The sequence below is a fragment of the Kitasatospora sp. NEAU-69 genome, from assembly GCF_057158765.1.
Map to the genome: position 1 here is coordinate 1 of NZ_JBWXUE010000020.1, position 57,671 is coordinate 57,671.

The following is a 57,671-nucleotide window of genomic DNA, read 5'->3' on the forward strand; positions in this document are numbered from 1 at the left end:
AGGTGCGTGCTCTCGGCGTGCCGGGCGCAGGCCCTCGTACTGGACGTACTTGGGCCTGTGCCCGGTGCGGCGAGAGTGCGTGCATGGCGTCGCCGAGCAGAAGGGGGTTTGACGACAGGCCCTAGCGTCCGTCCGGGCGATCCTGCCGGGCGAGGCGGGGCCGATCAGGGCCGGTCAGCCGCGGGGGAGTTCGCCGAGCCGCAGCGCGGCCACGAAGGCGGACCAGGCCGGGAAGCCGAAGACCAGCGCGGGACCGTTCGGATCCTTCGAATCGCGGATCGGCCGCAGGTCGCGGTAGCCGTCCGCGACCTCGACGCAGTCGCCCTCGCCGCTGCTGAAGCTGCTCTTGCGCCAGCGAACGTCCCATATGGCATCCATGCCCCCTGCCCTTCCCGCTCGACTGCCCGGAAAACACGTCAGGTCCGGCGTTCCGGCCGGACCTGACGACAAATTCGCCGCAAGGGCTGCTCATGCCACGGCGGGCTCCGCATCGAGAACCGCGTCGATCTCGGCCAGTTCCTCAGGGGTCGGCACCCACTGCCCCGCGGCGGCATTGGCGCGCACCTGCTCGGCGCTGGTCGCCCCGGCGATGACCGAACCACAGCCGGGCCGTGCGGCAAGCGCCCCCACGCCGATCTCGAGGATGCTTCGGCCGTGCGCCTCGCCCCAGGCCGCGAGGCGTTCGACCGTGTCGAGGCCGGCCTCGGTCACCCGCTCGGGCCGCGACGCCAGCCGCGAGCCTGCGGGCACGCCCGTGGCACGGCGCACCTTCCCGGTCAGCATGCCGTTGGCGAGGGGGTAGAACGGCAGCACGCCGAGGCCGTAGTGCAGAGCCGCGGGCACCACCTCCCGCTCCGCGCCGCGTTCGAGCAGCGACCACTCGTTCTGGGCCGAGACGAACGGGACGGCCCCGATCTCCCGGGCGACGTGCGCGGCCTCGGCGATCTGCCAGCCGGCGAAGTTGGAGTGCCCGATGTAGCGCACCTTGCCTTCGCGTACCAGCTCGCTGAGCGCGGCCAGCGTCTCGGCGATCGGTGTGCGCGGGTCGGGGCTGTGCAGCTGGTAGAGGTCGATGTGGTCGGTCTGCAGGCGTCGCAGCGACTCCTCGACCGCGCGCCGGATGTAGGCCCGACCGCCCTTCGCGCCGGCTGCGGGCCCGTAGCCCAGGTCCGCCCGCTGGTAGCCGAACTTGGTGGCCAGCACGACCTCGTCGCGCCGCCCCTTCAACGCCTGGCCCAGCAGCCTCTCGGAGCCACCCCCGCCGCCGTACATGTCGGCGGTGTCGAAGAGCGTCACCCCGGCGTCGAGCGCCGCGTCGACCACCGCGACTGTCTGCGCTGCGTCGAGCCGGCCGCCGAAGTTGTTGCAACCGAGCCCGACCACGGAGACAAGGAGCCCGCTGTTACCGAGCGTTCGATAGTCCATGGGGTCACATTAGTTCTCGTCTGGTGAGTCCCGGGTGATCAGTGGCAGCAGCAGCGCCGCCGACCAGCTGAAGTTGCTGGAATTCAGCGCCGCGCCGGTCAGCGGGTCGTAGTTCTCGTGGATCGGCTGGTCCGACAGCAGGCCGGCCGCGTTGGTCAGCAGCCGGTCGGTCAGGGCGGTCGCGTCCGCGTCGTAGCCATAGCGCCGCAGGCCCTCGATGCCGAAGTAGGCCTGGTCGAGCCAGACGGCCCCGCGCCAGTAGCCGGTCGGGTCGAAGCTCGGCGAGCTCTTGGCGACGGTCGGGAACGGCATCGGCGTGCCGAACTCGGCCGGGTCGGTGAGCCGGGCCCGGACGGCGGCCGCCTGGGCGGGCGAGGCGACGCCCGTCCACAGCGGTGTGATGCCCTCGGTGCCGCGCCCGCGGGCCACCAGCCGGGTGCCGCTGCCGAGCGCGGTGTCGTAGAACCAGCCGGTGGCGGGGTCGAACATCCGCTGCCGCACCTGTCCGGCGAGCGCAGCGTCGTCGGCGCGCCATCGGGCCGCCTCGGCTGGCATCCCCAACTGATCGGCGATGTCGGCGAGATAGCCCCGGTCGGCGGCGAGGTAGGAGTTGAGGTCGACCGAGTCCTGGTTGAGCGAGTAGCCGAGCAGCGTGCCGTCCGGGCCGAGGTTGCTCACCGGGGCCGTGCCGGAGGCCGCGTCGAAGCGCGGCGCGTCGTCCATGCCGCTCTCCCAGGCGGCCGCCTGCCGGATGTCCTCGGTGGTCGCGTTGCCCGGGTCCACGGTCGCGCCGTACTCGGACAGGCCGTTGCCGGCGTGGTCCCGGTTACGGCTCCACCAGGCCTGGTAGGCGGCCAGTTCGGGGTAGAGCTCGCGCAGGAAGCCGCGGTCGTGGTTCGTCCGGTAGACCTGCCAGACCGCCCAGGCGGCCAGCGGCGGCTTGGAGTTGCGCTCGTTCCAGTTGCCGCCGCCGTGCGCGGGGTCGTTGTAGAAGATGCAGTCCGGGATCATCCCGGCGTCCTGCGGATAGGCCGGATCGCCGGGCTGCACCTGGTGGTCGAACATCGCCCGGATCTGCTCCTCGGCGAGCACCGGGGAGAACCGCGCGGTGCCCACGGCCTGCTTCCAGGTGTCCCAGGCCCAGGCGCCGCCGGTGAACCACTTGTACGAGATCGAGGGCGTGATGGTGTCGTGCAGCAGCGCCCCGGCCGCGCTGCGCCAGTTGGTGACCAGCGTCTCCAGCGCCTTGACCGCGAGCCGGCGCCGGTCGGCCGGCACGCCGTCGGTCACCGAGTCGAGGTAGCCGCGCCAACGCCGGTCGTCCGTCTCGACAGCCTCGGCGACGGCCTGCGGACGCGCCAGCAGCGTCCGCACGGCGGCGCTCTCCCGCGCCTGCTCGGCGGCCGTGAAGGTGTACGACTCCGCCCAGTTGACGGTGTGGGCGGCGCCCGGCGCGAGCTGCACCGGGGCGGTCAGCTCCGTGCGGTACGAGTCACCGCTGACCGTGCTGGTCACCGGGCCGTCATGGGTGACCTGGAACCGCTCGGTGCCGTCGGTCAGGAAGTCCCAGGTCTGCCGGACCCGGGCGAAGGAGACCGCGACTCCGCTGTCGGTGGGCGCCAGGGTGAGCGCGCTGTGCATCGGCTCGTCGGCCGGGCGCAGCAGTGATCCGGTCCAACCAACGCCCAGCGTAAGGGACTTCGCGCCGGAGTTGGTGATCTCGGCCTGCACCAGGGCGGTCCGGTTGCTGGTGAAGCGCAGCGAGAGGTCAAGCCGCAGGCCGTCGCCGAGGTCGTAGCGTTCGGTCAGCCGCCCCGGCAGTGCGGCGAAGACCGGGGCGCCGCCCTTGGCGAGGTCCAGCGGGCTGCCCTGCTCAGTGAGTTGGATCCGGCTGAACGACTTGCTCAGCCACCACGGGTACTCCTGGGCGATGTAGAGCGGGCCGCTGAAGCCGCCATAGCCGGACGGGTCGCCGGGCGTCGGCAACGCGTAGGCGTGCCAGGCTCCTTGGTCGGCGAAGACGTTGATCTGGTTGAGGTCGTTCGCGTCGCCCGGTAACGCGGCGGCTGGGGTGCCGTGCAGGTCGAGCACATCGGCGTAGGCGGAAGGAGAGGAGGCAGAGGCCGAGGCGGCAGAGGCGGCGTAGGCGGCTGGTGGCGCCGCGCCGATCGCGGCCGCGAGCAGCACGGTGCTTGCGGCGGTGGCCGCGATGCGCAGGGAACGGTTCACGGTGTCTCCTTCTCGGTGACCAGGACCGCCACGCCGTGGGCATCGAGCGGCAGGCGATCTCCGACGGCCGCACCGGTCAGCAGCTCCGCGGCGCCGTGCCAGCGGGCCGGCAGCGCGATCTCGACCGGTTCGGCGTTGTGGTTGAGCAGGAACAGGTGGTCCAGCCCGGTGGGCGAGCTGCGCACCGTGGCCTCCACCCCGGCGGGCGCGGCCAGCACGGGCGCGACACCCGCCTCGGCCAGCACCGGCGCCAGCACCTCGCCGATCTGGTCGTCCAGCCGGCAACTCACGTACCACGCATTGCCGTTCCTGGTCACCGCGGGCTGTCCGGCCAGCGCTCCACCGGCATACCGGGCGAGCACGGAGACCGCCGAACCCGCCACGGGCTCCAGCCACTCGGTCCAGCCGGTCGCGCTCAGCTCCCGTCCGTCACCCCGGGCGGGCTCCAGCCGCACCGGCAGCGTGGCGCCGTCCGGCAGCGGCCAGCACTCGTCCACGGCCACGCCCAGCAGTTCGCGCAACGGCCCCGGCGCGCCACCCGGGTGGATGTGGTCCTGCGCGTCCACCACCCCGCTGAACGGGCCGCAGACCAGCCGCCCGCCACCGGCCACGAAGCCGGCCAGCCAGGCGGCGTCCGCCGTCCGCAGCAGGTACAGGTTCGGCGCCAGCACCACCCGGCAGCCGGTGAGTTCGCCGCCGGGCCGGACGAAGTCGACCGGCACACCGCGCTCGTACAGCGCCGCGTACCACGGCCGCAGCAGCTCGACCCAGCGCATCCGCGCCGACGGGTGGTCGTCCGCCTCCAGCGCCCACCAGGACTCCCAGTCCAGCACGATCGCCACCTCGGCCCGCGAGCGCCCGCCCGCCACCGACCCCAGCCGGGCCAGCTCGGCGCCGAACCGCACGGTCTCCCGCCAGCCGCGCGCGGCGGTGCCCCGGTGCGGCAGCATCGCGCTGTGGAACTTCTCCGCACCGGCCCGCGAGGCCCGCCACTGGAACGAGAGCACCCCGTCCGACCCCCGGGCGACCGCCTGGAGCGCCCAGAGCCGGCGCAGCGCGGGCGGTTTGGGCACGTTCACCGGCCGCCAGCTGACCGCCGACGGCGCCTGCTCCAGCAGCAGCCACGGCGCGCCGCCCTTCAGCGAGCGCATCAGGTCGTAGTGCAGCGCGGCCCACACGTGCGCGCGCGGATCGGCCGGGTCCGGATACGCGTCGTCGCTGACCAGGTCCTCGTGCGCCGCCCAGGTCCAGTAGTCGAGCGGCTTGAACATCGACATGAAGTTCGTCGTCACCGGCACCCCGGGCGCGAGTTCGCCGAGCACCGCCCGCTCGGCGCGGTAGCACTCCAGCAGCGCGTCCGAGCAGAACCGCCGCCAGTCCAGCAGTTGGGTCGGGTTCACCGGCCCGGGCGCGGTGCGGGGCGGCTCGATCTGCCCGAGGTCGTTGTAGTGCTGCGACCAGAAGCCGGTCCCCCAGGCCTCGTTGAGCCGCTCGACAGTGCGGTAACGGTCTGCCAGCCAGCGGCGGAAGTGCGCTGCCGACTCCGCGCAGAAGCACTCGTGGACGTGGTCGCCGTACTCGTTGTGCACGTGCCAGAGCGCCAACGCCGGGTTCCCGGCGTAGCGTTCGGCCAGCGCCCGGGTCAGCCGGACGGCCGCGGCGCGGTAGACCGGGGAGGACGGGCAGTAGTGCTGCCGGGAGCCGAACTCCAGCCGCACGCCGTCGGCGGTGACCGGGAGCAGCTCCGGGTGGGCGCGGACCAGCCAGGCGGGCGGCGAGGCGGTCGCGGTGGCCAGATCGACCGCGACGCCGTGCCCGTGCAGCAGCTCGAGCAGCCGGTCCAGCCAGCCGAACTCCCACTGGTCCCGGCTCGGTTGGAGCTTCGCCCAGGCGAAGACCCCGACCGTGACCAGGTTGACCCCGGCCTGCGCCATCAGTGCGGCGTCCTCGGCCCAGACCGCCTCGGGCCACTGCTCCGGGTTGTAGTCGCCGCCGTACCACAGCCCCGGCGCCCCTCGGTCACTCCGGCCCGCCTCAGTCACCCCGACACGCTTCAATCACCCCGACACGCCTCACTCACCCCGACACACCTCAGCCGCCGCCCGCCGGCGCACCGCGCCGACCGCCGTGCTGCTCGCGAAGGCCGCGTTGACCTGCGCCAGCCAGTCCGCCTCGGCGTCCACCGTGCCGAGCCCGGCGCCCGGCAGGCAGGCGGACGGCAGCTCGGCGTCGGCCCGGCGCACGCCCGAGCGGCGCCCCTCCAGCGCCGCCGCGAGCACCGCGGCCTCGACCAGCGCCCCCTCGGGCGCCTCGCCCGCCGCGTCCCGCACCCAGCACGGCACGTCGGCCGGCACGTACGGCCGCAGCGCGAGCTGGCCGTCCCGGATCTCGATCACCCGCCGGTACAGCGCGAACTCCGCGTCCCGCAGCGCGAGCCCGCGACCTCGTCCTGGCCCTCGCCCGCGCCCGGCCCGCTCGATCCCGGGCAGCGCGATCCCGGGCACCGCGGAGTGCACCGCCGACCAGAGCGGCTCCAGGGCGGCGTACCGGCGCCGGGCCCGCAGCCAGCGCACCGGCGCGGTGACCCTGGCCCCCCAGCGGGTCGCGCCCCAGGCGGTGATGGTCGCCCCGCTCAGCGCCAGGCAGGCGCAGAGCACGCCGAGCAGGTTGGAGAGGGTGTCCTCGCCGCCGCCCTGGCGGCCGCTGCCGAGCAGGTCGACGATGTCGTCCACGGTCCAGAGCGTCCAGAGCACGCCCTCGGCGGCGGCGAGCGTCATCAGTCCCAGACCGGTGCGCAGCAGGCCGGCCTCGGCCCGCCGGGTCTGCCGGGCGAGCACCGCGCAGAGCACGCCGAGGCAGTGGACGGCGTACCCGGCCAGCAGGGCGTTGTACCCGACGAGCAGCCAGACCCCGGCGCCGTGCACCACCAACTCGTCGCCCCGGACGGCCGGATGGGCCCCGGCGAAGAGCACCGTCAGCACCGCGGGCACCACCGTGGCGGCCAGCGTGTGCCGGCGCAGCCGGGCCCGCGGCCCCCCGCCGCGCGCCTGGAGCGAGAGTGCGAGCAACAGGAGCAGGCTGACCGCGCCGGTCTTCAGCAGGTCGCCGAGCAGCATCGTGGTGTCCGCCTGCGTGGCGCTGCGGCCCGCCGCGCTCAGCGTGGACGGCGCCAGCACGGCCAGCGCGCCGCCCATGCAGAGCGCGAATCCGGTCACGTAGCGCTGGGTCGAGTCGCCGCGGTCGGTACGGACGGCGGCCAGCCGGTGGCCGCCGAAGAAGAGAAAGAGCGCGGCGGCGAGGTATCCGGCCAGGTCGGCCGCATCCAGCTCAACCACCGCTCGGCCACCGGCCGGCCGGTGCGCCGAAGACCGACTCGGCCCAGGAGGCGGCCGGTTCGGCGCCCGGCCGGCCGCCGCTGCTACCGCTTGCTCTGCCGGCTCGGCCGCCTCTGCCGCTGCCACTGCCGGTGGAGACCCGGTGCAGGATCAGCGAGGCCATCAACTCGGCCTCCTGCTCCTGCGGTTCGGAGTAGACCGTGCGGCCGAGCACCCGCTGCACCAGCCCGGCGGAGAGGTGCGGCAGCATCAGCTGCGCCGCGGCCGAGCCGGCCGGCGCGCTCTCGTGGTGGCCGCAGAGCAGGTGGGCGGCCTCGTGCAGCAGGATGTGCTGCTGGTGCAGCCGGGTGGTGTCGGCCGAGTAGAGCACGTAGTCGGCCCGGTCGGTGGTGACCAGCAGCCCGCACGGGATGTGCGGGCGGGCGGTCACCGGGATCAGCTCGATCGCCCGGCCGCGCCGCTCGGCGAGCCCGGCGATGAACTCGGCGGCGTCAAAGGGGTCGGGTAACTCCAGGGCCTCCACGGTCCGTTGACATCGCTGCCAGAGCCGATCGCGCCGCCCGCCGATGATGCCCAACGCGCTCCCCTCCCCGGGATCACCGCTGCTCCACACCCCCGCGCCACCAACCCCCGTGCCGCCGAACACCCGCCGCCGGCCCTGCTCCACCGCCTACGTCCACCGCCTACGTCCACCGGCCCGGGCTACCCACGCTCCTCGGCCGCCGCACCCTCGCGCCGGGCGATCACGTCGATCAGGTCACTGATCGTGCCGACCCCCTCCGGCGACAGGTTGACCGCGCGCAGCGCCATGCTCCGCACGCCGGCGTCCCGCAGTGCGCCGAGCAGCTCCAACTCCTGCGCGATCACCGCACCCTGGTCGTCGTCGAAGAAGTAGGCGACCGGGACCTGGAAGAACTGGGCGAGCGCCTCCAGATGGCGCTTGGTCGGGTTGTCCCGCCGCCCGGTGCGCAGCTGCCACAGGTAGGTCGCCGAGAAGGTCTCACCGGTCGCCTCGCGGCAGGCCTTGGCGACCTCCTCGTGGCTGTACTGCTCACGATTGGGCCGGCGGACGACGCGGAACAGCCCGTCGATCTTCTCGGCCAGCGTCGTCGCGGTCCCGCCGGTCGTCGTCGTCCCGACGGCTGCGGTTGTGTCAGACTCCGCCATCCCACACCTCCCGGCCTCTGCGGACCTCACCGTTCGATGGCGGTCATCCTAGTTGACTTGTGACAGCCTGTCAGCGACGGCCTGGCCGGGGCGGCCGAACTGTCGCAGGTCCACGCTCAGCATCCCTTTCCACCTGGACCGTTCATCGGTCAACGACACCTCGGACGCGCCCCGACACCACCCCGACACCACCCCGGCACAGCCCGGGCGCCGACCGATCGGTACCCGACGGCAGGAACTCTCCGTACACCCTTGTCAGCGGGCCGCAAAGAGAGTTATATCGCCCATACAGGGACGAAATGGACCGCCGCTCGCCGCGCACCGGCGGCGAGCCCCGGCACGAGTCGGAGGTCTGATGCCATGATCACCGAACAGGCGGTGGAACACGTCGAGTTCACCTGCGGGCACTGCTGGCACCAGTGGTCCGCGGACTACGACGTCCAGCACTACCGGGACGAGGACGGGGCGGACTGGGAGAACTTCTCGCACTCCGGCATCCCCGCGGCCTCCCCCTACTCGGCAGCCGGCGCGCCGGCCTGCCCCGAGTGTCACCGGCACTGGGTCGGCCACCTGACCGCCCGGCATCTGCTCCCGCTGCCCGACAACGCCACCGCGCCGACCGCGGCCCACGCCGGCAGCTGACCCGCCCCGCCCGACCCCGCACCAGCGCTACGGCCCTGCACCGCGCTACGGCACCACCGTCACCGGCCATCGGCCCGCCCGCACCAGCCGCACCGCGAGCGAGCCGATCAGCCGGTGTCCGCGCTGCTCGGAGGCCCCGACCACCAGCGCGTCCGCCCGCACCTCCTCGGCGTACCGGGTGATCTCGGCGAACGGGTCGCCCTCCAGCACCACGAAGCTCACCGGCACCCCGCGCCCGCGCGCCTGCTCCACCTGGGCGGTCAGCTCGGCGACCGTCGCCTCGTTGGCCTCCCGCGTGGCCACCACCGCGGCCGCGCTCGCCCCGGCGAGCGCGCCGATGGTGCTGACGTAGACCGCGAGCAGTCTGCTGCCCTGCCGCCTGGCCAGCCCGGCGGCGTAGGAGGCTGCCCGCAGCGAGGTCACCGAGCCGTCCACCGCGGCCACGATGGTGGCCGGGCCGTCGGTGCCGAGCTCGAAAGGGTTTGTCCGAGTCGTCATGCGCTCAGTATTACGCCCTGTCGGCCGTACCCACACGACCGGCTCCAGCGCGTCCGGCTGCGGCTCCTGGGTGGCCCGGCGAGCGGCACGGGCCGCCGGGCTCGCGCCCGACGTGGGAAAATGACCGGGCGGGGAGACCACCTCCGGCGAGCGACGAGCGGCGGTCGGCATGGACGCAGCTGAGCACCAGAGCGGAGCGAACGCGCGCCGACCGGCGGCGGACGGCACCGACGCACGCCCCGTCGACAGCCCGACGGACGGTCCGGTGGCCGCCGCAGCACCCGGCACGCCGGTCGGCCCCACCGGGCGCAGTGCGCCGGAGAGCCTGCTGATGGTCCCGATCGCGACCGCGCTGATCGAGGGCAGCGGCCGGATCCTGCACTGGAGCGGTGACGCCGAGGAGCTGCTCGGCTACCCGGCCGCCGAGGCCGTCGGCGCCCCGGCCGCGCAGCTGCTGGTCACCGACGAGCAGCGCCCACAGGTGCTCGCGCTGTTCGAGGAGATCCTGGCCGGTCACGCCTGGTCCGGCGTCTTCCCGGTCCGCCACCAGAGCGGCCACCTGGTCAACCTGGAGTTCCGCACCCACCCGGTGATCGGCCCGGACGGGCGGCCGCTGGTGCTCGCGGTCGCCTCCGACGTCACCGCCGTGCGCGGCGTGCAGGCCGACCTCGCGCTGCTGGACGGGTTCTTCACCCAGTCGCCGGTCGGCATGGCCGTCTACGACACCGAGCTGCGCTTCAAGCGGTTGAACGAGGCGTTGGCGCAGGTCAACGGCCTGCCGGTGGCCGAGCACCTGGGCCGGCGGGTGACCGAGGTGCTGCCCGGGATCAACGGCGCGGAGGTCGAGGCGGTGATGCGGCACGTGCTGGAGACCGGCGACCCGGTGATCGACGCCCGCTCCTACGGCCGCACGCCCGGCGACCCGAACCACGACCACGCCTGGTCGGCGTCCTACTTCCGGCTGGAGGAGCCGCCGGGGCGGATCCTGGGCGTCAGCTCGACCATCGTCGACGTCTCCGACCGGTTCCGGGCCGAGTCGCAGGCCGCCCGGGCCACGGAGCGGCTGAAGCTGCTCGTCGACGCCACGGCCTCCATCGGCACCACGCTCGACCTGCGCCGCACCGCCCGCGAGCTGGCCGAGGCGATGGTCCCCCGGATCGCCGACGTCAGCGGCGTCTTCGCACTGGAGCGGCTGGTCAGCGGCAGCCAGGCGGCCGACGGCGACGGCGAGCGCGACCGGGTGCGCCGGCTCGCGATCGCCTCGCAGGACCCGGACTACCCGGTGGCGTACCTGCCGACCGACACCGTCTACGACATCCCGGCCGACTCCCCGTACGCCCGCGCGATGGCCACCGGTCGCACCGTGGTGGTGCCGTCCTGGGACCTGCCGCCGCTGACCACCGACCCGCCGCCGGGCGCACCCGGCGCCGAGACCGACGGGCCGGACGGCGAAACGGGCGACAGACAGACCGACGAACAGGCCGACAAGCAGACCGGTCGCCTGACCGGCGCGCCGCTGCGCGCGTTCTTCGGCGGCCGGTCCCGCTCGGTGCGGATCACCCCGCTGGTGGCCCGCGGCACGGTGCTGGGCATGGTGGTCTACTCGCGGCGCGGCGAGCGCGAGTCCTTCGCCGCGGAGGACATCACGCTCGGTGACGAGCTGGCCCGCCGGGCCGCCGTCGCGATCGACAACGCCCGGCTCTACACGCTGGAGCGGGCCGCCGCCGAGGACCGCAGCAGGGCGCTGGAGGACGCCCGCGCGGCCACCCAGCGCCTGGCGCTGCTGAACGAGGCGAGCACCCGGATCGGCGCCACGCTCGACCTCGTGCGCACCGCCGAGGAGCTGGTCGAGGTGGTGATCCCCCGGTTCGCCGACTTCGTCACGGTAGACCTGCTCGCCTCGGTGCTGGAGGGCGACGAGATGCCGGTGGTGCCGCCGTCCGGCTCGGCGACGATGCGCGCGGTCGCGGTCGGCGAGGTCGGGCCCGGCGGCACGCTGACCGGCGCGGCCGATCCGGTCGGCGGCACCTCGCAGTCCGCGGCGCTGTATGCGCAGAGCCTGCGCAGCGGCCGGTCGATCCTGGTCGCCGAGGTGGACCACGAGAGCCTGGCCAGGATCGTCGCGCACCCGGACCGGATCGACCCGGCGCTGGAGGCCGGACTGCACTCCTATCTGATGGTCCCGCTGGTGGCTCGCGGCCGGGTGCTCGGCGGCGCCGAGTTCATGCGGCTGCACAGCGAGCACTCGACGAACCCGGAGGCGTTCAGCCGGGAGGACGTCGCACTCGCCGAGGAGCTGGCGGCCCGGGCGGCGGTCTGCATCGACAACGCGCGGCTCTACCGCCGGGAGCGGGACACCGCGCTGACCCTGCAGCGCAGCCTGCTGCCGCAGGAGGTGCACGACCCGCCCGGCCTGGAGATCGCCTACCGGTACCTGCCCGCCAGCGCGGTCAGCGAGGTCGGCGGCGACTGGTTCGACGTGGTGCCGCTCTCCTGCGGCCGGGTCGCGCTGGTGGTCGGCGACGTGATGGGCCACGGCATCCGGGCCGCCGCGACCATGGGCCAGCTGCGCACCGTCGCCCGCACCCTGATCACCCTGGACATGGACCCGGCCCGGGTGCTGCGCCGGCTCGACGAGACCGCCTCGACCGGCGGCGAGGGCCAGTTCGCGACCTGCATCTGCGTCGTGCTGGACCCGGTGGACCGGATCGGCACGGCGGCCTGCGCGGGCCATCTGCCGCCGATCGTGACCGGTGCCGACGGCTCGCTGCAGCTGCTCGACCTGCCCACCGGCGCACCGCTCGGGGTCGGCGGAGTGCCGTTCGAGAGCGTGGAGTTCGCGCTGCCGCCGGACGGGCAGCTGGTGCTCTGCACCGACGGCCTGATCGAGCGGCGCGACCGCGATCTGGACGAGGGCCTGGAGCTGCTGCGGCAGACCGTGGCCCAGCGGCACGGCAGTCTCGACCGGACCTGCGACGCGCTGCTGGAGACCCTGGTGACCGGGGACCGGGAGGACGACATAGCGGTGATCATGGCCAGGTCCCGCCCGATCGGCCCGGACCGGATCGCCACCCTCGCGCTCTACAACGACCGCGCGCTGGTCGGCGGCGCCCGCCGGTTCGCCCGCCGGACGCTGGCCGACTGGGGGCTGTCCGCGCTCACCGACCAGACCGAGCTGCTCACCAGCGAGCTGATCACCAACGCGATGGTGCACGCCGGCGCGCCGACCCAGCTGCGGCTCTTCCGCAACCAGGCGCTGACCGTGGAGGTCGCCGACGTGGACAGCCACGCGCCGCGGATGCGCCGGGCGCTGGAGGACGACGAGGGCGGCCGCGGCATGCACCTGGTGAACGAGCTGGCGCACCGCTGGGGCAGCCGCAGCACCCAGCACGGCAAGGTGGTCTGGTTCGAGCTGGAACTGCCGCTGGGCGCACCGGGCTGAGCCACCGACTCACCTTCAGAACAGCGGCCGTCAGGACTCCCAGAGCCGGTCGGACCCGGTGAGCCACTCCCGCAGCTCGCGCTTGAGCAGCTTGCCGGAGGCGTTCTTCGGCAGCGCGTCCGTGAAGTGCACCCGCTTGGGCAGCTTGAACGCGGGCAGCCGCTCGCGCGCGTAGGCGAGCAGCTCGTCCTCCGCCAGCTCGCCGCGGGCCACCACGATCGCGGTCACCGCCTCGATCCAGCGCGGGTCCGGCACGCCGATCACCGCCGCCTCGGCCACCGCCGGGTGCCCGTACAGCACGTCCTCCACCTCGCGGGAGGCGACCAGCACGCCGCCGGTGTTGATCACGTCCTTCAGCCGGTCCACCACGTACAGGTAGCCCTCGGCGTCGCGCCGGACCAGGTCGCCGGAGTGGAACCAGCCGCCCTCGAAGGCAGCCGCGGTCTCCTCCGGCTTCTCCCAGTAGCCGGTGCACAACTGCGGTGAGCGGTAGAGGATTTCGCCGATCTCGTCGGGGCCGACCTCGGCGCCGTCCTGGTCCACCACCTTGGCCTCCACGAAGAGCACGGTGCGCCCGGTCGAGGCGGGGCGCCGCTCGTGCTCCTCGGGGCGCAGCACGGCCGTCAGCGGACCGGCCTCGGACTGGCCGAACGCGTTGTAGAAGCCGACCCCCGGCAACGCCGCGCGCAGCCGCTCCAGCACCGGCCCCGGCATGATCGAGGCGCCGTAGTACGCCTTGCGCAGGCTGCTCAGGTCGGTGCGGTGGAAGTCCGGGTGCGCCTCCAGCGCGGTCCAGACGGTGGGCGGGGCGAAGAAGCTGGTGATCCGCTCGGCGGCGATCCGGCGCAGCAGGTCGCCCGGCTCGGGCGCCCTGACCAGCCGGTTCTCGGCGCCGAGCAGCAGGTACGGCAGCAGGAAGACGTGCAGCTGACCGGAGTGGTAGAGCGGCAGCGCGTGCAGCGGGCGGTCGTCCTCGCGCAGGTCCAGCGCGACCACGCAGGAGACGTACTCGTGCAGCAGCGCCCGGTGCGTCATCATCGCGCCCTTGGGCGCGGCGGTGGTGCCGGAGGTGTAGAGCAGCTGGATCAGGTCCTCGTCACGGACCGTCACGGCCGGCTCGGGCACCGGGCCTTCGGCGGCCTCGGTCAGCAGCCGCTCCAGCGTCGAGCGGTGGTGCAGCGCGGGCAGTGCCGGCAGCGCCGCGACGAGCTCGGCGTACTCCGCGTCGTGCAGCAGCGCGGCGCTGCCGGACTGCTCGACGAAGTAGTGCAGTTCGGCGCCGGTCGCGTTGTAGTTCACCGGGACGTGCACCAGGCCGGCCCGGCCGCAGGCGAGGAAGAGGATCAGGTAGGCGTCCGAGTTGCGGCCGAGCGCGGCGACCCGGTCGCCGGGGCGCAGGCCGTGGTCGAGCAGCCGGGCGGCGGCGCGGCTCACCGCCCGGTCGAGCTCGCGGTAGGTCCAGGCGCGGCCCTCGAAGTGCAGCGCGACCCGGTCGGGCGCCCGGACGGCCGAGCGGCGCAGGGCGTCGGGGACGGTGCTGGCGTGGTGGAAGTCCATGCCGGTGGGTATATCCGGATCGGCCGCTGGTACGCGTTTGTTGATTTAGTGTCATGCATTATTACGATCTTCATACTTCGCATCCGGCGCGGCGCGGCCCCTTCATCCCCTCCCATCTGCGATTGTCCGTCTATCGGACGATCAACTCCGCTCAACTGCCGTGTTCATGGTCATCAACCCCTTGTCGCAAGGGGTTCCGATGCGCTGGAATGCGGGGGCTTGTCGGGACGGGCGTTCCAGAAGCACACGTGCGTCCGACCCCGGAACGCGCGACCTGGCGCCCCCTGACGTCTTAATCAGACGAAGGGATGTTCATGATCGGCTGGCGTAAACCGCAGCTTGCAGCCGTCACCCTCACCGCCGCCTCCCTGGTCCTGGCCTTCGGGACCAGTGCCAACGGCGCCCCGGCCGTCCCCGCTCCGAACGCCCTCGCGGCTTCGGACAGCGGCGCGCCGGCCGCGGTGATCGTGATTATGAAGGACCAGCTCACCAGCGCCCCCGCCGACTCCGGCCACCTGAACGACCGGAAGAAGCAGGCCGCCTCCTCGCAGGCCCCGCTGCTCGCCAAGGTGAAGGCCAACGGCGGCAGCAACATCAAGAGCTTCGTGGTGGGCAACGCGTTCTCCGCCACCGTGAGCCCCGCGCTGCGCGCCGCGCTCGAGGCCGACCCCGCGGTCGCCTCGGTCGTCGCGGACGAGACCATCAAGGTCGCGGACCCCGCCGCCAAGGCCCCGGCCGCCGCCGACTCGACCGCCAAGGCCCCGACCGCCCCGGCGGCCGGCGGTGCCAAGGCGAACGTCGCCAAGGGCTCGACCACGGACGGCTTCCAGGACCCGAACGCGGTCTGCCCGTCCGACCCGAGCAAGCCCCTGCTGGAGCCCGAGGCGCTCTTCTCCACGCACGCCCAGAGCTCGGCCGGCCAGCCCGGCGGCAACGAGATCGCGGACGGCACCGGCGTCAAGGTCGCCTACATCGCGGACGGCCTGGACCCGAACAACCCGGACTTCATCCGCGCCGACGGCTCGCACGCCGTCGTCGACTACAAGGACTTCTCCGGCCAGGGCTTCTTCGCGCCCAGCGGTGCGGCGGAGGCCTTCGGTGACGCCTCGGCGATGATCGCCCAGGGCCGCCAGGTCTACGACGTCTCGAAGTTCGTCAACCCGACCCACCCGCTGCCGGCCGGCTGCAACATCACGGTCAAGGGCATCGCGCCGGGCGCCTCGCTGGTCGCGCTCAAGGCCGGTGGGAACCTGTTCCCGAACTCGGCGATCCTGCAGTCGATCGACTACGCGGTCACCGTCGCGCACGTGGACGTGCTGAACGAGTCCTTCGGCAGCAACATCGTCCCGGACAGCGGCGCGCACGACACCATCTCGCTCTTCAACGACATGGCCGCCAAGGCCGGTGTCACGGTGACCGTCTCCTCCGGCGACGCCGGCGTCAACGGCACCATCGGCACCCCGTCCACCGACCCCAACATCATCTCCGCCGGGGCCTCGACGGACAACCAGAACTACGCGCAGACCGGCTACGGCGCGTTCCAGTTCTCGAACGGGACCTGGGCCGACAACCGGATCTCGGCGCTCTCCTCCGGCGGCATCACCCAGGCCGGCCGGACCGTCGACCTGGTCGCCCCCGGTGAGTCGGACTGGGCGCTCTGCTCGCCCGACGTCTCGATCTACACCGAGTGCACCAACTTCAACGGCCAGGGCACCCCGATCCAGCCGTTCGGTGGCACCAGCCAGGCCGCTCCGATGACCGCGGGCGCCGCGGCCGTCGTGATCCAGGCCTACCGCGAGGGCCACGACGGCGCCTCGCCGTCGCCGGCGCTGGTCAAGAGCTTCCTCACCGGCACCGCCACCGACCTCGGCCTGCCGGCCCAGGAGCAGGGCGCCGGTCTGCTGAACGTGCGCGGCGCGGCCGAGGCCGCCAAGGCGTACCAGGTGCCGGGCGGCGGCGCGGGCAGCAGCACCGTCGCGGTGACCACGGGTCAGATCGACATCACCGGCCAGCCCGGTTCGACCCACACCGCGAACGTCAACGTGGTGAACACGAGCAACCAGCCGCAGACGGTCTCCGCCTCGACGCGCACCTTCGCGCCGCTGGCCGACGCGCAGCAGACGGTGCAGATCAACTCCTCGACGGACCCGCAGTTCTCCTACGCCACCAACGGCGCTCCGTGGGTCTCGCACAAGGTGACGTTCAACGTCCCCGCCGGCGCCGACCGCCTTGCGGCGTCAATAGCGTGGCAGGGCGCCCCGCAGAAGTCCGGCAGCAACACGGTCACCCCGGTGGTCCGCCTGACGCTGCTCGACCCGTCCGGTCGTTACGAGACCAACACCCGTCCGCAGGGCGGCCCGGTCTCGCCGAACTTCGGCCTGGTCGACGTCCCGAACCCGACCCCGGGTACCTGGACCGGCATCCTCTACACGCCGGCCGGCGCCAACGGCTTCACCGGCCCGGTCCAGCTCGACACCGCCACCCAGCGGGCCGTGCCCGCCGGCGCCGTCAGCCCGCAGGTCACCGACCTGAAGCCGGGTCAGCGCAAGACCCTGCACGTCCAGCTGACCACCCCGGCCGCCGGCGGCGACGCCAGCGAGTCGGTCGTGATCTCCAGCTCCAACGGCAAGACCACCAGCGTCCCGGCCGTGCTGCGCAGCCTGGTCACGCTGAACGGCGACACCGGCACCTTCACCGGCAACATCACCGGCGGCAACGCCCGTGACGCCTCGCCGGCGCAGTCCAACTCCTGGGCGTTCGACGTCCCGAAGGGCAAGAAGGACCTGCGGGTCGGCCTGACCGTCGCGCAGGACCCGAAGCTGATCATGCAGGGTGTGCTGATCAGCCCCAACGGCACCCCGATCGACAGCGAGAGCAACGCCGTCCTGGACGCGAACGGCAACATCACCGCGACCACCGCCGGCGTCTCGGCCACCGCGGTCAACCCGGCCGCCGGCCGCTGGCGCTTCGTGCTGGTCGTGCTCAACCCGGTCTCCGGTGCCGAGCTGACCCAGCCGTTCACCGGCACCGTCGGTCTCGACCAGGACGTGGCCACCGCGCCCGGCCTGCCGAACAGCACCTCGACCAAGCTCGCCGCCGGCAAGCCGGTCTCGGTGACGGTCAACTACACCAACAACACCGCCGCCGTGCAGCAGGTGCAGACCGACGCCCGCCTGAACAACCGGGTGGACGTCCCGCTGGTCCCGATCGGCGCCTCGGCCAGCATCGCGCTGCCGATGACCACCAGCACCGTGGTGCCGGCCTACCTGGTTCCGCCGGGCACCGACTCGGTGACCGGTGTGGCGGCCTCCACCACCCCGGCGCAGTTCGAGTTCAGCGGCCCGACCGGCTCGCCCGACCTGTTCGGCGACCTGAAGAGCGCGCAGAACGGCAACACGGTCTCCGTCGTCAAGGCCGTCGGCAGCTCCTCGCAGCCGCTCGGCTCGGGCTTCTGGGGCACCTACGTCCAGCAGATCGGCCCGTTCCCGGCGGCCGGCGCCCCGGCCGGCAACTCCACGCTGTCCGCCTCGGCGCACACCCTGGCGTTCGACGCCGCGGTGAGCTCCTCCACGGGTGACCCGTTCGCCGCGGCGTACAACGCCTCGGCCCCGGCGGTCAGCCCGGTCGTCCTGCAGCCCGGTGCGACCGGCAGCCTGCAGGTCACCGTGACCCCGACCGGCGCCAAGGGCAGCAAGGTCCAGGGCGTGCTGTACCTGGTCTCCGGCCCCGGTGGCGCGGCGACCGCGAACAGCGGCTTCCAGCTGAGCGGCTCCGTCCTCGCGGCGATCCCGTACAGCTACACCATCGGCTGACCTGCACCGCAGGCAGCCAGGGCCCAGGGGCCGTCCTCTCCTTCGGGAGGGGGCGGCCCCTTCGCGTACCCGGCCTGTGGCACCCTCTCCAGGTGAACCAGGTGAACACTGCAGCTGCACGCAATCCGATCGGTGCCCACGTCCCGGTGGCAGGCCGAGGGCTGGTCGGCACCGGGCTGGCGTACAACGACCGGATCGGCGGCGAGGCGGTCCAGGTCTTCGTGGCCAACCCGCGCGGCTGGGCCACCCCGGCCGGCGACCCGGCCGCCGACGCGGCGTTCCGGGAGGCCTGCGCCGAGCGCGGCCTGCCCGCCTACGTGCACGCCCCCTACCTGATCAACTTCGGCTCGGACAGCCCCGCCACCCGGGAGCGTTCCACCGCCTCGCTGCGCCACTCGCTGCTGCGCGGCCACGCGATCGGCGCGCTCGGGGTCGTCGTGCACACCGGCTCCGCCGTCGGCACCGCGCCGGACGGCGGCTCCCGGCGGGCCGAGGCGATGGCCCAGGTGCGCGCGGACGTCCGCCCGCTGCTGGACGAGCTGGACCGGCTCGGCGACGACGCCCCCTGGCTGCTGCTGGAGCCGACCGCCGGCCAGGGCCGCTCGCTCTGCTCCCGGCTGGAGGAGCTCGCCGAGTACGCCGACGCGCTGGACCGCCACCCGCGGGTCGGCGTCTGCCTCGACACCTGCCACGCGTTCGCGGCCGGGCACGACCTGGCCGCGCCCGGCGGCGTGGCCGAGGCGCTCGCGGTGCTGGAGGACGCGATCGGCCCCGGGCGGCTGCGGCTGATCCACGCGAACGACTCCAAGGACGTGGCCGGCGCGAAGAAGGACCGGCACGCCAACATCGGGGACGGCCACATCGGCGCCGACCCGTTCCGCGACCTGCTCGCGCACCCCGCGACGGCCGGCGTGCCGCTGATCCTGGAGACCCCCGACCGCAGCGCCGCACCCGGCTTCGGGCACGTCGCGGACGTCGCCCGGCTGAAGGAACTGCGCGACCAGGCCGCGGCCACTGGCTGACGCACCACCAGGACAGGCCCCTACTGGCCCACGCCACCGTGCGGCGCGCGCGAGGCCCGACCTAACGTGGCGTCATGCGTACTCACCCTCTGTCATTGCGGCTGCGTGCCGCGCTCTCGGTCACCGCCGCGGCGGCGCTCGGGCTCGCCGCCGCCTCCCCGGCCGCTGCCCGCGAGCCGTTCGTCGGCCCGCTGAACACGGTCGCCACCGTCGGCTCGACCGTCCCCGGCAACGGCGACCAGAACCCGTACGGCACCGTCCTCATCAAGCACGACTCGGGCCGGCTGCACCGGGGCAACGTGCTGATCAGCAACTTCAACAACAAGCCCAACGCCCAGGGCACCGGCACCACGCTGGTCGAGATCGCCCCGGACGGCACGCTCGACACGTTCGCGCAGATCGACCCGACCAGCGGTCCGGCCGCGGACTGCGTCGGCGGGATCGGGCTCACCACCGCGCTCACCGTGCTGCCCGGCGGCTGGGTGGTGGTCGGCAGCCTGCCCACCGCCGACGGCACCGCCGCCACCGCGCAGGCCGGCTGCCTGCTGGTGCTCGACGACCACGGCAAGGTGCGCGAGGCGCTGACCGGCGACGGCATCAACGGGCCGTGGGACATGACCTCGGTCAGCCATGACGACGTCAGCGAGCTCTTCGTCACGAACGTGCTGAACGGCACGGTGGCCGGCGGTGGTTCGGAGGTGGACCGGGGCACGGTGCTGCGGATCACGCTCAAGCGCGACCACGACGGCCCGCCGCACCGGGTGGGCACCACCGTGATCGGCGACGGCTTCGGCCAGCGGACCGACCCGAACGCGCTGGTGATCGGCCCGACCGGGGTCGGTCTCGGCGAGAACGGCACGCTGTACGTGGCGGACACGCTGGCGAACCGGATCACCGCGATCCCGGACGCCGAGCACCGCCACGACAGCGCCGGCACCGGCCGGGTGGTCACTTCGGGCGGCAACCTGAACGGCCCGCTCGGCCTGGCGATCGCGCCGCACGACGAGATCCTCACGGTGAACGGCCTGGACGGCAACCTGGTCGAGACCACGCCGCACGGCGAGCAGGTGGCCGTGCGCGCGCTGGACACCAGCCCGACCACGACGCTCCCCGGCGCGGGCGCGCTGTTCGGCCTCGCGGTGGACGAGGACTGCCACCGCGTCTACTTCGTCGATGACGCGAGCAACCAGCTCGACGTGCTCCAGCAGCCCTGATCCCCGGCGGTCGTGCGGGTGGCCCGGACGGTGGCGTCCGGGCCACCCGCATGCCGGGCGCCGGCTCAGTCGTGCTCGGCGAGCGCCTCGACCCGGCCGAGCGCGGCGATCTGCGCCTCCGGCACGTACGCCGGCGGCACCTCGCGGCCCCGGCCCAGGTGGTTGAAGAGCAGGTTGAGCACGATCGCGAGCAGGCAGCCGGCCGAGATGCCCGAGTGCAGCACCGTCCCGATCTGCTCGGGGAACGCCTGGTAGAAGGTCGGGTAGGCGATCGGGAAGATCCCGAAGGCCAGGCTGACCGCGACGATGATCGCGTTCGACCCGCTGCTCAGGTCGGCCTTGCCGAGCGTGCGGATGCCCGCCACCGCGACCGAGCCGAAGAGCACCACGCCGGCCCCGCCGAGCACCGGCTGCGGCACCAGCGCGACCAGCCCGCCGACCACCGGCAGCAGGCCCATCGCGATCAGGAACACCCCGGCCAGCGCGACCACGAAGCGGCTGCGGATCTTCGTCAGCGCGACCAGGCCGATGTTCTGCGCGAACGCCGAGCAGATGAAGCCGTTGAAGACGCCGCCGAAAGCCGTGGCCAGCCCGTCCGCGCGCAGGCCCCCGGCGATCGTGCGGTCGTCGGCGGGCCGCTCGACCACCTCGCCGAGCGCGATCATGTCGGCGGTCGACTCGGTCATCGAGACGACCATCACGACCAGCATCGAGATGATCGAGGCCGCCTCGAAGCGCGGGGCGCCGAACGCGAACGGGTGCGGCAGCGCGAAGACCGGCAGCGCACTTAGTGCGTGCAGGTCCACCTTGCCGAGCGGGATCGCCGCGATCGTGCCGACCAGCAGGCCGAGCAGGATCGAGATCCGCTGCAGGAAGCCGCGCAGGAACCGGTTGAAGAGCAGCACCACGAGCAGCGTCAGCCCGGCCAGGCCGAGGTTGGCGAGCGAGCCGTACCCCTTGGCCCCGGCCTCGCCGCCCTGCGCCCAGTTGCCGGCCACCGGCAGCAGCGAGACGCCGATCAGCGTGATCACGGTGCCGCTGACCACCGGCGGGAAGTATCTGACCAGCCGGCAGAAGACCGGCGCCAGCAGGAAGCAGCACAGGCCCGCCACGATGGTCGAGCCGAAGATCAGCGGCAGCGCGGCGCCCTTCTTCGCCGCCACCACGGCCAGGATCGGCGAGACGGTCGCGAACGAGACGCCGTTGACGAACGGCAGCCGTGAGCCGATCTTCCAGACACCCAGGGTCTGGAGGAGCGTCGCCACCCCCGCGATGAAGAGCGCGGCGGCCAGCAGGGTGGTCAGCTGGGCGGCGTTCAGGCCGACCGCGCCGCCGATGATCAGCGGCGGTGCGGCGACCCCGGCGTACATGCTGGCCACGTGCTGCAGCGCGACCGCCGCCATCCGCCCCGGTGGCAGCAACTCGTCCACGGGGTGGCGCGGTTCGACGGCCTCGGTCTGACCCGCACTCAGATCCTGACGGTCCATCGGTGTCCCTTCACATCTACGGAGGCTTCGGGCCCGGGAACGCGACCGAGATGCGGGACGGAGCACGGTGACGCTGGGACGACCCTGGCGGACGGCGGTCCCGTCGCCCACCTACCGGCCCTGCGGCGAACAGGACCGGCCCAAGAAATCCGCGATGCGGAAAGTTCATTCCGCGTTCCACAGAATGTAGAAAGTCGCGCCCGCTTCGTCAATAGCTCCCGCGGGTCGTCGCGCGGCTCTCGGCGCTCTTGGAGGTTCCTCCAGCCCGGGCGGGCCCTAGGTCGGGCGGGCGCCGTCAGTAGCGCATGCCCATCGCGCCGGCCACCTCGGCCAGCGTCGCGTCGGCCACCTCGTTGGCCCGCTCGTTGCCCCGGGCCAGCACCGCGCGCAGGTGGGCGCGGTCCTCGGCCAGGTAGGCCCGGCGGCGCCGGATCGGGCGCAGGAACTCGTTGACCGCTTCGGTGACCACGGCCTTGAGCCGGCTCGCCCCGCCGTCGCCGATCTCGTCCGCCACCGCGTGCGGGTCGCGCCGCTGACAGAGCGCGGCGAGCTGGAGCAGGCTGGCCACCTCGGGCCGGCCGAGCGGGTCGTAGGCGATCCGCCGCTCGGCGTCCGTCTTCGCACCGCGGATCAGCTGCGCGGTCTCGTCCTCGTCCGCGGCGAGCGAGATCGCGTTGCCGCGGCTCTTGCTCATCTTGCCGCCGTCCGTGCCGAGCAGCAGCGGAGCGGCCGAGAGCAGCGCCTCCGGCTCCGGGAAGACCGGCGAGCCGCCGTTCGGGTAGCGGGAGTTGAAGCGCCGGGCGATCGTCCGGGTGGCCTCCAGGTGGGGCAGCTGGTCCTGCCCGACCGGGACCAGACCGGCCTTGCAGAACAGGATGTCGGCAGCCTGGTGCACCGGGTAGGTCAGCATCAGCCCGCTCACCGCGGCCTGGCGGGAGTGCGCGATCTCGTCCTTGACCGTCGGGTTGCGGTTCAGCTCCGACATGCTGACCAGGCTCAGGAACGGCAGCAGCAGCTGGTTGAGCGCGGGCACGGCGCTGTGGACGAAGATCGTCGCCCGGTCCGGATCAATGCCGACCGCGAGGTAGTCCAGCACCAGCTCCTCGACGTACTCGGCGAGCCGGTCGGCCACGTCGCGGTCGGTGAGCACCTGGTAGTCGGCCACCACGACGAAGAGTTCGGCGCCCTCGGCCTGGAGCCTGACCCGGTTCTGCAGGCTGCCGAAGTAGTGACCCAGGTGCAGTCGGCCGGTCGGGCGGTCGCCGGTGAGCACGCGGGAGGGGGAGAGCGTCAGGGCCATCGGGGTTTCTCCTCTGCAGGGGCGCGGTGGGCGGCGCGTCCGGTGGCGGCGGCCCGCGGTGCAGAGAAACGGGCCGTCCGTCCGGACGGCCCAGGGCATGACTGATGCGCGGCCGTCCTAGGACGGCCACCAACCGAGTGGAAGCAGCGGTGTGCGCATGCGACCACTCTACGCCCTGCGCCAGCGTTCAGGGCGGCGCCGGGTGCCGTTCACCGGTTCGGTGGGCGGCGGCTCTAGCCTGAGCCGCCGTCAGAACCCAGAGCGCTGCGAGTGCGCTGCGAGTGCGAGGAGTTCCCGTGGACAAGCCCGTGGACAACCCCGTGGACAACCCCACCCCCGAGTCCGAGCAGACCGCCCCCGAGCAGACCGCCACCGGGCAGGCGGTCACAGGGCAGGCGGTGAGCCGGCGCGCCGCGCTGCTCGCCGGTGCCGGCGGCGCCGCGCTCGCCGCCGCCGCTCCGCTGCTCGCCGCCACCCCGGCCCAGGCCGACGAGCCCTCGGCCGCCGCCGCGACGCCGGACGGCCAGGCCTCGCCGCTGCTGCTGACCCGGCCCGAGGCGCTCGGTGCGCCGGCCGTCGAGGGCCTGCACCTGACCTTCGGCACCGACCCGACCCGGCAGATGACCGCGTCCTGGAGCACGGACGGCCCGGTCCGCCGACCCCGGGTCCAACTCGGCACGCTGGAGGGCGGCTTCGGCCACACCGTCGAGGCCGAGACGCGCACCTACGTGGACGGCGCGAGCAACCGCACGGTCTACACCCACCACGCCCGGATGACCGACCTGCGCCCCGGCACGTACTACACGTACGCGGCGCTGCACGACGGCGGCCGCCCGGACGCCGGCACGTTCCGCACCGCCGCACACGGCCGCCAGGCCTTCACCTTCACCAGCTTCGGCGACCAGGCGGTGCCGAGCACCACCTGGCAGCCGGACGGCAAGGGCGGCTACACGGTCGTCCCCAGCGGCATCGCCTCGCCCGCCTCGGCCGACATCGTGGCCGGCATCGAGCAGGTCGACCCGCTCTTCCACCTGCTCAACGGCGACCTCTGCTACGCGAACATCTCGCCCGACCGGCTGCGCACCTGGCAGGGCTTCTTCGCGAACAACACCCGCTCGGCCCGGTTCCGCCCGTGGATGCCGGCGGCCGGCAACCACGAGAACGAGAAGGCCAACGGGCCGATCGGCTACTCGGCCTTCCAGACCCGGTTCGACCTGCCGGGCAACGGCGGCGACGCCGAGACGGCGGGCCTGTGGTACTCGTTCACGGTCGGCTCGGTGCACGTGGTTGTGCTGCAGAACGACGACGTGGCCTACCAGGACGCCGGTGACGCCTACGTGCACGGCTACAGCGGCGGCGCCCAGGCCGCCTGGCTGGAGCAGGACCTGCGCAAGGCGCGCGCCGACCGGTCGATCGACTGGGTGGTCGTCTGCATGCATCAGGTCGTGATCAGCTCCTCGGACGCGAACGGCGCCGACCGGGGCATCCGCGAGCAGTGGGGTCCGCTCTTCGACCGCTACCAGGTGGACCTGGTGGTCTGCGGCCACGAGCACGACTACGAGCGCTCGCTGCCGGTGCGCGGCACGATCTCCGGCTCGGAGACGCTCACCCCGAACCCGGTCTCCACCGCGACGGACGTGATCGACACCTCGAAGGGCACCGTGCACATGGTGCTCGGCGGCGGCGGCACCTCCTCCCCGACCAACAGCAAGTTCTTCGCGCCGGCCAAGGCCAAGGTGATCACCGGCGTCGGGCCGGTGGCGAGCACCGGCAAGCGGCCGCCGGTCTACGTGTACGAGGACGCGCCGTGGGTCGGGGTCCGGGACCTCGCCGGCTCGTACGGCTTCGCCGCGTTCACCGTGGACCCGGGCACCCGGCCGGGCGGGACGACGAGCATCCACGTCACGTACTACAACGTCGCCCAGCCGGACGGGGCGATCAGCCCGCTGGAGACCTTCGTCCTGCACCGGCAGCGGTCGGACTGCTGACTCCCCGCGCTCCCGAGGCCGTGCTCACCCTCCCGGTGGGCGCGGCCTCGTCGTTGACATCCCCCGGTCCGGGCAGCAAGCTAAGCAAGCGCTTAGTCAGTCTCACCCCCCGAGGATGCCATGACCGACAATCCCCCCGGACTCGACCTCGCCGGGCTCCAGGCCCACCTGGGCACCGGACCGCTGCGGGCCGAGCTGATCGAGGGCGGCCGCTCCAACCTGACGTACCGGCTGACCGACGGCGACTCCCGCTGGGTGCTGCGCCGGCCGCCGCTCGGACACGTGCTGGCCACCGCGCACGACATGGCCCGCGAGTACCGGGTGATGAGCGCGCTGTACGGCTCGCCGGTGCCGGTGCCGCGCACCGTGCGGCTGACCGAGGACCCGTCGGTGATCGGCGCGCCGTTCTACCTGATGGAGTTCGTGGACGGCACCGCGCACCGGGACGGCGCGGCGCTCGCCGCGATCGGCCCGCAGCGGGTCCGGGCGCTCGCGGAGCACCTGGTCGACACGCTCGTCGCGCTGCACGCCATCGATCCGCAGGAAGTCGGCCTGGCCGACTTCGGCCGCCCGGAGGGGTTCCTGGCCCGGCAGGTGCAGCGCTGGGGCAAGCAGCTCGACGCCTCCCGCAGCCGCGAGGTGCCCGGCATCGACGAGCTGCGCGAGCTGCTCGCGAACACGCTGCCCGACTCCCCCGCGCCGGCCCTGGTGCACGGCGACTACCGGCTCGACAACGTGCTGGTCGGGCCGGACGACCGGATCACCGCCGTGCTGGACTGGGAGATGTCCACGCTCGGCGATCCGCTCACCGACCTCGGACTGCTGGCGATGTACACCGAGCTGGCCGGGCGGTTCGCCGGGGTGATCCCGGGCGTCGCGCTGGCCCCCGGGTTCCCGAACAGCCGGGAGCTGATCGCGCGTTACGCGGCGGGCTCGGGGCGGGACGTCTCGGCGGTCGGCTGGTACGTCGGCTTCGCCTCGTTCAAGCTCGCCGTGGTGCTGGAGGGCATCCACTTCCGCTACAGCCAGGGCCGGACTGTCGGCGCCGGCTTCGACCGGGTCGGCTCGCTGGTGCCGCTCTTCGTCGAGCACGGCCTGACCGCACTCAAGGAGCGCTGAACCACATGGACTTCGCCTTCGATGCCAAGACCGAGGAGCTGCGCGAGCGGCTCACCGCGTTCCTCACCGAGCACGTCTACCCGGCCGAGGCACGGCTGGTGACCAACGAGGACTGGTCGACGCCCGCCGTGATCCGTGAACTGCAGCGCGAGGCACGGGCGCAGGGGCTGTGGAACCTGTTCTTCGAGCTGCCCAACCTGCAGTACGCCCCGCTCGCCGAACTCACCGGGCGCAGCATCCAGTTGGCGCCCGCCGCGGTGAACTGCGCGGCCCCCGACACCGGGAACATGGAGCTGCTCGCGCAGTTCGGCGACGAGGCGCAGCGCAAGCAGTGGCTGGAGCCGCTGCTGGCCGGCGAGATCCGCTCGGCGTTCGCGATGACCGAGCCCGAGGTCGCCTCCTCGGACGCGACGAACATCGAGACCCGGATCGAGCGGGCCGGCGACTCGTACGTCGTCAACGGCCGCAAGTGGTACATCACCGGAGCGATGAACCCGGACTGCAAGGTCTTCATCGTGATGGGCAAGACCGACCCGACCGCCGACGTCCGGCGCCAGCAGTCGATGATCCTGGTGCCCCGGGACACGCCCGGCGTCACGGTGAAGCGCGCGATGACGGTCTTCGGCTACGAGGACCGCGACCACGGCGGCCACGCCGAGGTGATCTTCGAGGACGTCCGGGTGCCGGCCGGCAACCTGATCGGCGAGCCGGGCTCCGGCTTCGCGATCGCGCAGGCCCGGCTCGGGCCGGGGCGGATCCACCACTGCATGCGGGCGATCGGCATCGCCGAACGGGCGCTGGAGCTGATGTGCCGCCGGGTCAGCGAGCGGGTCGCGTTCGGCAAGCCGCTGGCCGCGCAGGGCGTCGTGCAGGACTGGATCGCCGAGTCCCGGGTGCGGATCGAGCAGGCCAGGCTGCTGGTGCTGAAGACGGCCTGGCTGATGGACACGGTGGGCAACAAGGGTGCGCACACCGAGATCCAGGCGATCAAGATCGTGGTCCCGCAGACCGTCGAATGGATCCTGGACAAGGCGGTGCAGGCGCACGGCGCGGCGGGCGTCAGCCAGGACACCCCGCTCGCGCTGCTCTGGGCCGGCAACCGCACGCTGCGCCTGGCCGACGGACCGGACGAGGTGCACCGGCGCTCGCTGGCGCGCCGCGAGCTGAGGAGGTACCAGGCATGAGCGACGCTCTCGTCGAGGAGCTCCGCTCTCGGGTGCGAGCACTGCTCTCGGAAAACGACCCGCGAGAAGTCGAGCCCCTCGACTTCCTGCGCGCGCGGTTCGACGCCGGGCTCGCCTGGGTGCACTTCCCGGTCGGGCTCGGCGGGCTCGGCCTGCCGCGCGAGTCGCAGGCCGTGGTGGACGCCGAACTCACGGCGGCCGGCGCGCCCGACAACGATCCGCGCCGGATCGGCATCGGGCTCGGCATGGCCGCGCCGACCATCCTGCGCCACGGCACCGCCGAGCAGCAGCGTCGCTGGCTGCGCCCGCTGTGGACCGGCGAGGAGGTCTGGTGCCAGCTGTTCAGCGAGCCCGGCGCCGGCTCCGACCTGGCGGCACTCGGCACCCGGGCGGCGCGCGGCGCGGACGGCGACTGGACGGTGAACGGCCAGAAGGTCTGGACGTCCACCGCGCACACCGCCCGCTGGGCGATCCTGATCGCCCGCACCGATCCCGACCTGCCCAAGCACCGCGGGATCACGTACTTCGTCTGCGACATGACCGACCCCGGCGTCGAGGTCCGCCCGCTGCGGCAGATCACCGGCGAGGCCGAGTTCAACGAGGTCTTCCTGACCGACGTGCGGATCCCCGACACCGACCGCCTCGGCGCGGTCGGCGAGGGCTGGCGGGTCGCGCAGACCACGCTCAACAACGAGCGGGTCTCGATCGGCGGCCAGGCGATCCCGCGCGAGGGCGGGCTGATCGGCATCGTCGCCGGGACCTGGCGCTCGCGGCCCGAGCTGCGCAGCGCCGAGCTGCACAGCCGGCTGCTCGGGCACTGGGTGGACGCCGAGGTGCTGCGGCTGACCGGCGAGCGGCTGCGCCAGCAGCTCGCGGCCGGCCAGCCCGGCCCCGAGGGAGCCGGCGGCAAGCTCGGATTCGCCCGGCTCGCGCAGGAGTTGACCGGCTTCGAGGTGGAGCTGCTGGGCGAGGAGGGGCTGGCCTACGACGACTGGACGATGGTCCGGCCCGAGCTGGTCGACTTCAACGGCCGCGAGGCGGGCTACCGCTACCTGCGGGCCAAGGGCAACTCGATCGAGGGCGGCAGCAGCGAGATCCTGCGGAACATCATCGCCGAGCGGGTGCTGGGGCTGCCGCCCGAGCCGCGCACGGACAAGGACGTCCCCTGGAAGGAGCTGTCCCGGTGAACCTGTTGTACTCGGAGATCGAGGAGGAGCTGCGGGCGAGCCTGCGCGGCCTGCTCGCCGCGCACAGCCCGATCGGCGAGGTGCTCGCCCGACTGGAAGGCGGGGCGGCCTATGACCCGGCGCTGTGGCGGGCGTTGACCGCGCTGGGCGTCACCGAGCTGGAGCGCAGCGGCGGCACGCTGCGCGAAGTGGCGGTGGTGATGGAGGAGTTGGGCTACTCGCTGGCACCGACGCCCTACCTGGGGAGTGTGGTGCTGGGCAGCGTGGTGCTGACCGACGCGGGTGAGCGGATGGGCACGCTGGCGGTGCCGTTCTCCTTCAACGGCGATGCCCCGGCGACCGTCCGCGAGACGAACGGGCGGCTGACCGGCCGGGTCACCTCGGTCGCCGACGCGCTGACCGCCGAGCTGCTCGTAGTGCCGGTGGCCGGCGGCGCGCTGTGGCAGGTGGAGAGCGGCTTCACCGTCACCCCGCGCACCTCGCTCGACCTGACCCGCCCGCTCGCGGACGTCGTGCTGGACGGCGCGCCCGGGCGGCTGCTCACCGAGGACCCGACCGTCCTCACCGGCCGGCTGCTGACCGGCGCCGGGCTGCTCGCCTCCGAGCAACTCGGCGTCGCCCAGTGGTGCCTGGACACCACGGTCGCCTACCTGAAGGAGCGCCGGCAGTTCAACCGGCCGGTCGGCTCGTTCCAGGCGCTCAAGCACCGCCTCGCGGACCTGTGGCTGCAGATCGTCGGCGCCCGCGCGGCCGCCCGGGCGGCGGCGGACGCGCTGGCGACCGGCGCGGCGGACGCCCCGATCCTGGTCGCGGTCGCCGCCTCGCACTGCGGCACGGTCGCGGTCCGGGCGGCCGAGGAGTGCATCCAGCTGCACGGTGGCCTCGGCATGACCTGGGAGCACCCGGCCCACCTCTACCTCAAGCGGGCCAAGGCCGACCAGCTCGCCCTCGGCACCCCGGCCAACCACCGGGCCAGGCTGGCCACGCTGGTGGACCTGCCGGCCTGAGGCGCGCAGAATGCCCCGGGGAGCGCGCTCCCCGGGGCATCTTGCGCGTCAGACGCTAGAGCTCGATGACGACGCGGCCGGTCGTGCTGCCCTCCGCGACGCGCTGGACGGCGTCCGCCGCCTGCTCGAACGGGAGGCGCTCGCTCACCAGCGGGCGGACCAGGCCCTGTTCGGCGAGCTTGGTCAGCTCTTCGTGCGCGGCGCGCACGGCGGCCGGGTCCTTGGTGTTGTAGAGGCCCCAGTGCAGGCCCAGCACCGAGTAGTTCTTCACCAGCGCGTGCCCGAGCGGCGGCGCCGGGATGGTGCCGCTCGCGAAGCCGACGACCACGATCCGGCCCTCGAACGCGACGCACTTCGTCGAGCCGGTGTACGCGTCGCCGCCGACCGGGTCGAAGACGACGTCCGCACCGCGCCCGCCGGTGGCCGTCTTCACGGCGCCGACGAAGTCCTCGGCCCGCCGGTCGATGACCAGGTCGCAGCCCAACTCCCGGGCCACCGCCACCTTCTCCGCTCCCCCGACGACGCCGATCACGGTCGCGCCGGCCGCCTTGCCGAGCTGGACCGCCGCACTGCCGACGCCACCGGCCGCCGCGTGCACCAGCAGCGTCTCGCCGGCCCGCAGCCCGGCCCGCCGGTGCAGGCCGAACCAGGCGGTCTGGTAGCCGATGTGCAGCGCCGCGGCCTCGGCGTCGTCCAGCGCCGGCGGGGCCGCGAAGAGCGCCCGCTCATCCATCAGCGCGTACTCGGCGAACGCCCCGCCGGTGCCGACCGGATTGCCGATCACCCTCTCGCCGGAGGGGAGTTCACCACAGAGCTCGACGCCCGGTGTGTACGGCAGCGGCGGCTTGACCTGGTAGAGGCCCAGGCACATCAGCGCGTCAGGGAAGTTCACCGCGGCCGCGCGCACCTTCACCAGCACCTGGCCGTCCGCCGGCTGCGGCACCGGTGCGTCGTCTACCGGCCGCATCACCTCGCGCGGCAGCCCCAACTCGCCGACCCGAAAAGCCCTCACGACGCTCCCTCCGAGCTCTGGCCCTCCGAGCTCTGGCCCTCGACCACCTTGCGCTGCAAATGGTTCATCGCGTCCAGCCAGCGGTCCGGGTCGGCGGCCCGGCTCGCGTAGTACTTGGCGACCTCGGGGTGCGGCAGGATCAGGAAGCGCTCGGCCGCGACCGCGCGCAGCGTCTCGGCCGCGACCTCGGCCGGCTCCAGCGCGGTGTCCGCCATCAGCGCCCGGCCGATCTCGCCGGCCGCCTCCAGGATGTTCGTCCGCACGCCCTGCGGGCAGAGCGCGTGCACCCGGATGCCGCGGTGCCGGTAGGTCGCGGAGAGCCACTCGGCGAAGGCCAGCGCCGCGTGCTTGGAGACCGAGTACGGCGCCGAGCCGAGCATGGTGAGCAGCCCGGCGGCCGAGACGGTCGCGATGAACCGCCCCTCGCCGCGCTCCAGCCACTCCGGCAGCAGCAGTTCACTCGCCCGCACGTGAGCCATCACGTTCACGTCCCAGGCGGCCGTCCAGAGCTCCTCGGGCGCGTCCGCGCCACCGCCCGGCGCGACGCCGGCGTTCGCGCAGTAGACGTCGATCCGGCCGAGCTCGGCGCGGGCCGCCCCGATCAGCGCGGCCACGCCCTCGCGGCTCGCCGCGTCGCCGGGCAGGGCGACCGCGCCGAGCTCCGCGGCGGTGCGCTCGGCGGCCTCGGCGTCCAGGTCGTTGACCACCACCCGGGCGCCCTCGGCGGCGAAGGCGGCCGCGAGCGCGGCCCCGATCCCGCGCCCGGCGCCGGTGACCACCACGCCCTGACCGGCGTGACGGCCCGGGGCGCCGGTCACAGGCCACCGCCCAGGGTCACGCCGCCGTCCACCACGAGCGTCTGGCCGGTGATCCAGCCGGCCTGGTCGGAGAGCAGGAAGGCCACCGCGCCCGCGACGTCCTGCGGCAGGCCGAGCCGCTTCAGCGGGTACGGCGCGGCCGCCTCCTCCTCGCGGCCCAGGTAGAGCGCCTCGGCGAACTTGGTCTTCACCACGGCCGGGGCCACCGCGTTGACCCGGATGTCCGGGCCGAGCTCACCGGCCAGCTCCATGGTGAGCCGGCTCAGCGCGGCCTTGCTGACGCCGTACATGCCGATGCCGGGCGAGGTGCGCAGGCCGGCGATCGAGGAGACGTTGACGATCGAGCCGCCGTGCTCGCCCATCCAGGCCGCGTGCGCGAGCCGGGTCCAGGCCAGCGGGCCGAGCACGTTGACGGCGAGGATCTTGGCCGCGGCGGCCGGGTCGGTGTCCAGCACCGGGCCGAAGATCGGGTTGATGCCGGTGTTGTTGACCAGGTGGTCGAGCCGGCCGAACGCGGCGATCGTCGCCTCGACGGCTGCCGCCTGGTGCGCGGGGTCGTCGGCCTTGCCGGCCACCCCGATCGCGACCTCCTCGCCGCCCAGCTCGGCGACCGCCTCGGCCAGCGCCTCGGCGCCGCGTGCCGTGAGGCAGACCTTGGCGCCGCGGCTCACCAGCTCCCGCGCGATGCCCAGGCCGATTCCCCGGCTGGCGCCGGTGATCAGCGCCACCTGCCCCTTGAACGACGGTGTCATGACCGTCCCCTCTCCACCGTTCCCGCACCGCGCACCGGCCGGCGCCGGCGGCCACGACGGGAACTCGTCGGTAACTAAGCGCTTGCTTAGCATGTTGGCCTGGGGCGACACTGTCAACAGCCGCCGAGTCCCCCGTGCAAGGATGTCGATATGACCACTGAGCAGCACTGCACCGAACTGTGGCCCGGGGAGAGACCCGAGGCCGCCCGCCGGCTGCTGCTCGCCGCCGTGGACTCCTTCGCCACCCGCGGGTTCCACGCCACCACCACGCGCGACATCGCGACGGCGGCCGGCATGAGCCCGGCCGCGCTGTACATCCACTACCCGTCCAAGGCCGCGCTGCTCGCCGAGATCAGCCGGCACGGCCACGCCGCGACCCTCGCGCTGGTGGAGCAGGCGATCGCCGGCAACGACGACCCGGTGCGCCGGATGCGCGCGCTGGTCGAGGAGTTCACCGCCTGGCACGCGCGCGGCCACACGGTCGGCCGGATCGTCAACTACGAGCTGCGCGCGCTGCCCGAGGAGGACTTCGCGGTCGTCGCCGAGCTGCGCCGCCGGATCGAGGACGCCGTCAAGCAGGTGATCGAGGACGGCGTCGCGGCCGGGCTCTTCGACGTGCCGGAGAGCCGGACGGCCGCGCGCGCCGTCACCTCGCTCGGCATCGACGTGGCGCGCTGGTACAACGAGCGCAGCACCGAGACCCCGGAGCAGCTCGGCGAGCGCTACGGGGCCTTGGTGCTGCGGATGCTCGGTACTACGACGTCCTGACGGACCGTCAGAGCTTGGCGCTCAGTGTGTTGCTGAGGTGCGAGCCGAGGTAGCCGATGTACAGCGGGCCGCCCTGGCCGGTGGCGTCGTAGATGTGCATCCGCGGCGCCTTGCTGTTGCCGGTGCCGATCCGCAGATGGGCGCCCATGTAGACCTCACCGGCCGGGTCCACCTCGGTCGGCACCGGGAACGTGCGCTGCTGGCGCCAGACCCGGCGGGCGGCGGTCTGGGTCGACTCGTCACGCACCACCTTGCCGGGCGGGAACTTGTGCGCGCCCTGCGGGGTCTCCCTGCACCACTGCCCGAAGTCGCGCACCTCGGTGGTGCCGGACCGGCGGGCCGCCGCGTAGTCCTGCAACGCGAGCAGCGCGTCCCAGGCGGTGTTCACCCAGTCGGCGCTGAGCGCCTGGCTGTCCAGCTCCAGGGTCGGGCGCGGGCTGCCGGTGAAGCGCAGCGCGGAGAGCTCGTCGAACCGGTCCAGCAGCTCTTCGAAGCTGCCCGGCGCGGCCACCGGCTGCGCGGTCTGCGCCAGCTGCGCGGCCGCCGCCTGCAGGGCCGCCGGCGCGGCCGTTTCGCCGCTGCTGCCACTGCTGCCGATGTACCGCTGGAGCTCGCGCAGCTGGGCCGCCGTGCGGCGCAGCTCCTCGGAGCGGTCGTCGAGCTCCACGGCCAGCTCGAACTCCTGCTCCTCCTTGTCCCGCAGCTCCTGGCGCAGGTCGTCGATCTCGGCGAGCCGGGACTGCTCCTCGTGCTCGGCCTCGTCGAGCAGGCCGGTCAGCGTCTCGTTGTCGGCGCGCAGCCGGTCGAGCTCGGTGGCGGCGTCCTGCCCGGCCGCGCGGGTGCGCAGCGCGGGCATCGCGGCCAGTGCGGGCGGCAGCGGGGAGCGCACGGCGAGCCGGTGCGGCAGCCGGACCAGCAGCTGGGCGGCCCGGGCCGGGTCCTCGGTGTGGGTGTTGCGGGACATCGCCGGGTGCCGGTAGCCGTCCGCGCGCGAGAGCGGATCGACGCCGGGCAGGTAGGTGCGCACGCCGCCGCCGGAGACCCGGTGGTGTGCCAGCCGCCGGTTGAACTCGGGCTCGGCCTGCTCGGTCAGCACGTACGGCACGGCCAGGCCCGGCAGGTAGCGCAGCAGCGGCTCGGCGGTGCCCTTCAGCCAGTCGGCCGGCTCGGCGCCGCCCGGCGTGCTGACCACCACGATCGGCAGCCGGCGGCGCGGATCGGTCAGCTCGGCGACCACCCCGTCGACCTCGCCGGGCCCGATCTCGGTCGGCTGCGGGGTGACGAGCGCCAGGCCGTCCCGGGCGGTCAGCGCGGTGAGCAGCCGGGCGGCCAGGCGCGGGGTGTTGGCGCGCTGCGGCCGCTCGGCCGGGTCGGCGGGCAGGTGGTCGACCTCCAGCCGGATCCACGGCAGGTCGTCGGTGTCGCAGCTGGTCCGCGACCGGACCACCAGCGTGGTCTGCCACAGCCCGCCGGGCACGCTCTCGCGCAGCCGCCAGCGGCAGTAGGCGCCGTGCCGGTTCGCCTCCGAGTCGCTGTCCAGCCGGACGCCCTCGGCGATCGTGGTGCGGCCCTCGTCGATCGAGTCGATCGCGTCGGCGTCGTAGCGCTTGGTCTCGCGCAGCCAGGCCCGCAGTTGCTCGTCGGCTATCGAGCCGGTGGCCACGTAGTCGTGCCCACTGGTGACAACCATCCGGTACGTACTGATATCCACTCGGTCAGCCTGCCGGACCCGGCCCGCCGATAGCCCTTGTGCGCCGAAGCCGCCGCCGACTGCGTCAGATCGCCGGGCGCTTCGTCAGGTACCGGCGGCCACTGCGGCGACCGCCGGACCAACCCGGCTGCTACTGCCAGTGCTACTACTACTGGGGCTGCGGCAGCGTGCAGTTCGCGAGCGAGAGGTCGAGCTGGTTGCCCGGGTCGAAGCAGGCGTCCAGCAGGTACGTCTCCTCGGCGTAGTTGGTGCCCTGGTGAACGGTGACGTTGCCGTTCTGGTCCACCTCGCACGGATTGTCCACCGTGCAGCGTTCGCCGTTCTCGTTGCCGGTGTTGTTGACCGCGACGAGCAGACCGGTGTTGGTGTCGATCACCGGCGAGCCCGAGGTGCCGCCGATGGTGTTGCAGGTCGAGGTGTAGCGGACCGAGTCCTTCCAGACCCAGTCGCCCTCGTCGAGGTTCCACACGAAACCGTCGATCGAACACGAGTACGTGGTCTTCCAGTAGCCGGAGACCACCTTGATCGGGTCGCCGGCCGTGGGGTGGTCGGCGGAGATCGTCAACGGGCTTATCCCGTAACGCGACTTGATCGAGGCATAGGTCGTGTTGAGCTGGTAGACCGTCACGTCGGTGTCGGTCATCGTCGCGTAGACGACCTTGGCCGCGTGCAGCGTGGCGACGCCCCGGCCGGTCGCGTTGAGCAGCGTGAACGTCCGGCTGGACGGCTGGTCGACGATCACCTCGCCCGGGCCCGGCATGCCGGTCTCCAGGCAGTGGCCGTTGGTGAGCACCAGCGCCGGGTCGGTGGGCGCGGAGTTCGGCAGCCGGACCACCGAACCGGAACAGTCGTCGAGCGCGACGGTACCGGCGTAGTTGACGGTCACCGCGGGCGCGGCGGCCTGGGCCGGCGCGGCGCCGGCCAGCGCGCCCGCGCCACCGAGCAGGGCGGTGGCGGCCAGGGCGACGAGGGACTTGTGCATCGCATGTGAGGTCTGCACGGCGGGACTCCTGGAGTGTGGGGGTTCCCGCAAATTTGGCCTGCACATGACCATATGTCAAGAGGTTCGGCTGCCAAGCAAGTTGGGGCCGGGTGGGTCCGCGGTCCTGCTATCGCGCGCCGCGCACCGCCCCGGCGAGCTTGCGGGCCACCGTGCCCGCGAACCGGCCCGCCTCGACCACCGCGGGCAACGGGTCGTCCGCGTGCAGCCAGGCCCGCTCGATGCCGCGGTGCGGCAGCACGTCCGAGGGCAGCCGGCGATTCGTGCCGGTCCAGCTGAGCACGGACGGCAGGTCGAGGTGGCCGACCACCAGGGTGCGCGGTTCGCACTGCTCCCCGTCGGGAATCCGGCGCCCGGTCAGGTCGAGGTGCATCGCCCGCACCACGTCCACGCCGGCGGTGTTCTCGAAGGCCCGGAACGGCGCCCCGATGCGGGGGTTGAAGTCGACCAGCTTGAGCCGCCCGTCACGCGGATCCAGCCGCCAGTCCAGGTCGGCCGGCCCGGCATACCCGAGGTGACGGCAGAACTTCTCGGCCAGATCGGCGAGTTCCTGGTTCCACACCGCCGCCACCCGGGTGGCGATGCCGCACTGCGGCGGCCAGCAGCGCAGCTTGCGGCCGGTGAAGACCATCCGCACCTCCCCGCCGGTGCTGCAGTACAGCTCGGTGATCCAGTCCTCGCCGCCCTCGGCGGGCAGGTACTCCTGGGCCAGCACCGAGAGTTCACCGTCGCGGGGCAGTAGTGCGAGCAGCTCGGCCTCGCTGCGCACCAGCGTGCTGTGCCCGACCACCGGGGCCTGCAGCCTGGTCCACGCCTGGAGGTTCTTCAGGATCAGCGGATAGCCCCAGTCACGGCCCACCTCGATCAGCGCGGCCCGGTCGGCGGGCGCGCACGCGCGCGGGGTGGGCACCCCGGCGGCAACGCAACTTTCGTACAGGCCTGCCTTGTTCGCGAGCAGCCTCGGCATCCCGGCGGGCACCTCGGGCAGCAGGAAGTACGGTCTGAGCCGCTCGGCGTGCTCGGCCAGCAGCAGCGCCGCCTCGTCGTCGGTCGGCATCGCGACGGTCGGCCGGCCGATCGCCGCACCGATCTCCAGGACGGTGGAGAGCAGTTGCTCCGGCGGCTCCAGGCCGGTGCTGGGCCGCACCACCCGGGCGGTCAGGTCACGGGAGAGCGCGACCGGGGTGAACCGGTCCTCCACCATCGCGTACACCGGCACGCCGCAGCGGGCCAGTGAACGGACCAGACCGAGGCCGCCGTGGTGCTGCGGATAGCGGCCCACCTTGACCAGCAGGGCCGGGACGTTGCGGTCCAGTTGCGGACCCGTGGTGTTCATGGCTTCCTCGATTCAGCGTGGTTGCGCTAGTGCTGCCAGACCCTGACCCAGTCCACGGTCAGCGTGGCGGAGTTGACGCCGGCCGGCGGTGCGGTCGGGTAGCCGACCGCCAGATCGACGAGCAGCTCCATCGCGACGTGCGGGATCATCGTCGGGTCGGTCACCTGCCACTGCTGGACACCGTCCACGTACCAGGTGATCGAGCCGGGCTCCCAGTCCATCGCGAAGACGTGCGTGGCGGCCGGGAAGTCGATCGGACCGACGTTGTGGCCGACGTGCTGGTTGCTGCCGTCCGTGCCGGACCAGTGCACGTTCATGCTCATCTCCTGCGTGCTGCCGGCGAACTCGGCCACGTCCAGCTCGGGCGGGGTGGCCTTGGTCTGCGGCATCAGCCAGAAGGCCGGGAACATGCCGCTCTGCGACGGGATCCGCAACGCGGCGGCGAAGTACCCGTAGGTGAAGGTCTGGCGGGGGCTCGCGTTCCAGGAGTCACGGCCGGTGGTGATCATGCCGGAGGTCCACGGGTAGGTCTTGCCGTCACTGCCCTTGGTCGCCTGCCGGGCGGCGGTCAGCGTGGCGCTGCCGTTGCCGACCGAGACCTGACCCGGCAGGTACCACTCGGCCTCCCGGTTGCCCGCGTTGGTGCAGCCGTCCACGTTCCAGTCGTAACAGGTGGCCCACTGCGCGTGGTTCAGCGCGGTGCCGGTGAAGTCGTCCTGGAAGACCGGGTGCCAGGGGCCCGGCGTGGCTGGACCGGTCGCCGTCGCGGGATCGCCCGGCCCGCCGGACGGTGTGACACCGTTCAGGCTCGGCATGCCGGACCCGCTGCACGCGCTGACCAGCAGCAGCGTGCCGACCGAGGCCAGCGCGCCGGCCCGGGGCAGCGCGGACCGCAGGGCGTGGCGGCTCGCGCCTTGGCCTTGGTGCTGGCCCTGGTGCTGAGCCTGGTCATCGCCGGGTTTCACGTCGGCGCGCTGCCGGGCCGCTCGGCCACCGCCGCCGCCGTCGTCGTCGCGGCGGCCCGGCCGGAGCGCCGCGACCGTCGTGATCGCGGCCAGCACGCCCACGCCGCGCGCCACGGTGAACGCGTGGTTCAGGAAGAACGCCTCCGCGACCAGCGCCGCGAGCGCCATGCCGACGGCCGGGGTGAGCACCAGGGGCTCCAGCTCCGCCAGCCGCCGCTCGCCGTGCCAGAGCCGGGAGAGCGGCGGGCGGACCACCGCTGCTCCCGGGCAGAGCAGCACGAAGAGGGTCAGCACCACGACCCGGAGCGGGCTCGCGGCCGGCAGCCGGGTGGCGAGCAGGGCGATCCAGCCGGAGAGCGCGAGGGCGATGCGTGCCGAGCGGTTCATCAGTGCGCCGTTCACGCGTGGGCCGTTCATCGGTGAGCCGTTCATCAGTGGACCCCTGTCGGGCTGGGCGGCAGGTACCGGTAGACGTCGGCGTCCGGGCCGCGGTAGATCGGGGTCAGTTGCTGCGAGCCGTCGGCGGCCGCCTTCAGCCGCGGCACGGTGTCGGCGGGCAACACGCCGGTCAGGTAGCACTCGGCGGTCTGGCCCCGGGTCAGGATCAGGTACGCGGGGCCCGGGTACCCGGCGTCCGCCTGGAGCAGCGCCGCCGTCGGGTCGGAGGTGAGCAGCTCGCGCTGGCTCAGCGACCCCTCGGAGAGCACCACCCGGTCGTGCTGGTCGTAACGCAGGTCGGCGCCGGGCAGGTTGCCGGTGACCGAGATGATCCGCGACCCTGGCGGCGCCTGGTCGATCAGCTCCTTGGTGGCCGTCACCTCACCGCTGCTGAAGTAGTTCATGCTCTCCTTGCTGTAGTAGCCGAAGAGCAGACCGCCGACCAGGCCGGCCGCGACCAGCGCCACCAGCGCGTCACGCAACCGGGCCGCGTGCGGCAGCCGGGCGCGGTGGCCGGGCTCCAGGAGGAGCGCCGCGGCGAGGAACGCGGTCGCGGGCAGTGAGAAGAGGTAGGCCCGGAAGATCATCTCGCCGCCATAGTTGTTCGCGACCAGCAGCAGCAGCGGCCCGATCACGACGGCCGGCAGGCCGGTCCGGCGGGTCCACGGCCGGCGCCACACCGCGGTCGCCGCGAGGACGAAGAGCGCGGCGGACATCGCCCGGTCCACCCACGCGACCAGCACCTGGCCGGGCGCGGCCGCACCGAGGCCGGCCAGCCCGGAGGCCACGTTGGAGTCCGGTGCGGCGAGCGCATGGAGCAGTTTGCCCAGGTTCGCCGAGACATACGGCCAGGCCACCGTGGTGTCCCAGGCCACCGTCATCACGAGCACGCCGGCCAGCACCGGCAGCACGATCCGGCGGTTGCGGCGGGGCAGCGCGAGCACCAGCGTGGTGGCGATCAGCATCACCGGGGTCAGCTGGTGCGAGGTGACCATCGCCGCCTCCAGCAGCAGCACCAGCGCGAGCCGGCTCGGCTGCCAGCCGCGCTCGCGCAGCCCGCTCGAACGGGCGCGGGACGGGTGCGCGCCGACTGGTTCGGCCGGTGCGGCCGGTTCCGCTGCGCCGGCTGTTTCAGGCGCTTCGGGCTGCCGCGCGCGCAGGCGGCGGATCACCATGGCGACCACCGTCACGTACAGCACGAACGCGAACGCCTGCGGCGAGAAGTAGTCCTGGCCGACCCAGGAGGCGGAGTAGAAGATCCACACCGCTCCCCAGACCAGCCGCCGGTCCGCGGTCAGCGCGCGGAAGAGCAGCAGCAGCGGGCCGATCAGCAGGACGTTGAAGAAGACCGGCGCCCAGACCGCGTACCCCAGCGCCGAGTGCAGCCCGGTGACCCGCAGCAGCAGCGCGTTCAGCTGGAAGAAGCCCGGCCACTGGTTGTAGATGTCCAGCCCCTGCGCGTTGGGCACCGTGCCGTTGTGCCGCACCATCGCGTCCACCACCGCGACGTGCTTCCAGGCCCAGGAGTAGCGCAGCGCCGGGTAGAGCAGGCTCGGGGTGGCGTGGATCATCGCGATCAGGCCGAGCACGTAGGCGGCCGGCCAGCCGTGCGCCAGTTGGGGCCCGCCGGCGCGGCGGGCGTGGCCGGCGTGCAGCAGCAGGGTCACGAAGCCGACCAGCAGCACGGCCAGCGCGAACCAGTAGAGCACCGGGAGGACTTGCAGCAGCCCGAGGTCGCCCATCCTCGCGAGCCGGACGTGGCGCAGCGAGAGCAGCCAGAGGGCCAGCGCGATCGGCAGTGCGAGCCGCGGGGTCCAGCGGGCGAGCTGCTCGGCGCGGCTGCGGGGGCTGCGGGGGCTCCGGGCGGGAGCGGCCGTCGGCCGGGGCGGTGCCGCTGTCGACGGGGCTGCGGGCGGCGGGGATGCCGTCGGCGGGGATGTGGGGATCGGGTGGCGGGGCATCAGCTGACCTCCGGGGTGCTACCCGGGTGAGCGGGCTCGCGGGCCGGCCGGCGGGCCGGCACGCGCAGCAGTCGGGCGATCCGGACGGGGGTGCCCAGCCGGCCGCCGTCCGGGACGGCGAGCAGCGCGAGCAGCGCGCGGGTCGGCGCGTCCTGATCCGGGAGACGGCACTGCGGGCAGCCGCCGGGGCGGTGGCCGAGCAGGCCGGTCACGGCCTGGGCCAGGGCGGGGGCGGGAGTCGGGGCGGCAGCGGCGTGCGGCGGGGTGACGGACGCGGGGGTGGGCATGGGAGCGGGCGCGGGGACGGTGAGGACGGGGACGGCGGACGGTTCGCCGAAGTGCTCCAGCAGCGCCCGGACGCCGGACGCCTGGTCCGCGCCCAGCGGCACGAAGTCGGTCTCCGCCTCGCCCTGCACCGCGGTGAAGCCCGCAGCCGGCCGGCCCTGCGCCAGCAGCCGCTCGACCAGCTCCGGGGCGAGCGCGGCGCGCCGCCCGTCCGGCTGCTCGGCGAACGCGCGCACGCACCAGAGGTAGCGCAGGTCGAGGCCGATCCCCGGCAGCTCGGCCAGCCGCCGCAGCAGCCCGCCGTCACCGGCCTCGCGCAGCGCGGCCGACAGCAACACGAGCGAGGAGGCGCCGTCGTACCCCACGCAGCCGTACTCGGCGACGCCGCCGGCGGCCCGGTAGTCGTCACAGCGGTCGCGCAGCTCGGGCAGTGAGCGGGCGGAGCAGAGCAGGGTGCGGTAGCCGTGCGTCCGCAGGGCGCGCAGGGCGAGCAGCGCGCTCGGGGCGGCGGCGGGGAAGCCGAGCCGGCCGGTCTCCAGCACGCCGTCCACGTCGAGCACGCACCAGCCGCCGGGCGAGCCGGTCGCCGGGGCGGCCGGGGTGGCCTGGTCGTCCGGGGCGGCCGGCGCGGCCAGGTACGTCGTGGTGAGGAACCGGCGGACGGCACGGGCCTGGGCCTGCCGGACCCGGTCGCACCCGCCGGGCGGCAGCGCGCCGGCCGCCGCGAGCGCCAAGTCCTGCCAGGTGTGCGCGAGTTGGAGCAGGCACCAGCGGGCGGGCGGCAGCGGGTCGCCGGTCAGCGTGCGGTAGCGGTCCAGCAGCTCGCCCTCGATCTCGGGGGCCCGCACGGCCACACCGGCCAGATCGTAGGCGGCGTCACGGCTCGCGGGGGTGGTGGCGGTGTGGGACGGGCTGGTGAGCGGGCTGACGAAGGCGGGGTCGGCCCAGTGGGTCTTGACCCAGCCGCCGGAGGCGTCGGCGACCCAGCGGGCGGGCTCGGTGCGGCCGTCGGCCAGGCACGGCCGGTCGGTGGTCAGCAGCGCCCGGGTCAGCCGGCCGGCCAGCAGCGGGAGGACCGGCACCGGGCGGACCGACCGACCCGGCCGACCGGACGACGGCACCAGCACCCGGGCAGCGGCCTCCCAGGCCGGACCACGACCGGCGAGGTGGCGGGTGCGGTCATCGGCGAGCGCGAGCCGCTGCTGCCGGGCGGTCACGTACCGCACGACGGCCGCCGGGGCGACGGTCGGCCCGGGGCGGTCCTCCCCCGGCAGCCGTTCGCGCAGCAGCACACCGTCGGCGAAGCCGTACACCCGCGGCACCAGCCCGGCCAGCCGTCCGGCCACCGCGACCTGCCGCCGCCCGAACCACCCGGTCCCCACCCACTCGGCGGTCAGCGCGAGCAACCGCGCCGACCGGTCCGGCCGTTCCACCCGCACGGTCACCGGCACCGCGAGGTGCCGGCGAGCGGACGCCGGCGTCGGCTGCCCGGCCGTCATCCCGGTCACCCGTTGGCGAACGGAGAGCGCCGCGACCACGGCGGCGCAGAGGGCCGGCGGGCGCAGGCGGGCTTGGACGGCCCACTGGTCGGCGGGCAGCAGGACGCAGGGGTAGGGGGCGAGGGTGGCGGGGACGGAAGGGGCGCTGGGGGCAGCCGGTGGTTCGGGCGGGAGGACGGCGAGCAGCGGGATGACGGCCGTGTCCGCGAACCCACGTCGGACGGCGCTCCGTGCCACCTCCGCGACGGGGGCCACGGCGGCGGCCGCAGCAGGACCACCGTCGGGCTGCGGATCGGCGAGCAGCAGCACCGCGCCGCCCGTACGGACGCTGCGGCGGATCGCGGCCCGCTCTCCGGGCAGCAGCGCGCCACCGGGACGGGTGGTGCCGACCGTCACGTCCCGGTAGCCGCGCGATCGCAGCGCGGCGCCCGCCAGCGGCGCCAGGTAGCTCCCGCCGGTCCGCACGCCGACCACCAGCAGCGGTCGCTCCTGCGTGGGGTGGCCTGCGGCGAACCGGGCGACGAGTTCGGTCACGTCGTCGGGGTGCAGGTCGAGCGCGGTGAAGCAGGCCGGTTGCCGCAGCAGGCTGTGCCGCAGCACCCGGGGCAGCGGCGAGGCGGGGGCGGGCGCGCCGACGTGCGGCCTTGCGCCGCGCCGGGTGGGGGTGTCCGCGGCGGCCTGGCGCAGCGCGTCGACGAGTGCCGCGCGCCGGGCTGGGTCGACCGTGCCGGGGGCCACGACGAGCTCCGCCAGGCCGTCCGCCAGCCGGGCCATCCGGCGGGACCAGCGCAGGATGCGCCGCCGCGCGGTACGCGCCAGGAGAGCCCGCAGCGCGGTGTCCAGCCAGAGCATCACCCGCAGCAGGATCGCGGGCACTGCCCGGCCCGGCGTGGCCAGGCTGGTCAGGGTCCGGCGCAGGAGGGTGTCCGTGCCCTGGAGGCGGTCGTCCACCACCTGGACCGCACCCGCCGTCAGCAGGAACGCGTCCAGCCAGTCGTCGTCGGCGATCGCGGGCGGAAGGCGGTCGGTGAGGTCGTGCAGGGTTTGCAGGGGGTCGAGGAGGGTGACGGGCACGGCCGCCGGGTCGTGGCCGTCGGGGGCCGCGTCAGGCGTTGTCCTGGTCTGTGAGTCGACCATGATTCAGCCTCCCTCTCGGCCATGTCGGGCGCATCGTGGGGTCATCCGGCGGCGGGGCCGCCGGCGGGGTTGCCCAGGGCGGCGCGGGTGCGCCGGTAGAGGCGCCAGCCTCTGGTCCTGAGCGATTCGGGGTGCGGGGCGACCGGGGCGCCGTCGCCTCGGGCCCAGCGTTGGTACAGGTCGGGCGTGGTGTCCGCGCGGACGGTCAGCCGGGCGATCCGCATCGGGTCGTCACCCTGTGAACTGAAGGAGTTCGCCACCGCACAGGCGGAGCTCCAGCCCGCCGCGCCGACCCTGCGGCGTACCGCGCCGCTGGAGTAGCCGTGCGGGTACGAGAAGCTGGTGACGGGGTGGCCCAGCGCGTCCTCCAGGACCTCCTTGCAGCCGGCGACCTCGGCGTCGAGGCGGCCGCGAGCGAGGGTGTCGAGTTGGGCGTGGGTCTGGCTGTGGCCGCCGAGTTCGATCAGGCCGTCGGCGTCGAGCGCGGTGATCTGGCGCCAGTTGAGCATCTCGGCGGGTCCGAGCCGGCTGCCGGTGCCGCGCTCGCCGGGCGGGTGGACGGCGCCGGTGACGAGGTAGAGGGTGGCCGGCCAGTCGCGGTCGGCGAGCAGCGGGGCGACCGTCCAGAAGAAGTCGGCGAATCCGTCGTCGAAGGTCAACACCACTGCTCGGTCCGGCAGTTGGTGTCCCCCACGCTGGGCGGCGACGAGTCGGCGCAGCGGGACCACGGTGCACCCGGCGGCCGCCAGGATCGCGAGCTGCTCGGCGAAGGCGCGCGGGGTGACGGTGTACGGCGCGATCCAGCCGGGCGGGTCGGCGCTCACCGAGTGGTAGAGCAGCACCGGGACGGCGGTCATGGCCCATCACTGCCCGTCACTGCGCGCCGGGGCACCACCGACTGCAGCGCCACCGACTGCGGCACCGTCGGCGGGGACCACGGCCGCCGACGCCGCCGACGCTCCCGTACCCCGGACGCGCCCCTGCCAGCTGCCGAGCAGGTAGCCGAGGACGGTGGCACCGGTGCCCGCGCAGAGTGCGGCGAGCGTGCGCAGGCCGCCGTCCGCCGTGCCGGGCCGCAGCGAGCGCAGCGCGGCCTGCGGCAGCGTGGCGCGCAGGTAGCGCCGTTCGCTGGCCAGCGCGCGGTACGGCCCGGCGTAGCGGGCGACGGCCGCCTTCGAGCGGCCCTCGGCGTAGCAGCGGGCCCGGAAGTACGCCCAGCGGGTGCGCGCGGCCGGCACGTGGTGCCGGACGGCCGCCGCCGGCTCGTAGTGCAGCAGGCCGTCGGGGTGGCGTTCGGCCAGCCGCAGGCAGAGCTCGGTCTCCTCGCAGCCCAGCGGACGGCTGCCGACCCGGCCGAGGTCGGTGCGGAACCCGCCCGCGTCGAGCAGCTCGGCCCGCCGGAAGGACATGTTGGCGCCGATGAAGTTCCGCACCCGGGTGGGGTGTTCGGGCAGGCCGCGATAGGAGCAGCCGACCACCCAGTCGAACTCGGGCGGGAACCAGGCCGGTCGGCCGGTCTCCCACCAGGGGCGGACCAGGCCGCCGACGCCGAGCACCGCGTGATCCTGGTAGCCGGCCAGCAGCCGGGCGGTCCAGTCGGGGTCGGCGACCGCGTCGTCGTCCAGGAACGCGACCACCTCGCCGCGGGCGGCGGCCACGCCGGTGTTGCGCGCGCCGGACAGGCCGCGCTGCTGCTGATTGGCCATCACGCTGACCATCACGTCGGCGCCGGCAAGCTCGGCGGCGGCGCGGGCGGCCAGCTCGGGGCAGTGGTCGATGACCAGCAGCAGCTCCTCGACCGGGTGCCGCTGGCGCCGCACCGAAGCCACGGCGGCGACCAGGTCGTCCCAGCGCCGGGTGGTGTAGGCGCAGATCACGACGGAGACAGTGGGCGACGGGGAGGAGGTGGGCGACGGGGAGGAGGTGGGCGGCGTGCCATCGGGGGCGGTCGTCCGGTCCGTCGGCGCGACGGTGGGCGGCGCGACGGTGGGCAGCGGGCCGGGCGTGGTGGCCATCGGGTCCTCCGATCGGGGGAGCCAGCGCGGCAGCGTCAGCAGCAGTGGGACCGCGAGCACGATCTCGGCGAGCAGCCAGGCGAGCGCCACGCCGGTCAGGCCGAGCACGGGCATCAGCGTGACGGCCAGGCCGACCACCAGCACCAGCAGCACCGCCTGCAGCCCGACCGCCCAGCCGAGCCGGCGCCGGGCCCGGGCGACGTCGATGGCGACGTCGAGCACCAGGTTCGGCAGCGCGGCGAGCGCCAGCAGCCGCAGCGGCGTGGTGCCCGCGGCCGCGTAACCGGGGCCGAAGAACTGCAGGATCCAGGGGGCGAGCACGATCAGCACAGCGGCGCCGGCCGCGATCAGCCGGCCGCTGTGCCGCAGCACGGTGCGGGCGTGCTCGGCCAGCCGGGCCGGCTCGTGGGCGGCCTCCACGATCAGCGAGGCGCCCATGTTGTAGGCGGTCATGAAGAGCGTGAAGGCGACCACCCAGGCCAGCGAGAAATAGGCGTTCTGCTCGGGGCCGAGCATGGTGAGCACCAGCAGCGGCACCACGTTGTACGCGGAGAGCCGGCAGAGCGAGCCCGCGTAGTCGGCGCTCGCGTAACGCAGCAGGCCGCGCGGCGCGGCGGCGGCGGGCGCCCGGCGCTGGTGGGCCGGCAGCGCCCGGGTGAACAGGTAGGTCGAGGTGACCGCGAGCGAGACGACCAGCGCGCCGGCCCAGGAGAGCAGGATCCCGCTGCGCAGCGCGAGCAGGCCGCAGAGCAGCAGGAGGAGCGTCTTGACCAGGGCGAAGACGGCGTTCTCGGCCAGCACCCAGCCGGGCCGGCGCAGGCCGGTCAGCGTGCCGTCCTGGATCACGAAGATCGCGTAGACGGCGGTGCCGAGCACGAAGCCGAGCGAGGTCGGCCACGTGCGCAGGAACCCGAGCTCGGGGATGAGCCGCGGGATCAGCAGCAGGAAGCCCACCGCCGCCAGCGCGCTCGCACCGGCGGCCGCGGCGTAGCAGCGCACCACCAGGCGGCGTGCGTGCCGACCGGCGGTCGGCACGAAGCGGATCAGCACGTCGTTGAGGTTGAGCTGGCCGAAGCCGGCCAGCAGGCTCGCGGCGGAGACCACCGCGTACGCCAGGCCGACCTCGCGGACGCTGTACCAGGACGTCGCGAAGAGCCAGAAGATCGCGCCGAGGGACGCGGTGAGCAGCGAACTCATGGTCAGCAGATGGCCGTTGCGCAGCAGCGGGGCACCGGTGCGGGCGGTACGGCCGGTGAGCAGCCGGCCGCCGTGGCCGGCGATCGCCCTGCGCAGCGGCGGCAGGGCGCGGACCCGGGCCTGGAGCAGCGCCGGGTATCCGCAGGCCCCGTCCCGTTCCCGGGCGACCAGCCGACGGTGCGCAAGCTGCGATGCGGTGGCCATCGCTCAGCCCCCGATCCGGGCTTCTCTGACCCGGCTGCGCAGGTAGCCGAGCGGACCGTAGGCCAGTCCGCGCAGCTCGCGCCGGCTCAGCACCCGGCCGTCCAGCGCACCGGCGCTGGGGTCCCCCGGTGAGACGTCGGGCGCGGCGACGGGCGAGCCGGCAGGCGTGTCACCGGCCGGCCCGGCCGTCTCGTAGCGGTGGGCGCGGTGCGCCGCGTGCCGCACGCCGCCCGGTATCCGGCGCACCAGGCCCGGCAGCATCGCGGGTTCGGCGGCGACGGCGGCGAGCAGGAAGGCGCCCAGGCCCGCGCCGTAGCCGAAGGCCTGGGCGCTCACCTCGTCGGCGAAGCGGTGGTGGCGGTGCCAGATCAGCGCCTCGGGCCAGTAGGCGAGCGTGTAGCCGACCGCCAGCACCCGGAAGAACGCGAGCAGGTCGTCGCCGCCCTTGGCCGGGGTGCCGGCGCCCATCGCCGGATCGAAGCCGCCGATCCGGCGCAGCGCTGCGGCCCGGAACGCCATGTTCGCGCCGGTGCCGAACTGCCCTGCGGTGAACGGGAAAAGCGGGTCGCTCGGCGGCTGTGCCAGGGACCAGCTGGCCGCCGTGAAACCCTTGGTGAAGCCGCAGAGCCGGTCCTGCGCGGCCTGCGCCGCGGTCTCCAGCTCGGCGGGCAGCACCAGTCCGGTGACGCAGCCGATCTGCGGGTCGGTGGCGAACGCGTCGGCCAGCGCGGTCAGCCAGCCGGGGTCGGCCATCGTGTCGTCGTCGGCGAACGCGCAGATCGTGCCGTGCGCGGCGGGCAGCGCCCGGTTGCGCGCCCGGCCCAGGCTGGCGATCGGCTCGCGCAGGTAGCGGACCCGGCCCGGGTAGCGCTCGCGGACCAGCTCCCTGGCCGCGTCGTCGGCAGGCGCGTTGTCCACCACGATCACCTCGTAGCTCGGGTAGTCGTTGCGCAGCAGGGAGTCGAGGCAGAGCCGGAGCTGGTCCGCCCGGTTGTGGGTCGCCACGATCACGCTGATCGGCTCGGGGCCCGCGGGCGTCCCGGCGCGTCCCGCCCGACTGGGACGCGCTCGGGACGTCGCGGTGGTCTGATCGGCCGATCCGGTGGAGCAAGGGAGTTCGCGATGTGCGGCATCGACCAGCGCTCCACGCAGTCCGGCGTGATCGCCGGGTGCGCCACTGGCCGTGACCAGTCCGAGCGGGTGTCCGTGCAGCCGCACCAACGCCAACACGCGTCCGTCCGGTTCGGTCGGCCGCCGACTGCCGGGCGCGCGCAGCCGGTCGGGCTCGGCCAGGTCGAACTCGACCACCTGAACGGGGGTGTAGGGCGTTTCGCGGGCGGCAAGGCGGGGGCAGGCCGGTTCGGCGCGCCGGTCGGAGCCGTTCATCGCTCCCCCACGGCCTTCGTGCGCGCGGGCCGGGCACCGGGGCGCTCGGCGATGAGTGTCCGCAGTACCCGTCGGCCGTCCGAAACCGCGTGCAGGTGCGATCGCCCGCTGCGGCGAGGGAGTTCGAGGCTCGGGACTTCGGCGATCCGCAGTCCCAGGCGGAGCGCGTGGGTGACCATCTCGGCCTCGATCTCGAAGCCGGTGGCGCGCAGTTCCAGGGTGTCCAGGAAGCTGCGCCGGAACGCGCAGTAGCCGTAGCAGAGGTCGGTCAGGCGGGCGCCGTAAAGCCGGTTGACGACGCCGAGCAGCGCGCGGTTGCCGAGCGAGCGGATCACCGTGAGGTCGAGCGAACCGCCGCCCGCGAGGTAGCGCGAGCCCTTGACGAAGTCGTAACCGTGGTCGAGGAAGTGGACGTAGTGCGGGATCTCGCCGGGTGACATCGAGCCGTCCGCGTCGATCATCACCACGTACTCGCCGGTGGCGGCGGCGAATCCGGTGCGCAGGGCGTTGCCCTTGCCGGGCCCGCGCTGGCGCACGGTCCGCACGGCGGGCAGGCACTCGGTGGCCATCCGCAAGGTGGCGTCGACCGAATCGCCGTCGACCAGCAGGACTTCGTCCACGCAGCGCGGGATCTGCTCGAACACCCAGGGGATGTTCCGGGCTTCGTCCCGGGCCGGGACGACCAGGCTGACGGTGTGTCGCAGCGCCGTCCGGTCACCGGCCCGGCGCCGCACGCGGTCGTCGGCCCGGCGCGCGGGGGCGCCTGGGGGCATGGTGGTGCTGCTCATGGGGGTACGCCTCTCGGGAGGCACGGGCGCACGACGCTCTGACTCGGCAGGCATGACTCGGCAAGCACGACTCGCACGACTCGCATGACTCGGCAGGCGTGAATCGGCGAACCTGGCTCGGGGAGCCCAGGGGGCGCCCTGGTGGGAACGGGCGGCGGGCCGCTCGGGCGGCGGCAGGGAGCCCGTCGAAGGGGGCTGAGCGGGACGCTCTCCCCGGGCGTCCGTTCGCTCTGGCTGGTCGGGCGGGCCAGGTGATCGGGCTGATGATCGGAAACAGTGATCGGGCTTGTCGATCGGGCCCTGATGCCCCCGCCCCGGTGGCGGTGCCTCTCGCTGGGAGGCCGTGCTCCTCGGGGTGGTACCAGGACTCCATGGTCTGCCCGCTACTCACAGGGAGTCAAGGGGTTTTGTCCACTTCCGGGCGATTTGCCGAGCTGTTTACCCGGGCCGGTCACCCAGCGTGGCTCGTCCGGACAGAGCCCTACGCCCGGACGGTGCCCTAGGCCGCGCCCGCCTCCACGATCCGCCGGGCGATCTCCTCGGGCCGGGCCGGGCGCCCGAAGTGCCAGCCCTGCGCGCGGTCGCAGCCCATCGAGCGCAGCCGTTCCGCGTGGTCGGCGTTCTCCACGCCCTCCGCGGTCACCGTCAGCCCCAGCGTGTGCGCCAGCGAGACCAGCCCGCCGACGATCCGCCAGCCCAGCACCTGCTCGCGCCCGGACTCCTTGAGGTCGCTGACGAAGGAGCCGGCGATCTTCAGCCCGGACACCGGCAGGTCGCGCAGGTAGGCCAGGTTGGACCAGCCGGTGCCGAAGTCGTCCACCGCGAGCGAGACGCCCATGTCGACCAGCGAGTGCAGTGCGCGCAGCGACTCGTCCTGCGGGCCGACCACCGCGCTCTCGGTGATCTCCAGCTGGAGCCGGCTCGGCTCCAGGCCGGTGGTGCGCAGGATCCGGTCGATGTCGGTGACCAGCGCGGCGTTGCGGACCTGACGGACCGCCAGGTTGACCGACATCTGCGGTGCCCGGTCGCCGAACTCGGCCACCCAGTCCGCCGCCTGGCTGCACGCCTGCTCCAGCACCCAGCGGCCGAGCGGCATGATCAGACCGGTCTCCTCGGCGGTGCCGATGAACTCGTCCGGGCCGAGCACGCCGAGCTGCGGGTGGCGCCAGCGGACCAGCGCCTCGACCGCCGTGAGCCGCCCGTCGGCCAGGTTGCACAGCGGCTGGTAGTCGATGAAGAACTCGCCGCGGTCCAACGCGACCGGCATCCGCACCGAGACCGCGTACCGGCTCACCGCGCGCGCGTTGCGCTGCGGGTCGAAGAGCGTCCAGCGGCCGCGGCCCTCCTCCTTGGCCCGGTAGAGCGTGAGGTCCGCCGCCCGCACCGCGGCCATCGGGGTGGTCGCCGCGACCGGCCGCTCCAGCACGCCGACGCTGGCGCCGACGGCGAGCCGGTGCCCGTCGATCGGCACCGGCTTGGCGAGCGCCGCGAGCACCGTCTTGGCCGCCGCGATCGCCTCCTGCTCGCCGCGGCAGTCCTCCAGCAGCACCACGAACTCGTCGCCGCCGAGCCGGGCCACCAGGTGGCCGAGCGGGCGCAGCGCGGACTCCAGCCGCAGCGCGACGGCGGCGAGCAGCTGGTCGCCCATCTCGTGGCCGAGGCTGTCGTTGACCACCTTGAAGCCGTCCAGGTCCACGTAGCACAGCCCGAACCGGGCGCCCGGGTCCGGCGACTCGAAGACCGCCTCCAGCCGCTCGAAGAAGGCCGAGCGGTTCGGCAGACCGGTCAGCGGGTCGTGGGTGGCCTGGTGGCGCAGGCGCTCCTGGAGCCGGTAACGGTCGGTGATGTCCTCCAGCATGGCGACCTGGTAGACCGGCAGGCCGTCGTCGTCGCGGATCAGCGAGACGGTCAGGTGGGTCCAGACCACCTCGCCGTCCTGGCGGTAGTACGGCTTGTCGAAGCTGAAGTGCTCGCGCTTGCCGCCGACCAGCTCCTCGTACGCCTCCCAGACGCCCGGGGTGTCCTCGGGGTGCACCAGGTCGTTGACCCGGCGGCCCAGCATGTCCTCCGGGCGGGCGCCGAAGATCTCCTGCAGGGCCTTGTTCGCGGCCAGGATGTTGCCCTCGACGTCGCCGATCCCGATCCCTATGGCGGCGCTCTCGAAGAGCGCCCGGAACCGTGCCTCGGACTCGCGCAGCGCCCGCTCGGCGTCCCGCCGGGCGGTGTCGGCGGCCAGCCGGATCGCCTCCTGCTCCTGCAGGGTGCGCTCGCGCAGCGCGGCGGCCCAGCCGGCCGCGAAGGCGCCGGCCAGCTCCGCGGCCTGGGCCGGCGACTGCTCACCGGTGTGCAGCAGGGCGACCGCCTGGGCCAGCAGCACCGGGTCGGTGAAGTGCGCCTCGACCAGCAGCGCGCCGGCCTCGGCGGCCGAGCTGTCGTCCAGCGGGTCGGCGTGCTGGGCGCCGTGCAGCAGCTCGGTGGTCCGGGTGACCAGCCGGCGCAGCGCGCCCGGGTGCATCGCACCGCCCTGGCTGCCGTGCAGCAGCCGGGCCCAGGCGTCCGGGTCCGGGGCGGCGGGCAGCCGCTGCGGCGCGGCCGTGGACGGTGCCCGGGCCGTCAGGGCCCGGTCACCGTCAGGGGGTGTGGTGCTCACGGTGTCCTCACGTCAGCAGCCCGACGCCGACCACGCCGACCATCCGCTCGGGGTTCTCGCCGACCGCCAGCGGGTCGTCCGGGCGCCACTGCGGGAGGTAGACGACGCCCGGCTCGACGACCTCGAAGCCGTCGAAGAGGCCGCGGATCCGCTCGACCGAACGCATGGTGAGCGGGGTCGGGGTGCGGTTGTACAGGTCCTGGTGCGAGTCGGCCTGGTCCGGGCGGCCCTCGAACGAGGCGTGGCAGATCGCGAGCGCACTGCCCTTGGGCAGCGCGTCGCGCAGCCGGCGCACGATGCGCTCCGGGTCCTGCTCGTCGGTGACGAAGTGCAGCACGGCCACCAGCAGCAGCGCGACCGGCTCACCGGCGGCGAGCAGCTCGACCACCTCGGGGCGGGCCAGCAGCTCCTCGGGGTCGGTCAGGTCGGCCTCGACCACCGAAGAGAGCTTGTCGTCCTCCAGCAGCAGGCGGCTGTGCGCGACCGCGACCGGGTCCTTGTCCACGTAGACGACCCGGCTGTCCGGCTGGATCTCGCGGGCCACCTCGTGCACCGCGCCGAAGGTCGGGATGCCGGAGCCGACGTCCAGGTAGCGGGTGAAGCCGCGCTCGGCCAGGTACGTGACCGAACGGCGCAGGAACGCGCGGTTCGCGCGCATGATCAGCGGCAGGTCCGGCCAGAGCTTGATGGCCTTGCGGGCCATCTCGCGGTCGGCCGCGAAGTTGTGGGAGCCGCCCAGGTAGTAGTCGTAGACGCGCGCCGCCGCCGGCCGGTCAAGATCCATATCCGCGGGCACCCACGGTGGTCGCCGCATCAAGGTCCCCTTCCGCCACTGAGCTGTACAAGAGGCTCAGGGGTCATCCTACCGACCCGCCCCCGCCCCAACCGGCCGGGACCGGGTTGAGCAGGCCCTTCACGAACCCGCGGCGCGGATGGGCGGAGCAGGCGGGCGCGGCGGAGAATGGGCCGCATGGCGGGACGGATCGAGGACTACGGCCTGATCGGCGATCTGCAGACCGCCGCGCTGGTCGGCCGGGACGGTTCGATCGACTGGCTCTGCCTCCCCCGCTTCGACTCCCCCAGCTGCTTCGCCGCGCTGCTCGGCGACGACCGGCACGGCAGCTGGCGGCTCGCCCCGGCCCCCGCCGGCGAGTACCGCGCGACCCGCCGCTACCAGGACGGCACGCTGGTGCTGGAGACCTGCTGGCAGGGCCCGGACGGAGAAGTCCGGGTGACCGACTTCATGCCACAGCGTGAGCACGACCCGCAGCTGATCCGGATCGTCACCGGCCTGAGCGGCGCGGTGCGGATGTGCGGTGAGCTCCGGCTGCGCTTCAACTACGGCCGCAGCGTGCCCTGGGTGCGCCGCACCGACCACCACCGGGTGGCGGTCGCCGGGCCGGACTCGGCCTGGCTGCGGGTGCCCGACGGCGTCCACACCTTCGGCCACCAGGGTGCCACCCGGTCGGAGTTCACCGTGCAGGCCGGCGAGACGGTGCCGTTCGTGCTGACCTGGCAGCCCTCGCACCGGTCGGCCGCCCGCCGCAGCGACCCGCTGCGCGAGCTGGCGCGGACCACCGAGCGCTGGCAGGAGTGGGCGGCCGGCTGCCGCTACCAGGGCCCCTGGCGGGCGGCGGTGCTGCGCTCGCTGATCACCCTCAAGGCGCTCGCCTACGCGCCGACCGGCGGGATCGTGGCCGCGGCCACCGCCGGACTGCCCGAGGTGCTGGGCGGCGAGCGCAACTGGGACTACCGCTACTGCTGGCTGCGCGACTCCAGCATGACGCTCTCCGCGCTGCTGGCCGGCGGCTTCCGCGAGGAGGCGGCGGCCTGGCGGCGCTGGCTGCTGCGCGCGATCGCCGGCGACCCCGGCGACCTGCAGGCCGTGTACGGCGTGGCGGGCGAGCGCGGGCTGCCGGAGACCGAGGCCGACTGGCTGCCGGGGCACGCCGGCTCGGCGCCGGTGCGATTCGGCAACGCGGCCGTCGGGCAGCTCCAACTCGACGTCTACGGCGAGGTGGTGGACACGCTGCACCTGGCCTGGGCGGCCGGCGTGCCGATGGAGCGCCAGGTCTGGTCGCTGCTGCGGACGCTGATGGCCTACCTGGAGGAGCACTGGCGGGAGCCGGACGAGGGCCTCTGGGAGGTGCGCGGCAGGCGGCGGCAGTTCGTGCACTCCAAGGTGATGTCCTGGGTCGCGGCGGACCGCGCGGTGCGCCTCGCCGAGGCGACCGGCCTGCCGGCGCCGGTCGAGCGCTGGCGCGCGATGCGCGAGGCGGTGCACGCGGACGTCTGCGCGCACGGCTACGACGAACGGCTCGGCGCGTTCGTCCAGCACTACGGCGGACGGGAGCTGGACGCCGCGACGCTCTTCGTGGCGAAGACCGGGTTCCTGCCCCCGGACGATCCTCGGGTGCGCCGCACGGTGGCCGCCGTCCGGGACGGCCTGGACCACGGCGGCTTCGTGCGCCGCTACGCGGCGGTGGACGGCCAGGACGACGGCGGGCTCCCCGGACCGGACGGACTGCGCGGGGCGGACGGGCTGCGCGGCGCGGAGGGCGCGTTCGTCGCGTGTTCGTTCTGGTTGGCCGACGCGCTGGCCGAGATCGGGCAGCAGGCCGAGGCCCGCGAGCTCTTCGACCGTACGGTCGGGCTCGGCAATGACCTCGGCCTGCTCGCGGAGGAGTGGGACCCGCTGACCGGCCGCCAACTCGGCAACACCCCACAGGCGTTCAGCCATGTGGCACTGGTGAACGCGGCATTCACGCTGAGCCGGGCGCAGTAGCGGCCCTGGCGACTGCAGTAGCGGCCCTGGCGACTCCAGCCTCGCCACCACCAACAGTATCCAACATCACCAAACAATAAACCTCAGGCACGGGTCTTGACCCATGTGATGGGTGACATGTGTCATTGCACTGCCCCTTCCGGGTCCCCATCCCATTCTCAGAGAGTCAGGAACCCCTGTGCCCACAGCCCGTTCCCAGCTCGGCCCCCGTCTGAAGAGGATCCTGCTGGCCGGCGTCGCGTTCGGCGTCGCCACGGCCGGCGTCACCGGCACCGCAAGCGCGCAGAGTCCCGCGCCGAAGCCGCCGGTCGCAGTCGACTCCCATCCCGCGTCCGAGGGCTGGCAGCAGATCAACGGCACCTGGGTGCAACTCGGTGCGGTACGCCCGCATGTGATGCCCAATGCCAAGACCTTCGCCGCCCAGCAGAGCTCGCAGTCGAATGCCAAGCAGAGCGCCCAGCCGAACGGCATCGAGACGCCGAACAACAACTACGACCTGCAGATGACCTACCGCGGCGGCCAGGACTCGATCGGTGTCACCACCGGGCCGCCCAAGGTCTACCTGGTCTACTGGGGAAGCCAGTGGGGCACCCAGGGCACCGACCCGGCCACCGGCGACACCACGCTGACCGGCGACCCGGACGCCGCCGCGCCGTACCAGCAGGAGTTCTTCAAGGGCCTGGGCAGCAGCACCGACACCTGGTCCAAGGTGATGACGCAGTACTGCGAGGGCACCGCGGCAGGCTCCAGCCGCTGTCCCGACGGCACCAACCACGTCGGCATGCCGACGGCGGGCCAGACCCTGTCGGGCGTCTGGGTGGACAACTCGGCGCCGTCCCCGGCGGCCGCCACCGAGCCGCAGATCGCGGCCGAAGTCCTGGCCGCGGCCAAGCACTTCGGCAACGGTGACCCGAACCAGAACCGCAACGTCCAGTACATCATCAACACCCCGCAGGGTGAGGACTCGGACAAGTGGAAGGAGCTGGGCTACTGCGCCTGGCACACCTTCATGCGCACCCCGTCGTCCGGCACCCTGGCGTACACGCTGATGCCGTACCTGACCGACGTCCCGGACTGCGGCACGAACTGGATCAACCCCGGCGCGCGCGGCCGGCTTGACGGCTACGGCATCATCGGCGGCCACGAGTACGCGGAGACCATCACCGACCAGAACCCGTCCGGCGCGTGGACCGACGCGACCGGCCAGGAGATCGGTGACAAGTGCTCCTGGATCCCGGTCGGTTCGAACGGCGGGATGTTCAACCTCCAGCTCTCCACCGGCAGTTTCCCGGTCCAGACGATGTGGTCCAACTACGACCACCTCTGCATGGGCGACGACCCGGTCTTCGCCAACAAGCCGCTGCTGGTGACCAAGCCGTGCGACCAGACGCTCCAGGCGGGCTCGAAGCTCGACCTCGCCGTGCTCGCCTCGGACACCACCGGACGGCCGATCGGCTACAGCGCCAAGGGCCTGCCCGCCGGGCTGCGGATCAACGCCACGACCGGCCACATCACCGGCACCACGAAGGCCGTCGGCTGGCGCAGCATCACCGTGACCGGTAGCGACGCCAGCGGCAACAGCCAGAGCCAGACCTTCCGAGCAGGCTTCTTCAACGGCCCGCAGACCGGCTGCGCCCCGATCGAGCAGCTGAACGACCCGGGCTTCGAGAACGGCACCTACGACCACGGCGTCTGGAACCCCTCGGGCTACAACGTCATCACGCCGTCCAGCGCGCACCAGGCGCACAGCGGCAACTCGTACGCCTGGCTGGGCCGGGACACCACCAGCGACGACTCGATCACCCAGTGGGTGGAGACCACGCCGGGCTACAGCAAGGAGTCCCTCTCCTTCTGGCTGAACATCACCGGCACGGCCACCAACACCCCGGCGCCGACCGGCCCCGGCGTGGACACGCTCTCGCTGGAGCTCTACGACCAGTACACGGGCAACTACATGGCCACGGTGAAGACCTGGACCAACCTGGACACCACCGGTAAGGGCTACCAGCTCCAGAACTTCGACCTGACCCCGTACGTGACCAAGGAGTTCGGCTCGACGGTCGGCATCAAGCTGGTCTCGCACTCGACCAGCGGCAAGACCGCGTTCCTGATCGACGACGCCTCGGTGAAGCTCACCTGAGTCGTCGTGTCAGCTGGCCCCTGCCGTCGGCGGACGGCAGGGGCCACGTCGTACCCGACTACGTCCGGGCTACTCGACGGTCACCGACTTCGCCAGGTTGCGCGGCTTGTCCACGTCCCGCTGGAGCGCCACCGCCGCGTGGTAGGCGAGCAGCTGGAGCGGGATGTTGAGCAGCAGCGGGTCGAGCTCCGGCTCGTTCTTCGGCACCACGATGCTGTGGTCGGCGAGCTTGGCATCCGGCGTGCGGTGGCCGACCGCCAGCACCCGGCCGGAGCGGGCCTTGATCTCGCCGAGCGTGGTGAGGTTCTTGTCGAGCAGCTCGTCGTCCGGAACCAGGGCGACGGTGGGCAGTTCGGGGCTGATCAGCGCGAGCGGACCGTGCTTCAGCTCGCTCGCCGGGTAGGCCTCGGCGTGCACGTAGCTGATCTCCTTCAGCTTCTGCGCGCCCTCCCGGGCCACCGGGTAGCCGCGGACCCGGCCGATGAACATCATGCCCTGGTGACCGGCGTACTCCGCGGCCAGGTCGGCGATCTCCTTCTCCTGGTCGAGGATCGCGCGGATCTGGTCGGGAAGCGCCTTCAGGCCCTCGACGATCCGGCGGCCGTCGGCCGGCGACAGGTCGTTGATCCGGCCGAAGTGCAGGGCGAGCAGCGCGAAGGCGACCACGGTGGAGGTGAAGGCCTTGGTCGAGGCGACCGAGATCTCCGGACCGGCGTGCAGGTAGATGCCGCCGTCGCAGGCGCGGGCGATCGCGCTGCCGACCGTGTTCACCACGCCGAGCACCCTGCCGCCCTTGCGCTTGACCTCCTGGACCGCGGCGAGCGTGTCGTAGGTCTCGCCGGACTGGCTGACCGCGACGTACAGCGTGTCCGCCTCGATCACCGGGTTGCGGTAGCGGAACTCGGAGGCCGGCTCGCTGTCGGCGGGGATCCGGGCCAGCTCCTCGATCAGCTGGGCACCCATCTGGCCGGCGTAGTACGCCGAGCCACAGCCGATGATCTTCACCCGGCGCACGTCGCGCAGCTCGCGGGCGTCCAGGTTGAGGCCGCCCAGGTGGGCGGTCGCGAAACGCTCGTCCAGCCGCCCGCTCAGCGTGCGCTCGACGGCGCCCGGCTGCTCGTGGATCTCCTTGATCAGGAAGTGCGAGTGCCCGGCGGTGTCGTAGGAGTCGATCTCCCAGTCCACGGTGGACGGCTGGCGGGTCGTCGG

Annotated in this window: 40 protein-coding genes (1 of these 40 running past the window's edge); 13 read left to right on the plus strand and 27 right to left on the minus strand. The window is 73.5% G+C overall.

Features of this window, described 5'->3' with window-relative positions; all coding sequences use genetic code 11:
• Positions 1 to 174 precede the first annotated feature (174 nt).
• From AC060L_RS22515 to AC060L_RS22545, 7 genes are all read right to left on the minus strand, one after another.
• The gene (locus AC060L_RS22515) at positions 175 to 378 is read right to left on the minus strand and encodes a DUF397 domain-containing protein (protein ID WP_483800660.1); all 204 of its coding nucleotides are present in this window, start codon (positions 376 to 378) and stop codon (positions 175 to 177) included.
• Between the two features lie 90 nt (positions 379 to 468).
• Positions 469 to 1,425, minus strand: a complete 957-nt coding sequence (locus AC060L_RS22520) for an aldo/keto reductase (protein WP_483800661.1) — start codon at positions 1,423 to 1,425, stop codon at positions 469 to 471.
• Positions 1,426 to 1,434: 9 nt separating this feature from the next.
• Positions 1,435 to 3,654, minus strand: coding sequence for an MGH1-like glycoside hydrolase domain-containing protein (locus tag AC060L_RS22525; RefSeq protein WP_483800662.1), 2,220 nt, complete (start codon positions 3,652 to 3,654; stop codon positions 1,435 to 1,437).
• The gene (locus tag AC060L_RS22530) at positions 3,651 to 5,696 is read right to left on the minus strand and encodes a beta-galactosidase (protein WP_483800663.1); all 2,046 of its coding nucleotides are present in this window, start codon (positions 5,694 to 5,696) and stop codon (positions 3,651 to 3,653) included. Before AC060L_RS22530 ends, AC060L_RS22525 begins: the two co-directional genes overlap by 4 nt.
• A gap of 30 nt (positions 5,697 to 5,726) precedes the next feature.
• Complete coding sequence (locus AC060L_RS22535) at positions 5,727 to 6,989, minus strand: MAB_1171c family putative transporter (protein WP_483800664.1); 1,263 nt, start codon at positions 6,987 to 6,989, stop codon at positions 5,727 to 5,729.
• The gene (locus AC060L_RS22540; protein WP_483800665.1) at positions 6,982 to 7,512 is read right to left on the minus strand and encodes a ParH-like protein; all 531 of its coding nucleotides are present in this window, start codon (positions 7,510 to 7,512) and stop codon (positions 6,982 to 6,984) included. The genes AC060L_RS22535 and AC060L_RS22540 overlap by 8 nt, the downstream gene beginning before the upstream one ends.
• A gap of 179 nt (positions 7,513 to 7,691) precedes the next feature.
• Positions 7,692 to 8,156, minus strand: a complete 465-nt coding sequence (locus AC060L_RS22545) for an XRE family transcriptional regulator (protein WP_483800666.1) — start codon at positions 8,154 to 8,156, stop codon at positions 7,692 to 7,694.
• 360 nt (positions 8,157 to 8,516) lie between these two features.
• Between AC060L_RS22545 and AC060L_RS22550 the strand changes: the two genes are divergently transcribed.
• Positions 8,517 to 8,798, plus strand: a complete 282-nt coding sequence (locus AC060L_RS22550; RefSeq protein WP_483800667.1) for a hypothetical protein — start codon at positions 8,517 to 8,519, stop codon at positions 8,796 to 8,798.
• A gap of 45 nt (positions 8,799 to 8,843) precedes the next feature.
• Here the strand turns inward: AC060L_RS22550 and AC060L_RS22555 are convergent, their stop codons facing one another.
• On the minus strand, positions 8,844 to 9,296 hold the full coding sequence (locus AC060L_RS22555; protein ID WP_483800668.1) for a universal stress protein: 453 nt from the start codon (positions 9,294 to 9,296) through the stop codon (positions 8,844 to 8,846).
• Positions 9,297 to 9,465: 169 nt separating this feature from the next.
• Between AC060L_RS22555 and AC060L_RS22560 the strand changes: the two genes are divergently transcribed.
• Positions 9,466 to 12,738, plus strand: coding sequence for a SpoIIE family protein phosphatase (locus tag AC060L_RS22560; RefSeq protein ID WP_483800669.1), 3,273 nt, complete (start codon positions 9,466 to 9,468; stop codon positions 12,736 to 12,738).
• A gap of 30 nt (positions 12,739 to 12,768) precedes the next feature.
• Here the strand turns inward: AC060L_RS22560 and AC060L_RS22565 are convergent, their stop codons facing one another.
• Positions 12,769 to 14,295 carry a fatty acyl-CoA synthetase gene (locus tag AC060L_RS22565; RefSeq protein WP_483800670.1) on the minus strand — a complete coding sequence of 509 codons (1,527 nt, stop codon included), beginning with the start codon at positions 14,293 to 14,295 and terminating at the stop codon, positions 12,769 to 12,771.
• A 314-nt stretch (positions 14,296 to 14,609) separates the two neighbouring features.
• Between AC060L_RS22565 and AC060L_RS22570 the strand changes: the two genes are divergently transcribed.
• From AC060L_RS22570 to AC060L_RS22580, 3 genes are all read left to right on the plus strand, one after another.
• Entirely contained in the window at positions 14,610 to 18,107 is a 3,498-nt protein-coding gene (locus AC060L_RS22570; protein WP_483800671.1) for a S8 family serine peptidase, read from the plus strand.
• 101 nt (positions 18,108 to 18,208) lie between these two features.
• Positions 18,209 to 19,129 (plus strand): deoxyribonuclease IV, encoded by a 921-nt coding sequence (locus AC060L_RS22575; protein WP_483800672.1) that lies wholly within the window; start codon positions 18,209 to 18,211, stop codon positions 19,127 to 19,129.
• A gap of 74 nt (positions 19,130 to 19,203) precedes the next feature.
• Complete coding sequence (locus tag AC060L_RS22580) at positions 19,204 to 20,343, plus strand: NHL repeat-containing protein (protein WP_483800673.1); 1,140 nt, start codon at positions 19,204 to 19,206, stop codon at positions 20,341 to 20,343.
• Between the two features lie 65 nt (positions 20,344 to 20,408).
• Here the strand turns inward: AC060L_RS22580 and AC060L_RS22585 are convergent, their stop codons facing one another.
• Positions 20,409 to 21,830: a nucleobase:cation symporter-2 family protein gene (locus tag AC060L_RS22585; RefSeq protein ID WP_483800674.1), complete on the minus strand. Its 1,422-nt coding sequence runs from the start codon at positions 21,828 to 21,830 to the stop codon at positions 20,409 to 20,411.
• 295 nt (positions 21,831 to 22,125) lie between these two features.
• Positions 22,126 to 23,130, minus strand: coding sequence for a tryptophan--tRNA ligase (gene trpS, locus AC060L_RS22590; protein ID WP_483800675.1), 1,005 nt, complete (start codon positions 23,128 to 23,130; stop codon positions 22,126 to 22,128).
• A gap of 296 nt (positions 23,131 to 23,426) precedes the next feature.
• Here trpS and AC060L_RS22595 point away from each other — a divergent pair, with 296 nt between their 5' ends.
• From AC060L_RS22595 to AC060L_RS22615, 5 genes are all read left to right on the plus strand, one after another.
• Positions 23,427 to 25,118: a purple acid phosphatase family protein gene (locus AC060L_RS22595; protein WP_483800676.1), complete on the plus strand. Its 1,692-nt coding sequence runs from the start codon at positions 23,427 to 23,429 to the stop codon at positions 25,116 to 25,118.
• Positions 25,119 to 25,238: 120 nt separating this feature from the next.
• The gene (locus AC060L_RS22600; protein ID WP_483800677.1) at positions 25,239 to 26,237 is read left to right on the plus strand and encodes a phosphotransferase family protein; all 999 of its coding nucleotides are present in this window, start codon (positions 25,239 to 25,241) and stop codon (positions 26,235 to 26,237) included.
• A gap of 5 nt (positions 26,238 to 26,242) precedes the next feature.
• Positions 26,243 to 27,421 carry an acyl-CoA dehydrogenase family protein gene (locus AC060L_RS22605; protein WP_483800678.1) on the plus strand — a complete coding sequence of 393 codons (1,179 nt, stop codon included), beginning with the start codon at positions 26,243 to 26,245 and terminating at the stop codon, positions 27,419 to 27,421.
• Positions 27,418 to 28,608, plus strand: coding sequence for an acyl-CoA dehydrogenase family protein (locus AC060L_RS22610; protein ID WP_483800679.1), 1,191 nt, complete (start codon positions 27,418 to 27,420; stop codon positions 28,606 to 28,608). The genes AC060L_RS22605 and AC060L_RS22610 overlap by 4 nt, the downstream gene beginning before the upstream one ends.
• A complete protein-coding gene (locus AC060L_RS22615) occupies positions 28,605 to 29,615 on the plus strand; it encodes an acyl-CoA dehydrogenase family protein (protein ID WP_483800680.1) in 1,011 nt (336 codons plus the stop codon). Before AC060L_RS22610 ends, AC060L_RS22615 begins: the two co-directional genes overlap by 4 nt.
• Positions 29,616 to 29,670: 55 nt before the next feature.
• Here AC060L_RS22615 and AC060L_RS22620 read toward each other — a convergent pair whose 3' ends face one another.
• The 3 genes from AC060L_RS22620 to AC060L_RS22630 are packed head-to-tail and all read right to left on the minus strand — an operon-like array spanning position 29,671 to position 32,197.
• The gene (locus AC060L_RS22620; protein ID WP_483800681.1) at positions 29,671 to 30,627 is read right to left on the minus strand and encodes an NADPH:quinone oxidoreductase family protein; all 957 of its coding nucleotides are present in this window, start codon (positions 30,625 to 30,627) and stop codon (positions 29,671 to 29,673) included.
• Positions 30,624 to 31,445: an SDR family NAD(P)-dependent oxidoreductase gene (locus tag AC060L_RS22625; protein WP_483800682.1), complete on the minus strand. Its 822-nt coding sequence runs from the start codon at positions 31,443 to 31,445 to the stop codon at positions 30,624 to 30,626. Before AC060L_RS22625 ends, AC060L_RS22620 begins: the two co-directional genes overlap by 4 nt.
• Positions 31,442 to 32,197 (minus strand): SDR family oxidoreductase, encoded by a 756-nt coding sequence (locus tag AC060L_RS22630; RefSeq protein ID WP_483800683.1) that lies wholly within the window; start codon positions 32,195 to 32,197, stop codon positions 31,442 to 31,444. Before AC060L_RS22630 ends, AC060L_RS22625 begins: the two co-directional genes overlap by 4 nt.
• Positions 32,198 to 32,347: 150 nt before the next feature.
• Between AC060L_RS22630 and AC060L_RS22635 the strand changes: the two genes are divergently transcribed.
• The gene (locus AC060L_RS22635) at positions 32,348 to 32,965 is read left to right on the plus strand and encodes a TetR/AcrR family transcriptional regulator (RefSeq protein ID WP_483800684.1); all 618 of its coding nucleotides are present in this window, start codon (positions 32,348 to 32,350) and stop codon (positions 32,963 to 32,965) included.
• Positions 32,966 to 32,972: 7 nt separating this feature from the next.
• On the opposite strand, the gene AC060L_RS22640 is transcribed toward AC060L_RS22635, so the two are convergent.
• The 12 genes from AC060L_RS22640 to AC060L_RS22695 all read right to left on the minus strand — a co-directional run bounded on the left by AC060L_RS22640 (position 32,973) and on the right by AC060L_RS22695 (position 52,351).
• Positions 32,973 to 34,676, minus strand: coding sequence for a hypothetical protein (locus tag AC060L_RS22640; protein WP_483800685.1), 1,704 nt, complete (start codon positions 34,674 to 34,676; stop codon positions 32,973 to 32,975).
• A gap of 148 nt (positions 34,677 to 34,824) precedes the next feature.
• A complete protein-coding gene (locus AC060L_RS22645; RefSeq protein ID WP_483800796.1) occupies positions 34,825 to 35,658 on the minus strand; it encodes a S1 family peptidase in 834 nt (277 codons plus the stop codon).
• A gap of 127 nt (positions 35,659 to 35,785) precedes the next feature.
• The gene (locus AC060L_RS22650; protein WP_483800686.1) at positions 35,786 to 37,012 is read right to left on the minus strand and encodes a carboxylate--amine ligase; all 1,227 of its coding nucleotides are present in this window, start codon (positions 37,010 to 37,012) and stop codon (positions 35,786 to 35,788) included.
• Positions 37,013 to 37,038: 26 nt separating this feature from the next.
• On the minus strand, positions 37,039 to 38,409 hold the full coding sequence (locus tag AC060L_RS22655) for a glycoside hydrolase family 16 protein (protein WP_483800687.1): 1,371 nt from the start codon (positions 38,407 to 38,409) through the stop codon (positions 37,039 to 37,041).
• Positions 38,409 to 40,376, minus strand: coding sequence for a glycosyltransferase (locus tag AC060L_RS22660; RefSeq protein WP_483800688.1), 1,968 nt, complete (start codon positions 40,374 to 40,376; stop codon positions 38,409 to 38,411). Before AC060L_RS22660 ends, AC060L_RS22655 begins: the two co-directional genes overlap by 1 nt.
• Positions 40,376 to 43,297 (minus strand): hypothetical protein, encoded by a 2,922-nt coding sequence (locus tag AC060L_RS22665; protein ID WP_483800689.1) that lies wholly within the window; start codon positions 43,295 to 43,297, stop codon positions 40,376 to 40,378. The genes AC060L_RS22660 and AC060L_RS22665 overlap by 1 nt, the downstream gene beginning before the upstream one ends.
• Positions 43,298 to 43,338: 41 nt before the next feature.
• Positions 43,339 to 44,154, minus strand: a complete 816-nt coding sequence (locus AC060L_RS22670; protein WP_483800690.1) for a polysaccharide deacetylase family protein — start codon at positions 44,152 to 44,154, stop codon at positions 43,339 to 43,341.
• A 6-nt stretch (positions 44,155 to 44,160) separates the two neighbouring features.
• On the minus strand, positions 44,161 to 46,713 hold the full coding sequence (locus tag AC060L_RS22675) for a glycosyltransferase (RefSeq protein ID WP_483800691.1): 2,553 nt from the start codon (positions 46,711 to 46,713) through the stop codon (positions 44,161 to 44,163).
• A 3-nt stretch (positions 46,714 to 46,716) separates the two neighbouring features.
• Complete coding sequence (locus AC060L_RS22680; RefSeq protein WP_483800692.1) at positions 46,717 to 48,099, minus strand: glycosyltransferase; 1,383 nt, start codon at positions 48,097 to 48,099, stop codon at positions 46,717 to 46,719.
• Positions 48,096 to 48,887 carry a glycosyltransferase family 2 protein gene (locus AC060L_RS22685; RefSeq protein WP_483800693.1) on the minus strand — a complete coding sequence of 264 codons (792 nt, stop codon included), beginning with the start codon at positions 48,885 to 48,887 and terminating at the stop codon, positions 48,096 to 48,098. The genes AC060L_RS22680 and AC060L_RS22685 overlap by 4 nt, the downstream gene beginning before the upstream one ends.
• 499 nt (positions 48,888 to 49,386) lie before the next feature.
• On the minus strand, positions 49,387 to 51,537 hold the full coding sequence (locus AC060L_RS22690; RefSeq protein ID WP_483800694.1) for a putative bifunctional diguanylate cyclase/phosphodiesterase: 2,151 nt from the start codon (positions 51,535 to 51,537) through the stop codon (positions 49,387 to 49,389).
• Between the two features lie 7 nt (positions 51,538 to 51,544).
• A complete protein-coding gene (locus tag AC060L_RS22695; protein WP_483800695.1) occupies positions 51,545 to 52,351 on the minus strand; it encodes an SAM-dependent methyltransferase in 807 nt (268 codons plus the stop codon).
• A 156-nt stretch (positions 52,352 to 52,507) separates the two neighbouring features.
• On the opposite strand from AC060L_RS22695, the gene AC060L_RS22700 reads away from it, so the two are divergent.
• Together AC060L_RS22700 and AC060L_RS22705 are read left to right on the plus strand one after the other, a co-directional pair.
• Entirely contained in the window at positions 52,508 to 54,322 is a 1,815-nt protein-coding gene (locus tag AC060L_RS22700) for a glycoside hydrolase family 15 protein (protein WP_483800696.1), read from the plus strand.
• A gap of 178 nt (positions 54,323 to 54,500) precedes the next feature.
• Positions 54,501 to 56,462 carry an Ig domain-containing protein gene (locus AC060L_RS22705; RefSeq protein ID WP_483800697.1) on the plus strand — a complete coding sequence of 654 codons (1,962 nt, stop codon included), beginning with the start codon at positions 54,501 to 54,503 and terminating at the stop codon, positions 56,460 to 56,462.
• A gap of 69 nt (positions 56,463 to 56,531) precedes the next feature.
• On the opposite strand, the gene glmS is transcribed toward AC060L_RS22705, so the two are convergent.
• Positions 56,532 to 57,671, minus strand: the 3' portion of a protein-coding gene (glmS, locus tag AC060L_RS22710) for a glutamine--fructose-6-phosphate transaminase (isomerizing) (RefSeq protein WP_483800698.1). Its footprint extends 687 nt past the window's final position; only the last 1,140 of its 1,827 coding nucleotides appear in the window; the start codon falls outside the window, past its right edge — the gene reads right to left on this strand; the stop codon is at positions 56,532 to 56,534.

Excerpts from the sequence above, each read along its gene's own strand:
- AC060L_RS22515 (WP_483800660.1), bottom strand. The coding sequence starts at position 378 with ATGGATGCCATATGGGACGTTCGCTGGCGCAAGAGCAGCTTCAGCAGC.
- AC060L_RS22520 (WP_483800661.1), bottom strand. The coding sequence starts at position 1,425 with ATGGACTATCGAACGCTCGGTAACAGCGGGCTCCTTGTCTCCGTGGTC.
- AC060L_RS22545 (WP_483800666.1), bottom strand. The coding sequence starts at position 8,156 with ATGGCGGAGTCTGACACAACCGCAGCCGTCGGGACGACGACGACCGGC.
- AC060L_RS22550 (WP_483800667.1), top strand. The coding sequence starts at position 8,517 with ATGATCACCGAACAGGCGGTGGAACACGTCGAGTTCACCTGCGGGCAC.
- AC060L_RS22555 (WP_483800668.1), bottom strand. The coding sequence starts at position 9,296 with ATGACGACTCGGACAAACCCTTTCGAGCTCGGCACCGACGGCCCGGCC.
- AC060L_RS22560 (WP_483800669.1), top strand. The coding sequence starts at position 9,466 with ATGGACGCAGCTGAGCACCAGAGCGGAGCGAACGCGCGCCGACCGGCG.
- AC060L_RS22565 (WP_483800670.1), bottom strand. The coding sequence starts at position 14,295 with ATGGACTTCCACCACGCCAGCACCGTCCCCGACGCCCTGCGCCGCTCG.
- AC060L_RS22570 (WP_483800671.1), top strand. The coding sequence starts at position 14,610 with ATGATCGGCTGGCGTAAACCGCAGCTTGCAGCCGTCACCCTCACCGCC.
- AC060L_RS22580 (WP_483800673.1), top strand. The coding sequence starts at position 19,204 with ATGCGTACTCACCCTCTGTCATTGCGGCTGCGTGCCGCGCTCTCGGTC.
- AC060L_RS22585 (WP_483800674.1), bottom strand. The coding sequence starts at position 21,830 with ATGGACCGTCAGGATCTGAGTGCGGGTCAGACCGAGGCCGTCGAACCG.
- trpS (WP_483800675.1), bottom strand. The coding sequence starts at position 23,130 with ATGGCCCTGACGCTCTCCCCCTCCCGCGTGCTCACCGGCGACCGCCCG.
- AC060L_RS22600 (WP_483800677.1), top strand. The coding sequence starts at position 25,239 with ATGACCGACAATCCCCCCGGACTCGACCTCGCCGGGCTCCAGGCCCAC.
- AC060L_RS22605 (WP_483800678.1), top strand. The coding sequence starts at position 26,243 with ATGGACTTCGCCTTCGATGCCAAGACCGAGGAGCTGCGCGAGCGGCTC.
- AC060L_RS22610 (WP_483800679.1), top strand. The coding sequence starts at position 27,418 with ATGAGCGACGCTCTCGTCGAGGAGCTCCGCTCTCGGGTGCGAGCACTG.
- AC060L_RS22630 (WP_483800683.1), bottom strand. The coding sequence starts at position 32,197 with ATGACACCGTCGTTCAAGGGGCAGGTGGCGCTGATCACCGGCGCCAGC.
- AC060L_RS22635 (WP_483800684.1), top strand. The coding sequence starts at position 32,348 with ATGACCACTGAGCAGCACTGCACCGAACTGTGGCCCGGGGAGAGACCC.
- AC060L_RS22645 (WP_483800796.1), bottom strand. The coding sequence starts at position 35,658 with ATGCACAAGTCCCTCGTCGCCCTGGCCGCCACCGCCCTGCTCGGTGGC.
- AC060L_RS22650 (WP_483800686.1), bottom strand. The coding sequence starts at position 37,012 with ATGAACACCACGGGTCCGCAACTGGACCGCAACGTCCCGGCCCTGCTG.
- AC060L_RS22655 (WP_483800687.1), bottom strand. The coding sequence starts at position 38,409 with ATGAACGGCTCACCGATGAACGGCCCACGCGTGAACGGCGCACTGATG.
- AC060L_RS22660 (WP_483800688.1), bottom strand. The coding sequence starts at position 40,376 with ATGCCCCGCCACCCGATCCCCACATCCCCGCCGACGGCATCCCCGCCG.
- AC060L_RS22665 (WP_483800689.1), bottom strand. The coding sequence starts at position 43,297 with ATGGTCGACTCACAGACCAGGACAACGCCTGACGCGGCCCCCGACGGC.
- AC060L_RS22670 (WP_483800690.1), bottom strand. The coding sequence starts at position 44,154 with ATGACCGCCGTCCCGGTGCTGCTCTACCACTCGGTGAGCGCCGACCCG.
- AC060L_RS22675 (WP_483800691.1), bottom strand. The coding sequence starts at position 46,713 with ATGGCCACCGCATCGCAGCTTGCGCACCGTCGGCTGGTCGCCCGGGAA.
- AC060L_RS22680 (WP_483800692.1), bottom strand. The coding sequence starts at position 48,099 with ATGAACGGCTCCGACCGGCGCGCCGAACCGGCCTGCCCCCGCCTTGCC.
- AC060L_RS22685 (WP_483800693.1), bottom strand. The coding sequence starts at position 48,887 with ATGAGCAGCACCACCATGCCCCCAGGCGCCCCCGCGCGCCGGGCCGAC.
- AC060L_RS22695 (WP_483800695.1), bottom strand. The coding sequence starts at position 52,351 with ATGCGGCGACCACCGTGGGTGCCCGCGGATATGGATCTTGACCGGCCG.
- AC060L_RS22700 (WP_483800696.1), top strand. The coding sequence starts at position 52,508 with ATGGCGGGACGGATCGAGGACTACGGCCTGATCGGCGATCTGCAGACC.